Genomic DNA, 57,671 nt, shown 5'->3' on the forward strand with positions numbered 1-57,671 from the left:
GGGAATGTTAAGGTTCAATATACAGCATTATACAGCATAAAGATTAAAAGCGCATTAAATTAGGGCAATCAAGGTAAAATTTTCTTGACGGCAAGAAGGGGGACTTCTATAATTACCTTGTCTATTAATGTCAAATTAAGGAGGAAAAAGTCGTGGGTGTGTTCGGTGAAATCGAACCAGAAACTATTATCAATGCTGCCATTGAACTCTTAAAAAAAGAGGGACGGGTCGACCTGCAATGGAACGAGATTTCCGCTTTAACCCGAGACCTTTGCCTGGCCCTGGCGGCAGATATTGAGCAGCCCGCTTTTACGACGGCGGAGCTGGAGAAAGAAATCACAGATAAAGTTAAGCTACTCTTTGCCCGGGGTTACCATATTGAAAACCTCCAGCTAATATTGGAAAAAATTCTGGATAGCTTTATCGGGACTTTACAGGATCAGGGTACCGATCTCCAGGCAGCAGTACCTTATATAAGCACTGTGCGGGAACATATCTTTAAAGGAACGACCTTCTTGTTACGAACAGCCCTACAGACCCAGCGCGAGGTTATCGAGAAGCAAAACGAAGCTTTAATGGAGCTGTCTACTCCGGTCATCCCTTTAATGCAGGACATCCTTTTGCTGCCGTTAATCGGCACCATCGATACCCGCCGGGCCAAAGAGATAATGGATAATCTCTTAGCAGGCATCGTCCAATACCAGGCCGAGGTTGCCCTGATCGACATCAGCGGCGTGCCGGTGGTAGATACCCAGGTAGCCCATCACTTGATCAAAACCGTCAAGGCCGCCAGGCTTTTAGGCAGCCGCTGTATCTTAGTCGGCATCAGGCCGGAACTGGCCCAGACAATTGTCCGCCTGGGGATTGACTTCCAGGATATTATCACTAAAAACAACCTCCAGGCCGGGCTGGTACTGGCTTTTCGCTGGCTGGGTTATAAGCTGGAGCGGGTGGAACGGGATGATGCATAACCGGGTACCCATCCTTAAAGTAGATAATTTCTGGCTGGTGACCATTGAAGAAACCCTTCACGACCAGAGTGTTATCCAGTTTAAGGAGGATTTATTATATAATATCACCCGGGATGCCGGCGCGGGCCTGGTGATTGATATCAGTGCCCTGGAAGTGGTGGACAGTTTCGTGACCAGGGTCCTCATGGAGATCGGCAGGCTGGCCGGGTTGCTGGGCCTGCCCTTTGTCCTGACGGGCATCAACCCGGCGGTAGCCATTACTTTAACGGAGATGGGCCTGGATCTCCAGGGTATGGCCACGGCTTTGAACTTGCAAAAGGGCCTGGATATGTTAAAAGGTAGGGCCAGGGGGGAGCCAAAATGACATCTGGGCAAACCCTCCCCATCACCAGCGAATATGATATAATTACGGCCCGGCAGGCAGCCCGGGAACTGGCCCGGCAAATAGGCTTCAACACAGTGGACCAGGTGCGGATAGCCACGGCCGTCTCGGAACTGACTCGCAACGTGATCCTTTACGCCGGTTCCGGCAAGGTGGATATAGAAGCGGTAGCCGAGGGAGAACGCCAGGGCATCGTGATTACCGTCAGCGACCGAGGGCCAGGCATCGCCGATATCGAGCAGGCTTTAAGGGACGGCTATTCGACCAGTAATGGCCTGGGTGCGGGCCTCTCTGGAGCTAAGCGACTAATGGATACCTTTGACATAGAATCCCGGGCCGGCCGGGGTACCACTATCAGGATTGGGAAGTGGAAGCACTGGAAGTAGGAATTTATACCCGGGCCAGGGAAGGGGAATTCACCTGCGGTGATGCCTGCCTGGTCAAGGACGAAGCAGGTATTCTTAATCTGGCCGTAGTTGACGGTATTGGCCACGGACCAGAAGCCGCCCGGGCTGCGGCTGAAGCTATTGCTTGCCTGGAAACCGGCCTGGATGTCGGCCTGGAAAATATATTCCGGCGTTGTCATCAAAGGTTAATAGGGACCAGGGGAGCCGTTGCCGCCCTGTGCCAGGTTGATAAAAAAGGGGGCCTTTGGCAGGCAGCCGTTGTAGGTAATATCCTTTTACAGATCCTGGCCGGCAAGATAGTAACCCCTTTAACTACTCCTGGTATCCTGGGTTATAATTACCCGCGCCGGCTTTTAATTCATCGGGGGCCATATCAGGAGGGGGATCTTTTTTTAATCCACTCGGACGGTATTCAGGAAGGCGCGGTCTCTCCGGCCGCTTTAGTGAATTCCCCCCTTCCCCCGCAGGAACTGGCCCGGCTAATAGGGGAAGGTTACGGCCGCCGGGATGATGACGTCGCCGTTATAGTTGCCAGGTAATGGAGGGCGAGCCCGCAATGGAAATAAAATGGCAGGAAGCCTACCTCGAGCTCTTACGGCAATATAGCCGGCAGCAGAGCGAAGCCATCCTCTATGAAGCCTCAAAATTGAGCAAAGCGCTGGTTGAGAGGGGCGTTGGTCCTGAAGATCTAGTCCAATTTCACTTGGAAGCCCTGGAAGGACTCTTCAGGGATATCTCCCCCTTGCGGGTACCGGGCCTGATTCTCATGTCCTTCGACCTGCTTCTGGAAGTAATGATGGCTTACGCCCTCAGTTTTCGGGAATACCTGGAGGTAAAAGATAAACTCATTGCGCGTCTGGAAACCTTTAATCAAGAATTAACTGCCGCCAACAGCAACCTGGAAACGAAAGTGCAAGAGCTTACGGTAATCCAGGATATGACCAGGGAATTGGGTGCCTGTTTGGACCTGGAGCTGACAGCCAGAATTATTACCCGGCACCTGCGGGAGCTGTTCCACTGCACCGGCGGATTGTACCTGGTCAATGGCAGCGGCGAATGGCAAGGTTATACCCTGGAAGAAACCCTGGTGCATAGTGCCCCGCCGGGAGATCTGGCAGCCGGAGCCAGACAATCGGCCAGGCTAGCAGGGCGAGACTTGACCCTGCCCTTGGTCATCGGCCAGGAGGTTGGCGGCGCCGTCTTTTTACAAAAAGAAGGAGGATTTAGCGCCGACGAGGTCCGGTTGGCGGAGATCATCGCCGGTTATGCCGCCTTGGCCGTTGAGCGCGCCCAGCTGTACGAAGCCATGAAACGCCAAGCCACCATTGACGCCAAGACGGGTTTATATAACTACCAGCATATGATGGAGTTGCTAGAAAAAGAGCTGGCCCGCGCCCGGCGTTACCAGCGTACCTTTACCTTAGCCATGCTCGATATCGATGACTTTAAGGTTTATAACGACACTCACGGCCACCGGCAGGGAGACAAAACCCTCCAAAGAATAGCAGCCATCATCCAATCCAGCATCCGGGAGGTCGATATAGCAGCGCGTTACGGCGGCGAAGAATTTGTCATGATCATGCCAGAAACTAATACCCTGGAAGCAACTGCTGTAACCGAAAGGGTACGCCGGAATATCATGAACGCCGCTATCGATAATGAGGGCTGCGGTCCGGGCCGGGTGTTGACGGTGAGTATCGGGCTGGCCACCTACCCTCTGGATGCCGCCACAATCGGGGAGTTGATTGATGCTGCCGACAGCGCCCTCTACATGGCCAAGGCACAGGGGAAAAACACGGTCCGAGTGTTCGGTAAAGCTGACAGGTGGCGATCTGATAAGGAAAGGGTCTTTTAGCCAGGGGACAGCAATATGGCTGTCCCCTGGCTTTAATACTGGGTTAAGGTGACTTAGGGAAACAGCGATTAATTTCGCTTAAAAGTGATGCTGTAAAAATTGATGTAGGATGGAGGATTTAGGTAAAACGTGTCGAATAAAAAATATGCAATAAATACCAATAAAGAGGGCGAAATAATGCTATTAAGCCCCACTAATCCCAGTAACTTCCGGGGGGGGGGGGGGTATATTTTACCATCCCTACCAGAAAAAATAAATCCCCCATGCCTGGATGTATTCGTTTTTCCTTCCCTATGCTTCATATCCGGCGCAAGAACTACTCCCTCAACGCTGCAAGCACCCTCCGGCCTGTCTGCTTACCCGCGGTTGCAAGGCCATATCTTGCCTTCTACCCGTGCTAATTTCCCAAGCGCGGATCATTCCCTTTTACGCTCTTTATATCCTTTACGGTCGCCCCCTGGTCGAGACTACCCTCATAAGCACCGGCTGCTCTTAAACACTATTACTTTACGCATCTTTAACCTAGATGTAGCATAGCAGCTGAAGTCAAACCTTTTAACATCGCACCCAGGGGGGTCTGGCCATGAGCAAAGATAGTAGTTTTATGGGCGCAAGGATTGTTCCCAGATTAACAATCAACTATCTAGTCTTGCCAAACCCTACAGTGAGAATATTTTTACGGGGTACAGCTTTCCTTTTATTAATGGTCGTTACGATGTTGAACTATCACGTTCGGAACCTGCCGGCCCAGATTATCATCGATTTTCTGTACCTTATTCCGATAACCGTAGCCGCAATGAATTCCTTCATTGATGGCCTGGTAACCGCCCTGGCGGCAGGTTACCTGCGTCTCTTTATCAACCCGGTGACCTTTTCCTTCCTCAAAGCTACTGATTATGTTGATTTGATTATAGTTTTAGGCTTTTACCTGCTGGACCCCGTGCTGGTAGAACTATTAAGGCGTCTCGCCCGGCAGCGGCGACAACTGGGCCAAAACCTGTATATTACTACGGCCGCCCTGCTGGAGGCATTACATCTGCGTGACCAGTATACCGGCCGGCACTCGCGCCAGGTAGCTGGTTATGCCCGCCGGCTGGCCGCCGCTTTAGATTTACCCCGGGATTATCAAGAGAGCCTGTACCTGGCCGGATTACTCCATGACATCGGGAAAATTGGCATTAATGACGCCTGCTTGAATAAACCAGGGCGGTTGACGCCGGAGGAATGGCAAGCTATCCGCCGCCACCCGCAGTTAAGCTACAATATAGTAAAAAAGGTTGATAAAATCGAAGAAGGGATTGCCCGGGCAGTCCTTTATCACCACGAACGCTATGACGGCCGGGGCTACCCCCAAGGGCTGAAGGGAGAGGCTATTCCCCTAGAAGCACGTATCTTAAGTGTAGCCGATTGCTATGACGCCATGACTACCAACCGGGTTTACCGGCCCGCCCTGACCCCGGTTGAGGCTGTCAGGGAGTTAAAGCGTTGCGCCGGTAGCCAGTTTGATCCGCAAATAGTGGATGTTTTTTGCCGTATCCTGGCCGCAGATGGTCTTAATCAAGATCATAAAGATAAAGCCCACGATCTTTGCTAATGGTTTCATCCCGACTATACCTGACTGGAAAAAATTAAGCAAAACCTGTTGACCCCGGCAGGTTTTTTCATCTTTTTTTAATGAAAAGATGTTACTATAGATAGCTGAGATAGTAAAGTGGCTAAAAAAGCTGGAGAAAAGGGGAGGCGGTGAGGTTGCGCATCCTGATCGTTGAAGATGAGACTACCCTGGCCAACACCCTGGCCCGTTGCCTGCGGGAGGAAGGCTACGCCGCTGATATAGCCTACGACGGCGAGGAAGGGGTGGCCTTTGCGGAAACGGTTCTTTATGACCTGATAATCCTGGACCTCATGTTGCCCCGGCTGGATGGCATGGAGGTTATCCGGCGTCTGCGCAATGAGCGCATCCAGGCCCCGGTCCTCATGCTTACGGCCCGGGATACGGTGGCCGACAAGGTCAAGGGGCTGGATGCCGGGGCCGATGATTACCTGACCAAGCCATTTGCTTTGGCCGAGCTCCTGGCCCGCGTCCGCGCCTTGTTACGGCGGGAGAGTGAGAATAAGAGCACTGTCCTGCAGGTTGGAGACCTAACTATGGATACTGTCTCTCGCCAGGTACGCCGGGGTGAGAAGGAAATTAACCTGACCAACAAGGAGTACGCCCTGCTGGAATACCTGATGCGTAATCCCAACCGGGTCCTTAACCGCACCCAGATCGCCGAGCACGTCTGGGATTATGACTTCAGCGGCATGTCTAACATAGTCGACGTCTACATCCGCTACCTGCGGCGTAAAATTGATGATAATTTTGAGCCCAAGTTACTATATACTTTTCGCGGCAGCGGCTATAGCCTGCGGGAACCAACCTTAGACTAGATGCCGCAGGAGCATTAGCGGCGCTGTCATGCAGGTACCAGGATTAAACATGCTTCGATTCCACAGGAGCGATTTTTAGGAGACTTAAATTTGCGGCAGAGAATATTGGCCCGCCTGGGCGATATACCCCTGCGCTGGCGCCTCACGGCCTGGTACGTCCTGCTGCTGGCCGTTATCCTGGGCGGCTTCAGCGCTTTCATCTACATTAACATGTCCCTGAGCCTGAAAAAGGGGCTGGACGCCGTGCTGTTATCCCAGGGGGAACAGGTCTTAAGCAGCATGGATACCGAGAACGGGCGGCCGCGCCTGGACCCCAACCTGTCCCTCCTGCCGGGGACCTATTTCGCCTTTTACGACGCCAACGGCAAAATCGTAAGTACCAACCTGCCGGCGGACTTGGCCGCCAGGATACCGGTGGCGGGCCTGGCGGGTAACCAGCCGGTTACGGTGGAGACCCCGGGGACCGAATGGCGGGTTTTGCTGGTTCCAGTCAGAGAACAGGGACAGCAAGCGTACCGGGTTCTGGTGGCGCGTTCCGAGGAAGAGGCCGAAAATCCCCTGGACCGCCTGTTATTATTTATCCTTATCGCCATTCCGTTAACCCTGGTGTTAGCGGCCGGCGGCGGCTTCTTCCTGGCCCGACGGGCCTTGAGCCCTATTGACCACATTGCCGCCAAGGCGCGCCGGATTAGCGCCACCGATTTGCAGCGGCGCCTGGACCTGCCCCACGGCAATGATGAAGTAGGGCGTCTGGTGGCTACCCTGGATGAGATGCTGGATCGCCTGGATCGGGCCTTCCAGCGCCAGCGGCAGTTTACTGCCGACGCCTCCCACGAGCTCCGCACCCCCTTGGCCGTCATCCGCAGCCAGGCCGAGGCGGTGTTGCAACGACGGCACTCGCCGGGGGAATACCGCCAGGCCCTGGAGGTCATTCGCGACCAGACGGAGTGGATGGGCAACCTGGTAGCGAAACTTCTCATCCTGGCCCGCAGCGACGACAGCCAGGAGCAACTGGAAAGGGAGCCCCTGGATTTAGGCGATCTGGTAGCTGGGGTGACGGCTGAATTCCAGGGGATGGCGGCAGATAAAGGGTTGTTGTTAAAGACGAGGATCAAGGATCAATTGAGTATCCAGGGCGACCAGACGCGCCTGACCCAGCTCCTGGCCAATCTGGTGGAAAACGCCATCAAATATACGCCGGCTGGTGAGGTGATTATCACCCTGGAAAGGTCCGGCCGGGAGGCTTTGCTTCAGATCCAGGATACCGGGGTCGGCATCCCCGCGGAACACCTGCCCCATATCTTTGAGCGTTTCTACCGGGTTGATAAAGCCCGCTCCCGGGCCGAGGGCGGTTTCGGCCTGGGCCTGGCCATCTGCGACTGGATCGCCCGGGCCCACGGCGGCCGGATCACAGTGGAAAGCACCTTGGGGCGGGGGACAACCTTTAAGGTTCGGTTGCCCCTGGAGTGATAATAAGAACCTTTAAACCGGGTTTAATCTGCAAGTGTTATACTGGCTGGCGAAAATCGGGCAAAGGAAAGGGAAAATATGTGTGGCATAGGTGGCATAGCTTACGCTGATCCGCGGCAGACCTCTACGGCCGGTCTGCTGGAGGCTATGGCCGGGGCCATGTACCATCGCGGCCCCGATGACCAGGGCTTGCACCGGGAACCGGGTTGCGGCTTGAGCTTCCGGCGTCTGGGCATCATCGATTTAGACGGTGGACACCAGCCCTTGAGCAACGAGGATGATACCCTTTGGCTCATCTGTAACGGGGAGATTTATAATTACCGGCAGCTGCGGCGGGGATTGCAGGCCCGGGGGCATATCTTTCGCAGCGGCAGTGACGCCGAGGTTATCCTCCACCTTTATGAAGAGAGAGGCCTGGATTGCTTGGGTGAGCTGCAAGGCATGTTTGCCCTGGCCCTCTGGGATCGCCGGCAGCGCTGTTTACTCCTGGCCCGGGACCGCCTGGGGATTAAACCCTTATACTACACTATGGTGTCCGGCAACCTAGCCTTTGCCTCGGAGATTAAACCCCTTCTCACCCTGCCGGGAGTTAACGCGGCGGCGAATCTGGCGGCCATCGACAGCTACCTGACCCTGCGCTTTGTCCCGGCACCCTTGACCTTTTTTCGGGAAATCTACAAGCTTCGTCCAGGGCACTACCTGACTTACCACCAGGGCCGGGTCAAGGATGAGGGTTACTGGGATCTGCCGGCGCCGGGAAGCTTTACCGGTACTGCTGATGAGGCAGCGGCTACTTTGCTGGCTTTACTCCAGGAAACAGTAGGCAGCCATCTCCAGAGCGAAGCCCCGGTAGGGCTGTTCTTGAGCGGCGGTCTGGACAGCAGCACCATCCTGGCCCTGGCCGCCAGGGAAGGGGTGGGCAGGCTGCAGACCTTTTCCCTGGGCTTCACCCGTGCCAATCAGCCTCACCAGGGTTTCTGGGAACTGGCTGCTGCCCGGGGCCTGGCCCGGTATTACGCCACCGACCACCACGAGATTGAGGTCGCCCCCGGGGAGGTACCTGAAGCCCTGGCCAGGATGGTCTGGCAGCTAGAGGAACCCCTGGGGGATCCCACCATGATCCCCTTATATTTTATCAGCCGCGAGGCGTCCGGCCGGGTTAAGGTCGTCCTGTCCGGCGAGGGGGCCGATGAGATTTTCGCCGGCTATGAAGTCTACCTGGAACCGTGGCAGCGAACCCTGCTGCACAGGCTACCCCTGCCCATGAAGCAACGTCTGCTGGCTTCCCTGGCGGCCTGCTGGCCTGCCGGCTGGCCGGGGAAGAACTTCCTGCGACGGGCGGCCTTGCCGGTAGAGGCCTGGTACCGGGGGGTAGGCTTTACCTTTAGCGAAGAGGAGAAGGCTGGCCTGTATGGACCGGCCCTGGGGCGGGAGGTCCAGGGATCTTTCTTTGAAAACCAGCTGGCTAACTATTTTCAGGGGCAGGGGGAAACTGAGACCCTGGCGAAAATGCTTTATTTTGATATTAAATACTGGTTAGCCGATGATACCTTGATCAAGAGCGATAAGCTGACCATGGCCCGCTCCCTGGAACTGCGGGTGCCCTTTTTGGACCACCGGGTGGTGGAGTTCGCCGCTGCCCTGCCGGCATACTTTAAGGTGAGGGGTAATAGCTTAAAATATATCCTCAGGAAGGCAACGGCGGCCCTCCTGCCGGCAGCCATCCTCCAGCGCCAGAAACTGGGTTTTACAGCTCCTATTACCGTCTGGGTTAACGGCGAGTTGCATTCCTTTGCTGTTAACCTGTTAACTTCACCCCAGTTTCGCGAGCGTCATTATTTCCGCCAGGAGGATATTGACCGGCTCCTGCAGGACACCAGGCCCCACCCGGCCCGGGGGCGCCAGATCTTTGCCTTAATGGTCTTGGAACTCTGGCACCGGCTGTTTATCGACGGGGAGAAGGAACTGGCCCTGCCCCAGGAAACTTTGAGCTTTAACCAGGGATTTAAGGCTGTTAAAAAACGGGTAGCAACGGCAAGATCTTAACCATTGTTTCCCATCTTCGCACTCACGTAAGATTTTCGCAGGGGACCGCAGCAGGTCCCCTTTTTTATGGTGAGCCAGATATTTTGATGGGATTTTTAGGTATAATCCGGTATAATTATAAAGATAGCCCCGTCTGCCGGTGTCGTCCGGCGGCACAGGTTGGGGTTGCCTCCGGGCCGGAGCCCCTCCAGGTAGAAATTTGGTGGGGCCACTTTAAAATCTATAAATCACTATAAATCACTATAAATCAGATGAAAGGTTAATAACGATGATGCAAACCGGGGTAATCAAATCCCTCCGTACCGGTTTATTGGCCGCAGTCATCCTGAGTATCTGCGGCCTGGCCCTGGCCGGGCGCGGGTTTTCCCCTGGCGATATGCTGGCCATCCTGGGCCGGTTTAAGCCGGTTTACCTGGGCCTGGCTTTTGTCTTATCCTTCGGCCTGTGGGTGGCCGAGGCCGTCAGGGTCCAGGTTATCCTGGACTTGCTGGGGGACAAGATGCCCTTTCACCGGGCTTTAACGGTGGCCCTAAGTACGGCCTTTGCCCTGGGGGTAACCCCCTTTGGCGCCGGCGGGCCACCGGTGCAGACCTATTTACTTACCCGTTACGGTATCTCCCTAGATAAGAGCTTGACGGTGGCTGCCGTCCAGGCAGCCTGGACCCTGGGCTTCTTTTTGCCCGTTTTACCCCTGGCCCTCTGGTTGGGTTTTGGTCACAATTCGGGGGAGGTAGGCTCCTTGCTCTTGCTGGGAGTTGGCTGGCTTTTGCTTCTGGTCCTGGGCGTCGGCTGGCTTTTACGTTACCCGCGTTTTATTTATCTAGCAACCTTAAAAGTTTGCCAGTTCGTTCCCGGCAGGCTTTCCCGGCGCCGCTACTCCCTGGCCCGGCGGGTCTACCACGAGGTTTTGCTTTTCTCCCGCACCTTTGCCTTGATGCTCAGATCAAAGGCCCGCGGGTTGATCCCCGTCACCCTCTGGACGGTGGTTACCTGGGGATGCGTTTTTCTCAACGGCCCCCTGCTCCTGGAGGGCCTCGGCATCCCCGCCTCCTGGTTGCAGGTGGTTGCCCAGCAGATAGTCATCTACTTCGTCATCTCGACCATCCCCCTGCCCGGCGGCAGCGGCCTGGCGGAAATGGGGGCCGCCCTCGTTTTCAAACCTCTGCTACCTTCTCATTTCCTGGGGGGCTTTATTGCCGTCTGGCGTTTTTTCACCTACTACCTGCAGATAATCATCGGCGGCCCCGTTTTCTGGCAGGCCTTCCCCCGCAGGTCAAACCCTTGAATGGGGCCAGGGAAATTGCCCCTTTTCCAGGTGGTTAGAATTAGGGTATAATGTTAGGGAAAGGAGACGGGACTCCCTACCCCCAGCGGTATATCTGCAAAGGCAAAATAGGGGCATTATTTTTTAGACAAAAGTTTTTAGACGGAGGTATATTGCTTAATGAAGGTAACCATTACCGAAGAAGCCCGGGAGTTTATCCTCAAAAACGGTGGGGCGGTAACTGTCCGGCTGGAGAGCGTCGGTACGGCCGGTGGGCCTGCCGTTGAAGCTGTGGTTTTTACCAGCGTACCCGGGGATAAAGAAAACTATGAGGAAACGGCGACGCCGGAGGGAATCCAGGTTTATGCCCGCCGGGGCGACCCGGTGGATGCTACCGGATTGAGATTAGAAATGAAACGAGTTGGCTGCCGGCGGCGCCTGGTAGCTCGGGGAATCGGTATGTGGTAATGAATTCTCCCGGCGGTAGATATTACCGCTGTGGCGCCCATGCTACGTGCCCACAGTTTCTTTAAATGCAACGGCATCGACAACTACCACTGGTTTTTTTAGTTTTTTGGCTCTGGTTGAAGCCAGGCTGGCCATATTGATTAGGTTCTTGACGATATAGCTGTTATCTTCATGGGAAAGGCGTAGTTGTGAGCGGCGGCCCCCGGCTATGCCGGCAGAAATGGCGACCTTTATTTTCCCAGGCCAGTCTTTATTGGTAAAGGTCAGGACCATTTGCCGGGCAAGTTTTTCGGCTTCCTCCAGGGGCCTGGTGGTAACAGTGGCAAATTCATCCCCGGCATAGCGACATAAAGTATCCTTATTGCTGTCGATTAAGCTATTTAAGATTAAAGCAGTCTTACGCAGGACATCGTCGCCGTAAATATGTCCATACTCTTTATTAATAAAGCCGAAGTTATCTAAATCCAGGAAGATCACCGCAATTTCCTGGCCTTCTTTTAACAACTCCAGGGACTTTTCGTAAAATATTTCGGCTTTATTTAAGCCAGTAAGGCTATCGGCATATTTGCCCAATTCCGACATAATTTGGGCACAAGTAACGATGCCCATAATATCATTTTCTCTGGTAACTACCAGACGCTCAATTTTATACTTGGCCATTAATTTTTGCGCTTCTGTGAGGGAAACCGTGGGCGGGATGGTGATCACTTGCTGGGTCATAGCATCGGCAACCAGGCGGTTGGGATGCGATCTTCTGATATCCCTGGAAGTGATGATACCTACCAGTTTTCCCTCTTCTACTACCGGGAGACTGCCGATACCATAATGTTCCATAATGGTTGCCGCGCGGCCGACACTGGCCAGAGGGTCGATGGTATAAAGTTTCTGGCTTATCAAGCCTTCTACCATAGGCACTACAAATCCACCGTCCTGCTGATCTGGATGGTAATATTGATCTGGGCCTTAATCACCACGTTGTCATCGGCAATGCGCTTTCCTTCTTCGATTACAATCGGTAAAAGCTTTTCTTTGGGTAGGAGTCTTAAGAGAGACTTTTTTATTACTACGGCTTCAAAAACTTCATGGTTGAGGCGGACTATCTCATATTGTTCCGGCGAGACCGCATCAACCATTCGCCTGACGGCTTCGGGACCGATAGGGGCTCTTTTACCGACGAGCAAGATATCCTGCATAGGCGGGATTTCAAATTCCGATAATTTTATGGTGATGTCGGCTTTGCGCTGGGGTTCCGGCGAGCGAGAGGTTTTCTGGGGCAACAAAAAACGATGTCCTCCTTTCCCATTTGCAAACACATCATCTATTATATCCTTTTTTACTAAATTTGCCCATAGAGTTTTAATTAATTTTTAGTTAAGTTATACCTGGTTTAACAGGTGGCCTTGATGCCCTAGTTCAATTAATCTGCCTAACAGGCCATGGCAGCCGGGTTGCCGGGCAAGCCGGCAGCAAAAAAAACCTGCCGGAAAAGGCAGGGTTTTTACCTAGAATTTTCCCGTGCCTGCGCATTCATAATTTTTTCGACCGGGTTGGCCGCATACCCCGGCAAAGGCCCCCGCGGCGTGTAATGGGTATGGAGCAACTTTTTCGCCGTGGGGCTTAAAGGCCCTTCTAAAAATTCGGCGTAGATCTTTTGCACTGCCGGGTTCTCGTGGGAGAGACGGATGCGCCGGGAGTAATCGATGCGGTAGAGGGCGTCGGCACGGTTGTGGCGGTAGTCCAGGGAGATCTCCTTGTGCTCGCGGCTGCCGAAAATGGGCTGGCCGCCGCCCCCCACGCACCCGCCCGGGCAGGCCATTATTTCCACATAGTCGAATTGTTCGCCCCCCTTCATCCTGTTCAGGACCTGGCGGGCATTGCCGGTGCCGTGGGCGATGGCCACCTTGATCTTCCGGCCCTTTAACTCCACCCAGGCCTCCTTGACCCCGCTCAAGCCCCGGAATTCCTCGTAGTCGATAACCCCCATCTCCCGGCCGTGGGTCAGGGCGTAGGCCGTCCGCACGGCAGCCTCGATGACGCCGCCGGTGGCGCCAAAAATGGTGCCGGCACCGCTGGCGATCCCTAAGGGCGTATCGTATTCCTCGTCCGGCAGCTGGCGGAAGTTGATACCGGCCTGGCGGATCATCCGCGTCAGCTCCCGGGTGGTGAGGACATAGTCCACATCCTGCCACTCACCCGGCCCCATTTCCGGCCGGCTGGCCTCGTATTTTTTCGCCGTGCAGGGCATGACGGCCACGACGACTATTCGCCGCGGGTCCAGGCCTTCTTTAGCCGCAAAATAAGTCTTGGTGATGGCCCCGAACATCTCGTGGGGCGACTTGCAGGTGGAGAGGTTGGGCAGAAACTCCGGGTAGAAGTGCTCGCAGAACTTGATCCATCCCGGGCAGCAGGAGGAGAGGAGGGGCAGGGGGCCGCCGTAACCCGCCAGCCGCTCCAGGAGCTCGTGGGCCTCCTCCATAATGGTCAGGTCGGCGGTAAAGTCGGTGGCAAAGACCTTATCAAACCCCAGACGGCGCAAAGCGGCCACCAGCTTGCCGGTGACCACGGTACCTACCGGCAGGCCGAAGGCTTCACCCAGGGTCACCTGGATGGAAGGGGCCGTCTGGACGACAACGTACTTGTTAGGGTCAGCCAGGGCCTGCCAGACCTCGTCAAGACCCTCCTTTTCCGTCAGGGAGGCCGTAGGGCAGGCGATGACGCACTGGCCGCAGGTGATGCAGGCCACCCCAGCCAGGTCTTTCATGAAAGAGGGGGCGATGACGGTGTTAAATCCCCGGTTTTGGGCGGCGTAGACGTGGACCTCCTGAACGTTGCTGCAGATGGCCTCGCAGCGCCGGCACTTGATGCACTTGTTGTAATCGCGTACGATAAAGGGGTTCTGGTTAAAAATAGGGTAGTTGGGGGTCTCGCCGGTAAAACGGATGTTACGGATCCCCAGGGTATCGGCCAGGTGTTGGAGTTCGCAGTTGAGGTTACGGATACAGTTGGTGCACTCCCGGTGGTGATCGGAAAGGAGGAGTTCTACCACCGTGCGCCGCGCCCGCAGGACCCGGGGCGTGCTGGTACGGACCTTGAGACCGGCGGCAACAGGATAGACGCAGGACGCCTGGAGGTTCCGGGAGCCTTCGATCTCTACCAGGCACACCCGGCAGGCGCCGATCTCGTTGATGTTTTTCAGGTAGCAGAGACTGGGGATCTCGATCCCCACCCGGTGGGCGGCCTCCAGGACGGAAATGCCTTCTTCGGTCACGACTTCGCGGCCGTCGATCCAGAAACGGACCTTTTTCCCGCCGGCAGGCCGGGGCACTGTTTCCTCCCGGCTGACGGGCGACACGGGGTCGAAGTTTAGTTTGTCTATAGGCATAAGTAGATGCTTCCTCCTTCAGTGCAGCACCGCCGGCTGCCGGGTTAGAGCAGGGCAGACCCCGGCCGGGCAGAATTTATCCCGCACGTGGGCTTCATACTCGTCCCGGAAGTAACGCAGGGTCGAGAGGATGGGGTTGGGCGCCGTCTGGCCCAGGCCGCAGAGGGAGGCCTCCTTAACGTCGTGGCACAGGTCTTCCAATAGCTTCAGGTCATCCAGGCTACCAGCACCAGAGGTGATGCGTTTTAAGATCTCCAGCAGGCGTTTGGTGCCCACCCGGCAGGGGGTGCAGCGACCGCAGGATTCGTCCTGGGAGAACTCCAAGTAAAAACGGGCGATGTCTACCATGCAGTCGCTTTCGTCCATGACGATGAGCCCGCCGGAGCCCATGATGGAGCCCGCTTCTGCGAGAGCCTCGTAATCGACTGGGGTATCCAGCATCCCTTCCGGCAGGCAGCCCCCGGAAGGGCCGCCTGTTTGGACGGCTTTAAATTTTTTCCCCCCAGGAATACCACCACCGATGCTAAAAATTATCTCCCGCAAGGTGGTACCCATGGGTACCTCGATAAGGCCAGTATTATTGATGCTTCCGGCCAGGGAGAAAACCTTGGTGCCCTTGCTCCCCGCCGTGCCGAAGGCGGCGTACCACTCCGGCCCGTGCCGGATTATCAGGGGCACATTGGCCAGGGTTTCTACGTTGTTGACCACCGTAGGCCGACCCCAGAGTCCGGACTGGGCCGGGTAGGGGGGCCGCGGCCGCGGTTCACCCCGGCGGCCCTCAATGGAGCGGAGCAGGGCCGTCTCCTCGCCGCAGACGAAGGCGCCGGCACCCAGCCTGATGTCGACGTTGAAGGCAAAACCGCTGCCCAGGATATTCTGGCCCAGGAGGCCGGCCCGGCGCGCCTGGCGGATGGCCCGCTCCAGGCGATCGACGGCAATGGGGTACTCGGCCCGGACATAGATATACCCCTGGCTGGCGCCGGTGGCATAACCGGCGATGGCCATGCCCTCCAGGACGCTGTGGGGATCACCCTCCAGGATGCTGCGGTCCATAAAGGCGCCGGGATCGCCCTCGTCGGCGTTGCAGACGACGTACCTGGGCCGGCTCGGGGCGGCGGCCGTGAACTCCCACTTACGTCCAGTCGGGAAACCGGCGCCGCCGCGGCCCCGCAGGCCGGAAGCCTTGATAGCGGCGATGATCTCCCCGGGTTGGCGCGTCAGGGCGGTAGCCAGGGCCCGGTAGCCCTCCCGGGCGATGTACTCGTTAATGTCCTCCGGGTTGATGAGGCCGCAGTTATGCAGGGCCAGGCGCTGCTGGACCCGGAAGAAGTGGATCTCGTCTTTACGCCGGGGCCTTTCCCCGCTGGCCGGGTCGCGGTAAAGGAGGCGGTTGACCGCCTGGCCGCTGGCGACACCCTGCACCAGCTCGGCGGCATCCTCTTTCTGTACCTGGCAGTAAAGGGTGCCTTCCGGGTAGACCACAGCTATGGGGCCCAGCTTGCAGAAGCCGAAGCAGCCGGTTTTGATGATTTTTACTTTATCCTGCAAGCCGCGGGCCGCCACTTCTTTTTTTAACTCCTCGCGGAGGCCGTGACTGCCCCCGGAGCTACAGCCGGTACCGGCGCAGACCAGGATTTGCCGCTCCCCGGCGGGCGTATCTTTACCCAGGCGGGCCTCAATGAGGGGGAGGTGCTGCTGCCGGACAAGCTCCAGGTCGTTCATACTCGCGATCATCGGCGGACTCCTTTGCCCGGTATTGGGTCAAAATGTTATCTACATCCCCGGGTTTGACCTGGCCGTGGATGTCGTCGTTGACGGCCACCACCGGCGCCAGGCCGCAAGCCCCCATGCAGCGGGTCGAGCGCAGGGTAAAGAGGCCGTCCGAGGTAGTATCGTCGTCGTCCAGGCCCAGCTCTTCTTTAAAAACCTGAAAGATCTCCTGGGAGCCCCGGACATAGCAGGCTGTGCCCAGGCAGACGCTGATGGTATACTTGCCCCCGGGTTCAGTGGTAAAAAGGGAGTAAAAGGAGACGACCCCGGCGATCTCGGCCAGGGGGATATTTAATTTGGCCGCCAGGTAGGCCAGGGCCTCAGGGGAGAGATAGCCGAAGAGGCCCTGGGCCTGATGCAGAATGCGGATCAGCTGCCCGGGCCGGCGGCCGTAAACCTTGATGACCTTATCGAGGCGGTCGTATTTGTCTGGCATAAGCTTACCTCCGGCCTTAGTTTGAGACAGGGAAGGGGTTTTCATACAATCACTATCTTTGACAGGCCGATGGGGTTACTCATTTTCATGGTGCGCTGGTGAAGATATTAGTCCACCTAAGGGATTCCTGACTAGGAAAGGTCTCAGGCAATCTCTCCGCAACGCCCTGGTATTGCTTGACTTGCCAAGGCATAAATTATATAATAGAAGCAAATGCAAACCATTTGCAATAAGGAGGAGGCGTAATGAAGTTGAGACGGGGCTATCGCCTGGTGGCGCTGGTACTGTTGGTTTTTAGTATAGCCTGGCTGGCTTTCGGGTGTACAACCAAAAAAACGGTAGGAGGACAGGCCCTGGCACCGCAGGCTAAGCAGGGGGCGATCAAAGTCTACACTTCCTTTTATCCCCTCTACGATTTTACGAAGAAAATCGCCGGCGATAAAGCCGAAGTAATAAATATACAGCCGGTGGGGGTTGAACCCCATGATTTTGAACCATCGCCCCAACAGGTGGCGAACCTTTATACGGGCCGGGTGTTGATCTTCCTGGGCGGGATTATGGACCCCTGGGCCGAGAAGATACAGGACCAGCTTCAGAAGGAAGGGGTCATCACCCTGGCAGCAGGCCAGGGGCTGATGGTCAATAACGACCCCCATATCTGGCTCGATCCAGTCCTGGCCAAGGAGATGGCCCGGCGGATATGTAATACCCTGGCTGCGGCCGACGGGGGCAATAAAGGGTACTATGAACAAAACCTGCACGCGCTGGAACAAAAGTTGGACACCCTGGATAGACAATATCGGCAAACCCTGACCGGTCTACCCCGGAAAGAGATCGTCACCTCCCACGCGGCTTTTGCTTACCTGGCTAAACGCTACGGCCTGGAGCAAATAGCCATCAGCGGCCTTTCCCCTCAGGAAGAACCCGCGCCGCAAGAGATGGCCAGGCTCGTTACCCTGTGCCGCAGCAAAGGCGTGAAATATATCTTTTTCGAAACCCTGGCTAGCCCGAAACTGGCGGAGACCCTGGCCCGGGAAACGGGAGCGGGGACCCTGGTCTTAAACCCCGTTGGTGGGTTGACACCGGAGGAAGTAAAGGCCGGGGAAGATTATTTCACCATTATGGAAAAGAACCTGGCCAACCTGAAAAAGGCTTTGGAGTAAGTGCCAACATAACTGCAGGGTGGTCACCTGTTAGCAGCGCGCCGCCGCCAGCGAACTATTGGGGGCGGGATGAGGCAGATTCCCTGAAGACGCATTTGCACTTAGTTGAGAAGAACGAGGGTGCTTTCGGATGAGCGCGGCCGCCTGTTTGAGACCCGGAGGGTCGAGTTAGGGCCGCGCCCGAAACGGGCCGAGTTCGTACAAGTATAAGGCGCAACCAGCACCCGAAGAGAACCTATCTCACCCTTAGCAACCAGAGGATACTAACATCCATTTTGGGTATAAGCTATTTTCAGGGGCGAAAGGAGGCAATGCCTGGATGGTAGTCAACATAAGAGAACTAGTGGTGCCAGTTGCTACAGATTTTCCGGCCGCCATCCCCGAGGTGGTACGGCTGAAAAATGTCTCCTTTGCCTATAACGGCAACGATGTTCTGGAAAACGTCAACCTGGCGGTAAGGGCCGGAGATTTCCTGGCCCTCATCGGCGCCAACGGCGCCGCCAAGACTACCCTGATGAAGATCATGGTGGGACTCTTAAAACCCCGAGCGGGGAAAGTGGAACTGCTGGGCCAGGACATCAGGCGCTTCCGGGAATGGCACCGCATTGGCTATATATCTCAGAATGCAGGTCACATAAATACCTCTTTTCCCGCCACCGTAGCCGAGGTGGTGGCGTCGGGGTATTACCACGGTTGGCGGGGAATGTTTACAGCTAGTGCCAGGCAAAGGGCCGTCCAAGGGGCCATGGAGCTGGTGGGGATCCCGGACCTGGCTGGTCGCCTGGTGGGTGAGCTTTCCGGCGGCCAGCGCCAGAAGGTATTCCTGGCCCGGGCCCTGGTGTCCCGACCGGTAATCCTTTTCCTGGACGAGCCGACTACCGGCATCGACCCTTCCGCCCGGGAGGAATTCTACCGGCTGCTGGAGCATCTCAACCGGGAAGAAGGCCTGACGATAATTATCATTACCCACGACGTTCAGACTGCCCTGGGGCGGGTGCAAAGGATTGGCTGTGTGCGTGACCGGGGCGTTTATGTCCACACCAATCTCAGCGAGGTAGATCAGGACCACCTGGCCGAGGTGCTGGGTTACCGGATAGGAGCGCGCCATGTCTATCCTTAGTTTCGCTTTCATGCAACGGGCCTTCCTGGCCGGTATCATTACCGCTATCCTGGCCGCGGTTATGGGCGTTTTTATTGTCTTAAAGCGCATGTCCCTGGTGGGAGACAGTCTGGCCCATGCCTCCCTGGCCGGGGTGGCCGCCGGGATGCTCTTGGGTTTTTATCCCTTCTACGGCGCCTTGTTGTTCGCCGCCGGCGCCGCCTTGGCGATTGAGTTTATTCGCAATGCCTTCCGGAGGTATGCCGAGGTCGCCCTGGCGGTGGTCATGTCCGGCGGCATGGCCCTGGCCGTAGTGCTGATCAGCCTGGGGAAGGCTTTTAACGCCGATTTGTTTTCCTATTTATTCGGCAGCCTGGTGGCCGTATCCCCGGCTGATGTCCGGGTCATCGCCGGCGCCGGTTTGGTAATTATCGTATCCATAGCCCTGCTGCACCGGGAACTCTTCGCCATTACCTTCGACGAGGAGGCGGCTTATCTTACCGGTATACCGGTTCGGGCTGTCAATATCTATTTTACCTTGCTCACGGCCCTGACCGTGGCCCTGGCGGTACGGGTGGTAGGGACGCTCCTGGTGGCAGCCCTGATGGTGATCCCGCCGGCAGTTAGCCTGCAACTCGCCCGGAGCTTCAAAGCTACCTTTGTTATAGCCATTGGCGTGGCCTTAAGCGCCGTCATCAGCGGCCTTTATGCCGCCTTCGTTTTTGACTTGGCCCCCGGGGGAACCATTGTCCTCATCGCCGCCGCCATCCTGGTGGCAGTCATCCTCGCGAAAGGAGCAATTAGCAGGTGGATCAGGTAAATATAGAAGCAATCCTTAAAGAAAAGGACCTCAAGGTTACCCCCCAGCGCAAGGCCATCCTGGCGGTGCTGGCCGGTGCCCACGCGGTTATGAACGTCCAGGAGTTATTTCAAGAGGTTATTAAGATCCTGCCGGGAACCAATTTTTCCACCGTCTACCGTAACCTGGATACTCTGCTGGCCCGGGGCCTTTTATGCCGCATCAGCCGGGAGAGCGGTGGCGATTTATATGAGCTGCGGCGGGAGGAAGGCCACCACCACCATGTTATCTGCAAGGGCTGCGGGGCTTCCATCCCCGTCAAATTTTGCCCCCTGGAGGCCATGGCTGCAGAACTGGCCGGCAAAGGTTTTCTCCCTACGGAGCACCGCTTTGAAGTTTACGGCTTTTGCGACCGCTGCCGGGCCAAGAAGGGGCGGTAACCTCAACCAGCACACCATGCGCCGGCACCCTGCGAACCGGTTCCGAGCAAAAAAGAGACGCCAAAGATTAGGGGCCTGAACAGGCAGTGACCCTGGAGCAAACCTCCAGGGTTATTTTTTATGTTATCCACCCTAATATTTTATTGACGTATGGCCATAATAGGTATATAATGTTATTGAACAACTGGTCATTAAAAACTAAAGGAGGGCGAAGGAATGAAGGTAGCCATTACGGCCCAGGGTAACGACGTGGCGGCAGCCACCGATCCCCGCTTTGGCCGCTGCCAGTATTTTGTCATCGCGGACACGGAAAAAGGAACCTTCACAGCGGTAGCCAATGATTACCTGGCCGCCGGGGGCGGCGCGGGTGTGGCTACGGCCCAGGAGCTGGTCAACCGCGGGGTGGAAGTAGTCCTGACCGGTAACGTCGGCCCTAATGCCCTGCGGGTTTTACAGGGCGCCGGGATTAAGGTTTACTCAACCCCGGCATCGACGGTCCAGGCGGCGTTACAGCAATGGCAGGCCGGCGGGGCCACACCTTTATCTCAGGCTAACGTAGGTTCCCATTTTGGTATGGGTCGAGGAGGTAGAAGATAATGAAGATCGCCGTTGCAACTGAAGGAAGCATGGTAGCCGAGCACTTTGGTCACTGCTCCCAATACAGTCTTTTTAACGTCGAAGATGGGAAGGTAAGCAGCAAAGAAGTCATTGCCAATCCCGGCCACCAGCCTGGCTTTTTACCCGGCTACCTGGCCAATTTGAGCGTTACTTGCGTTATTGTCGGCGGCATCGGCAGCCGGGCCGTAGATTTATTTTGCGAGCAAGGCATAGAGGTCATCAGCGGTGCCGCTGGCCATGTAGATGACGTTGTGAAGGCCTACCTTGATGGAAATCTCAAGAGTACCGGCGGTACCTGTAATCATGACCTTGAGGGTCACGAGGGCTGCGATCACTGAGTAAAACAGGGGGTGCCGTTTATGGCGACACCCTGCTACGCTAAAATAAATGCGCGCTGAGATACCAGGGTGTCTCCGTGAAGCCGGCTACCATCTATGGTAGCGCCTGTCACCGGTGAACAGGAAAAATAGGGAGGGGGATAGCATATGGCAGCCAGGGTTGACGAGGATAAATGCACTGGATGCGGTAGCTGCGCTGAAGTATGTCCTGTAGAAGCCATTACAATCGATAATATAGCCACAATTGATCCTGACGAGTGTCTGGAATGCGGCGCCTGCGTCGACGAATGCCCCAACGGTGCCATTAGCCTTGAGTAGGGTGTGGTGAAGCCCATGATTATTACAGTGGCCAGCGGCAAGGGAGGCACGGGGAAAACGACCATCGTGACCAACCTGGCTCTGGCCCTGGCCCGTAAAATGCCGGTCCAGGTCCTGGATTGCGATGTCGAAGAACCCAATGCCCATCTCTTCCTGCATCCGGAATTTCAGGAAGAGGAGGAGGTAACCCTGCCGGTACCGGAAGTTGATAGTAATAAGTGCGATGGCTGCGGCAAATGCAGCGAGGCCTGCGCTTTTCACGCCCTGGCCGTCGCCGGCGGGAAGGTAATTACCTTCCCGGAGATGTGTCACGGTTGCGGCGGCTGTGCGTTGGTATGCCCCCAGGGAGCCATTACGGAAAAACCCCACCGTATCGGAGTGGTGGCCAGGGGCCAGGCCGGCAGGATTGCTTTTGCCCATGGGATGATCGACGTGGGCCATCCCCTGGCGCCGCCGGTGATTAAAGCGGTGAAAAAAAGAGCCGTCGGGGAAGGATTGACCCTTATCGACGCACCGCCGGGTACTTCCTGCCCGGTGGTCGCCGCCGTAAAGGATAGCGACTTCTGCCTGCTGGTTACCGAGCCCACCCCCTTCGGGCTCAACGACCTGAAGCTGGCCGTCGGCATGGTGCGGGAACTGGAGGTTCCCTTTGCGGTAGTTATCAATCGTTCCAGCCTGGGCGACCAGCGGGTGGAGCGTTATTGCCGCCAGGAGAGAATCCCGGTCCTCCTAAAAATACCCTTTGATAAACGCTATGCTGCCACCTATGCCCGGGGAAAATGCCTGGTCGAAGAATACCCTGATTGGGTAGCGGCCTTTGTCGGCCTCTGGCAGGAGATAGAGAGGTTGGTGTCACAGCATGCAAGAGTTGCTGGTAATTAGCGGTAAGGGTGGGACCGGGAAAACTTCCCTGGTAGCCGCTTTGGCGGCCCTGGCGGAGGATAAAGTCCTGGCCGACTGCGATGTGGACGCTGCCGACTTGCACCTGCTCCTCCGGCCGGAGGTGGAGAGCGTTAATGAATTTTACGGTTCCTCAAAAGCAGTGCTCAATACCGACCTCTGTACCAGGTGCGGACGGTGTATGGAAGTATGCCGCTACGAGGCTATTGCCCGCGTAGCACCAGCCCAGGCTTTACCCGGAACCATCCAGTCTCCGGCTCCCGGCCCCCGGTGGCCAACCCCCGTTTTCCAGGTAGATCCCATAGCCTGTGAAGGTTGCGGTGTCTGCGCCCATATTTGCCCGGCCGGGGCCATTACTATGAAACCCAATCTGGCCGGGTACTGGTATATTTCAGCAACCCCTTACGGCCCCCTGGTTCATGCCCAGCTCGGCCTGGCGGAAGATAATTCCGGCAAACTGGTGACGCAGGTCCGCCAGGAAGCCCGGCGCCTGGCAGAGGAGCATAATGCCCGGCTGATCATCACTGACGGCCCTCCCGGTATCGGCTGCCCGGTCATATCTTCCCTGACGGGAGTAACCCTGGCCCTGGTGATGACGGAACCGACGGTAGCCGGCTGGCACGATTTAGAACGGGTAATTAAACTAGCCGATCACTTTAAAGTACCGGTAGCCGTTTGCATTAACAAGTATGACCTGGCCCCGGAGAAGAGCCGGGAGATCGAGGCTTACTGTTACGAACAGTGCCTGGCCGTGGCTGGTAAGATCCCCTTTGATGTCGACGTAGCTAGGGCTTTAGTCAATGCCGTACCCCTCACAACCTGTTCCCGCGGAGTAGCAGCTACCGCCGTCGAGGCGATGTGGGACAGCTTGCAAGTACAATTGGGGAGGCTATTAAAAGCAAGTAGTGGTGGGTCCTCCCTTGAACAAAGCCGATCGTTTGGATAACCTGCTGAGCTGTTCCCTTTGTCCTTACCATATGATTATCTTGAAAAATAAATGGCCACGAAGGTCAATCCTGGATGTGGCAGGAAAAAGGCCTTCGCGGCCTTTTTGTATCCAGGGCTTGTTTTAAGGATTTTCATAGTTGTCTTTTTGACTAGGGGAAGAGGCATTTTACATTAGATATAACAAATTGTCATAGTAAATATAACAGGATTTCAGAGATATACGTCTAATATTATAGGCAATTAATTATTTGCGTCAAATGGAGGGCATATATGAAAAGCAAAGGAATTTTTTTGGCAGTGGTAGTATTAATTCTTGGCCTGTTAAGCGTGGGGTGTTCTGGTGGCCAGGGAAAGGGAGCAGCAGGAGAGGTACCAACGTTAAAGTTGGGGTATATAATGTCCGACCATCATACACCGCTTTTTATGGCCTTAACGCGGTGGCAAAAATTCCGCGCTCAATACAACCTTTATCTACAGCCGATACAAGAAAGGGAATGGTACGATTTTTATGCCGGTGGCCGAAAAATAGCCCGGGTAAAACTGGTTTCTACCCAGCAAGGGCCGGACGTTCAGCGTTTGATGAGCCAGGGCAGTGTGGACATGGGGATTACAGGTGTCCAGGCCTTAATCCTTTCCTTCGATAAAGGTTTGGACGCAAAATTAATTGCGCCCATGCAGACTGGTGGTAATTTATTAGTGGTAAAGAAGGGTTTGGCGGTTAAAAGCTGGCCGGAATTCGTAGCCATGGTTAAAGGCAAGAAACAGCAATTGAAAATTGGTCATCCAGGAGCGCAGACAATTGCCAGTATCATCTTCAGGTCGGCCTTAAAAGCGGAAGGAATAACTTTTAGTGATAATCCGCAAGACCGGCAGGTCGACATTACCTTTGTCGATATGAAGGGCCACGGTAATCTGCCTTCAGCCCTTAATAATCAATTAGTTGATGGGTTTATCGGTCCCGAACCTTATCCCGCCCTGGCTATTCAAGAAGGTATGGCTGCAAAGGTAACCAATCTGGAAACTTTACCGCCGGCAGGGCGATGGAAGAATCATGCCTGCTGTGCGGTAGAAGCAACCGAGGCTTTAATTGCTCAACACCGCGACCTGGTGGAAAAAATGGAGGAGCTTTTAATCCTGGCCACTCGGGATGTAAACCAGAATCGTGATGGGGCAGCTAAAGACGCGGCTGCCTGGCTGGGTGTAAGTGAAAAAGTGGAAATAGATGCTCTTAAGTCCGTCAATTTTACTTCTGATCCCACAGGAGAGTGGCGGCAAAGCGTGGGCACCTTTGGGCAAATCATGGATAGTATGGGTCAGCTATCTGGACGGTTGCATGGCTTAAAGCCCGCCGCAATAGCAGCCAGGGTGTTTGATCAAAGTATATATGATGAAGCGGTTAGAGAATTAAAGCAGCAAGGGTTGTTACCATGAAAGCTGGGTTGTTTAAACTCCTGACCAGGTTTTTGCTGCCGGGCCTATTGGTGATGTTGTGGGAAGTTATCGCCATCCGTATCGGAAAGCCTGGTGTTTTACCGCGAGTTGAAAGCGTATTTGCGGTTTTGGAGCACCCTTCCACCAGGGTTTTAACCGGTAACTCTCTCCTGGAGTGTATATATGTTAGTCTGGCACGGGTGATAGTGGCCTTTATCCTGGCCATAGCCATAGCAGTTCCTACGGGTATATTCATGGGCCGTTATCAGGTGGTAAAAAACCTGGGCGATTCTTTGGTCGAATTATTCCGGCCGGTGCCGCCCCTGGCCTGGGTGCCGTTAATACTGGCCTGGACAGGGATAACCAGCCTGGCAGAAATTTTACCCTGGCGGGTCGAGAATGCTCTCCTTTGGAACATACAACTTTCAATGCTCCTCATCATTATGATTGGTGTTTTCTTTCCCGTTCTCCTGAACACCATTCATGGCGTTCAAAGCGTACCGCCGCAAATTATCGAAGCAGCCCAGACCCTGGGAGCCAGGGAACAGACCCTTCTGACCAGGGTGATTCTGCCCCAGGCCTTGCCCTGCATTCTTACCGGTACCCGGATAGGACTGGGAGTAGGTTGGATGTGCCTGGTGGCCGCCGAGATGTTGCCCGGCAGTACCGCCGGCCTGGGCTACCTTATCTGGTATGCCCATGAGCTCATGCGCACGGATATAGTTTTGGCCGGGATAATAATTATCGGTTTAATTGGCACGGCCTTTGACCAGGCGCTGCGCTTGATTGAAAGCACATATTTCTCCTGGATTGAATAAAGGATAGGGGAATAAAGGGATGCGGCTCATTGACCTGGTGAATGGCGCCGGGCGGCGCCTGGTATTTTTTATTGGCAGTTTTCCCGGCGCAGCCCTGCAAGGCGTTACATTAAAAGAAGTATACTTTTCAGCCTCCCTCCAGGCAGAGACGGCCTGCTGCCTGGCGGAACGTTTCCAGCCCGATTTTATCCGCCCGGTTACCGATCTGGTGGTCGAGGCCGAGGCTATGGGTTTGCAGGCCCGTTATCCGGATTATGGCGCCCCGGTGTTGGCAGAGCATCCGGTAACTGGACCGGAGGCACTGGACCGACTCAAGCTACCCAGTCCCCACCGTGACGGCCGCCTGCCAATAAATATCGAAGCAATCCGCTTGATAAAGCAGCGGACCGACAAACCGGTAATAGGTTCCTTGACCGGCCCCTTTACTCTAGCCGGCGCCCTTTGCGGTCCGGCCGATGTGGCCATGAAAGCAATTACCGCGCCCCAATTTTTGCATTCTTTACTGGCCTTTTGCACGCAGGCATTAAAGGGTTATGGGGAAGCCCTGCTGGCAGCCGGGGCGGATGTCCTCTGGATTTCCGAACCCCTGGGCTCTTTGCTCTCACCGGCGCAGTTCTGGCAATTTTCCGGCCGGTATATCCAGGAGATATTGGCGGCTTTTCCGGTCATGAATATGCTCCACATCTGCGGCGATACCAGCTATATGCTCAAAGAAATGCTTGCCACGGGTACCCAGGGGTTGAGCCTGGACACCCGGGTTAATCTGGCTATCCTGGTCGCGCAGGTGCCGGATGATGTGGTTTTGATTGGTAATATCGATCCCGTAGGAGTTATGCTGGCAGGGACGCCCCGGCAGGTAGTAAAGGCTACTACCAATCTCTTGGTGGACATGCAACCTTACAAAAATTTTATTATGAGCACGGGATGCAGTTTGCCCTTTGAAGTCACGGCAGAAAATATCAGCGCCTTTATTACGACTGTCAGGGGTTTTCCCTATCTATTTCCTTCCCAGGCCGACCTGCTGGGTTCTTTACGACAGGCGTTACTTAGCGGCGACAGTGAACAGGTAATAACCCTGGCTAAGGAAGGCTTGGAGGGTGGGATGGACGCACTTACCATCCTTCAGGGGGGACTTATCCCGGCCATCAACCTGGCCGGCGAATTTTACCAGCAGCAGAAACTATTTATCCCCGAGCTTTTATTGATTAGCCAAGCCATGTACGCCGGGCTGGAGGTTATCAGGCCGGAACTGGTCCAGGAGCAGTATGGTGCCAGGGGTAAGATCGTTTTGGGTACGGTGCAAGGCGACTTTCATGATATTGGTAAAAACCTGGTCGGCTTGATGCTGGCCGCTAATGACTACCAGGTTATCGACCTGGGCAAAGACGTAGCTCCGGAGGGATTCGCCGCCGCCGTACGGGAATACCGGCCACAGGTAGTGGGCTTATCGGCTTTAACGACCACAAGTATGAAATCTATGGAGAAGATTGTGCAGGTTTTAAAAGACGGTGGGCTAAAAGAGGCGGTAAAAGTCATAGTGGGTGGGGCCCCCGTTACCTCGGAGTTTGCCCAGCGTATTGGCGCCGATGCCTACGCTCCCGACGCTGCGGCGGCGGTGGCCGAGGTAGCCAATTTGATAGATTTATAAGGGTAAAGGAGCATCCAGATGGCCAACCAAGCACTGGCGTATTTTGAAGACTTGCGCGAAAGGAATGTCCTGGAGATCAAAAAAGCCAAAGAAGAGGGGAAAAAGGTAGTCGGTACTTATTGCGCTTTTACCCCCAAAGAACTCATCATTGCGGCCGGGGCCATCCCTGTTTCCCTGTGCGGTACCCGGCAGGAACCCATTCCTGAAGCCGAAAAGATCTTACCTCGCAACCTTTGTCCTTTAATTAAATCCAGTTTTGGCTTTGCCATAACCGCTACCTGTCCCTATTTCCATTTTGCCGACCTGCTTATTGCTGAAACTACCTGCGACGGCAAGATTAAGATGTACGAACTACTGCGGGAATATAAACCTATGCATGTCCTTAATTTACCGCCGACACCTTTGGGTGAAGGAGCGCTGGCTTACTGGTATCACGAAGTAGTTAAGACCAAGGAGCGCCTGGAAAGGGAGTTTGGCGTTACCATTACGGCGATAAAATTGAGGGAGGCAATCCGCCAGGTTAATCAAGAACGACGGGCACTGCTGGAGTTTAACCGATTAAACTGCCATGACCCGGCACCGCTGTCAGGTTTAGATCTCTTAAAAGTCCTCTGGGCTAAAGGGTTTACCCCCGATCTATCTACCGGCACGGCCGCCATCTATCAGGTAATTGCAACGGTTAAGGAACAAATGGCTGAAGGGTTTTACGCAGCACCGCCCGGGACACCGCGACTACTTTTAACCGGTTGCCCGGTGGGCCTGGGTTCGGAGAAGGTAATTAAGCTGGTTGAGGAAGGAGGCGGCGTAGTAGTCTGCCTGGAATCCTGCAGCGGCCTTAAACCTCTGGAACCCTTGATTGATGAGGAGGAAGAACCCCTCCGGGCCATTGCGGCCAAATACTTACAGACACCTTGTTCCTGCTTAACTCCCAATAAAGGCCGTTTGGAATTGCTGGCGCGGCTTATTCAAGAATACCGGGTCGACGGGGTAATCGATCTTACCTGGCAAGCCTGCCATACCTATAATATTGAATCCCATAACATTAGAAATATGATCCAGCAAAAGGCAGGGCTACCGTTTTTGCAAATCGAGACGGATTACTCGACGGGGGATCTGCAACAGCTTAAGGTCCGGATTGACGCTTACCTGGAAATGATTAAATAGGGAGCCCCCTTTAAAGACGCCTGCTTTACCGTAGGCAGCAGGATTGTTTTTGCAGCCATCATTAATTATTATATAATAATTATATAATCTATGGTTAAGCCCCTAGCAAGGAATCGATACCGGCGATCAGTCCAGCAAATTGTCTTATCCATTCTGGATTTCCCCGCCAGGAGGCGGCAGAAACCAGATTGCCATCCCTGTACACATTAGCTAAAGTTTCATTAACTTCGCCCCATATAGCTCCAGCGAGAAGAAGATCGGGTTTAATTCCAGGATAACCTGTACACAGCTTGCCTCTAAGTACGCCGGCTGCTATTAAAATTTGCGGCCCGTGGCAGGTAACGGCTACGGGCTTATTAGTTATAAAAAAATGCTGGACAATTTTCAGCACTCGTTCATTGAGGCGTAAATATTCTGGTGAACGGCCGCCGGGGATAACTAGGCCGATATAGTCTAGGGGATCTACTTTATCAAAGGTAGCAGTAAGAAGGAAATTGTGCCCGGGCTTCTCGCTATAAGTCTGCTCTTTTTCAAAGTCATGAATAGCGGTTTTTACAGTTTCTCCCGCCCATTTACCAGGAGAAACGCTGTGAACGGTATACCTCAACATAGTTAAGGCCTGAAAAGGAAAGCTAGCTTCATAATCTTCTACGTAATCGCCAACCAGCATGAGTATTTTTTTGCCAGGCATGTTTATCCCCCTTTTTATTCTATGCCACAGCTATAGAAAAAGAACGCAGGATGAGTTTGTACCAGGAGAGGAATGATTATACACATCCGCCGAAAAAATAAATCCTGCCAGGCAGGATTCTGGTACGATATGTAGAATACCTAAACCGAACGTAAATAAAATAGCGCAGGCATCAAGGGAAGCCGGTGTAAAGCCGGCGCGGTCGCGCCACTGTAAGGGGGAGCGACCCCACAACGGGCCACTGGTCCGGTAGGCAGCGAGATCTCCGCCGCTAAGGGTTAATTCCTTTTAGTAGGGAAAATGCCCGGGGTGGTGCAGTAAAAGGAGCTGGGTGCCGGACTGGGAAGGTGTGGGGGAGCGGTGAACCCGAGCCAGGATACCGGGTGCTTGCTATCGAGCTGATGCTCCCTACGCAGGATGGGGAACGGGCACACCCCCTGTCTTATTTGGAGCAGGGGTTTTAATTTTATCAGGGTAGGCGCCTGGCCCCGAGGGGCCGGGCTCAAATGCTGCCAGCCGGTCCGGCAAGGGGCTTCCAAAGGAGCAGATAACTGGAAGTCCCCGATGCGCCGGGACCGGTACCTGGACGGCCTATTCTAACCCACCCGCGGAGTATTACGGGGAGGTGTTAGCATGAGGCCGTTTATTCGTTTTAGGTGGCCGTAGGGCGACAATTGAAGGCAGCGGCGATGTTTGCTGCGCCGTTACCGCGGTTGTTGTCAGGGGCATAAAGATAACGTACTTTATATCTCTCAAGGTAAGGGAGGAATTAATATGTCTACTCGCCAGGCCTTTCATCCCGGCGGGCGGCCGGCGGCCCTGGCAACGGCGGTATGTTTAATTATCGGCCTGTTGATGCTCCTGGTGGTACCGGCGTGGGGGGAAGCGGCTGTTTCTCCCTTGATGGATAAAGCAGTGCAATTCCTGCAGCATGATTATTTAAAAAACGGGTTGCTTAACTCAGAAATGGGCGTGGGGTCGTACGCTTTTTACGTGCTGAGACAGGCCGGTGTTGACGCCGGTGCCTGGACGCACCAGGGCGTGACTTTGCGGGAGGCAGTGGTAAAAGCAGTCAGGAATGATCTGGATAAAGGGGGAGAAATACGGGCCAAGCAGTTGGCCCAGGACCTGGCGGCCATGCAGGCGCTGGGGGAAAAGGACCTGGCCGGCCGGTTGCTGCAGGCCTTGAAAAACAGGCAGACCGACAGAGGCTTTGAAGATATCGGGCCGTTAAGCATCTACAACAACATGCCTGCCTTTGATTTTTTAAGCAGGGCGGGGATGCTGGAGCAGATAAACATCCGCCTGGCCAGGAATTACATCCTAGAAAGACAGTATGTCAAGGAACAAAATGCCCGGTACGGCAGCTGGGGGTCGCAGGACGGCGACCAATACTACGCCGACTTCATGGCCACCGCTGAGGCGGTGCGAACACTGCACTATTTGGACCCGCAAAAAAAAGATCTACAGGTGCAGCAGGCCATTCAAAACGGCCTGGCCTGGATGCAGAAGCAGCAAAAGCCTGACGGCAGCTTTATGGCCGGCATGGACGACCCGGTAATTGACACGGCAGAAGTGATGGTGACCTTGAAAACCCTAGGTATGGACCCGACGGCCTGGAAAAGCGGCCCGGGGAAGAGTGCCGTTGATTACCTGAGGGATAAGTCATTGAACGCCGATGGGAGCTTCGGCACCTCGGGAAACACCATGGATGCCATCTGGGTGCTCTGGGCGTGCCTGGCCCTAGAAGGGAAGGCAGGCCAGCCGGCGCAACTACAGCCCGGCCCCCAGGAGGGGCCTACCCGGCAGACGCAGCCCGCTGGAAAAACGACTTTTAAGGACCTCCAAGGCCACTGGGCGGAAGGGGCCGTCAAACGGCTGCTGCAAATGGGAGTTGTTTCTGGTTACCCGGACGGTACCTTTAAACCCGAAGGACAGGTGACCCGCTATGAAATAGCCTCCCTGATGGTGCGCCTGCTAAAGCCGGCGGGGGCCTCCGGGCAAGACCTGTTTATCCTCGATCAGAAGTTTAAAGACAGCCGGGATATTCCCCAGTGGGCCCGAGAAGCAGTAGCTGTAGCCTTGAGGGAGGGGCTCATTGCCGGCTACCCGCAAGAGGATGGCGCCCTTGTTTTTAAAGGGGAAGATCCGGTAAGCCGGGCCGAACTGGCCGCCGTGATGGCCCGGATAATTAAAAAGAAGGGCGGGGAGGTGAGGCCGAAGGAGCTGGATTTCACTGACGCGGGCCAGATACCGGCCTGGGCGCAAGAGGCCGTAGGGGTGGCTTATGCCCAAGGGGTTGCCGGCGGCTATCCCGACCGGACCTTCCGGGCGGAAAGGAAGGTGACCAGGGCGGAAGCAGCCGCCATGCTGCTGCGTTTGGCTGAGGTGCTGTAAGGGGGCAGCTAAAAGGCCCTAGAAGACAAAAGAAGGCGTTTGTTTCTGCGGGGGACAAGTTACTATGGTAAAATTTGGCGAGGCTCTCCAATGAGAACACCGTAAGGGGGTTCGGGAAGTTGCATAACCATCGAAGGGCAATTAAAAAGTTAAGCCTGCTGCTGGTTTTACTCATGGCCGTAACCCTTCTGGCGCCGGCGGTAAATGCCGGCGCCAGCGGGGTATCCGGCTCACCGGCCAACAATGCCGTGCAGTTTTTGTACAATGAGTACGCCCAGAAGGGGATCAATAATTCGGACTCCGGGGTCGGCTCTTACGCTTTTTATGTATTAAGACAGGCCGGGGTAGATGTCAGCACCTGGGTGTATAACAGTAAAAACCTAGAAAATACCGTAGCCGATACTGTTTACAGCGACTTGCAAAACCAGGCTAACGTCAAGGCCAAAACCCTGGCCCAGGACCTGGTGGCCGCCCAGGCGCTGGGGCGAAACGATCTGGCCGATCAGCTGGCGGCGATTTTGAAAAACAGGCAGACGGAAAGCGGTTTTGACAACAGCCTTTTCAGCGACCTGCCGGCCTTTGACCTGCTGGGCCGGGCGGGCAAGCTGAGCGTTGTCAACGCCGCTTACGCCAGGGATAATATTTTAAGCAATCAACTCACCGTGTCCGCAGATGTGTACGGCGCCTGGGGCGGTAGCTGGACAGATGCTAATGGCCTACACTATTTCACCGACTTTATGTCTACGGCAGAGGCCCTGCGGGCGCTGCACTACCTGGATCCCAGCGGCGGCGATGTTGCGGTTCAGGCGGCCGTTTATAATGGGCTCGAGTGGCTGAAAAAGCAGCAGCAGGCCGACGGCAGCTTTAAGGCCGGTTGGGACGACCCGCTGGTAGACACCTGCGAAGCGATCCTTACGGCCAAGACCCTCGGCCAGGACCCGGCCACCTGGCAGTCTTCCTTGGGGAAGAGCCCCGTTGACTACCTGCTGAGCGGCGCGGTCGTCAACCAGGACGGCTCACTGGGCACCTCAAAAAACGCCATGGACGCCACCTGGGCGCTCAGCGCCTGCAATTTACTGGACATTAAGCCTGGTTTTTATCTTGACCCAGTGCAAGCCACTTTGAGCATAGGCACTCAACAACAATTCCGCGCCGTCTGGCAGGACGCCTACGGCCAGTCTGACGTGACCCAGTGGGCCGCCTGGTCCGTAGCCGATACCGGCATCGCCAGCGTTGACGACAGTGTTTACAAAGGGCAGGTTACGGCGAAAGGTGCCGGCCAGACGGTGGTTAAGGCCGTCTATAACGGCCTGACGGCGGCGGCTACGCTGACCGTGCCGGCTCCCCCCAGCGGCGGCGCTGCCGCTACGGCGGTGACGGTGGGGATGGCCGCCGTGGGCATGAACAACGAACTGCTCTACGGCCCGTCCTACGTAATGGTGCCGCAAGGAAACAAATGGGGCCTCACCGCCCTGGGGGCCCTGGAAGCCGCGGGCGTCTACTACCATACTTCCACCTGGTCTTGGGGCGTCCTGGTCGATGACATCGCCGGGCAGGCCAACAGCGGCATGGCCGGCTGGATGTACGCCGTGAACGGGCAGATGCCCTCCTTTGGCCCGGAAAAGTACAATATTAATGAGGGCGATAAGATTATCTGGTACTACAGCAAGAGCATGGACCAGCAGCCCCCCACATGGGACGAACTGGTGAGGTGGGCTTCCGGCGGGGGCGGCCAGACAGCCGGCCTGCCTGCCGCAGTGAGCGATTCCGTTTTCAATGAAGCCATGGCTGGCGCAGCTTCAACCGGCCGGGTAGTACTGCAGGCAGGCGCCGACCAAACCGTGCTGGCCCTGACGGTGGATCATGTGGCTAAGATAATTGCTGTCAACAAACCCCTGGCCGTCGCCGTTTCCGGCGTACAGTTTGTGCTTCCCGTGGACAGCTTGAAAGCGCCGGAGTTGAAGGCTGCCGAGGCAGCGCAGCTTCAGGTGAAAGCCCAGAAGTTGAGCGGCGCCGAAGCCCAAGATCTGCTTAAACCTGTTGGCGCTAAGCTTAAACTGGCGGGCGATGTCTACGAGCTGGACGTGCTGGCCGTAAAGAAAGACGGAGCGGCGCAGAAGATCACGCAGCTTCCCGGCTGCCTGGTGATGCTGCCGGTTCCTGCTGGAGCCGAGGAAGCGGCGGCGGCCGGCCGGTTGAAAGCCTACCGCTATGAGGAAAGCGCCAAGACCTGGGCTGAGGTGGGCGGAACCTATGACCAGGGGGCAGGTGTTATTACCTTCAAAGCCGAACATTTCAGCAAATATGCCTTGCTGGAGACCCCCGCCCCTGCGGTGAAGACTTTTGCCGATATTGCCGGGCACTGGGCCCAGAAAGAGATTGAATTCATGGCCGCGCAAGGTTTTGTAGCCGGTGTGGGGGATAACAAGTTTGCACCGGAAGCCACCGTTACGCGGGCCGAATTTGCCGCCATCGTGGCCCGGATGGCCGGCCTGGCGGCCGACCCGGACGGGGCGAAACCTTTCCATGACGTGCCGCAAAACGCCTGGTACTGCGGCGTCGTGGGTGCGGCGGCTAAAGCAGGGTTGGTGCGGGGTGTCGGCGAACATAGTTTTGCCCCGGACGAGCCCATCACCCGGGAGCAAATGGCGGCCATGATGGTGCGGTTAATGGCGCAAAAGGGGCTCAATATGACCATCGGTGCTACCGAGGCATCCGGGCTGCTGGCCGGCTTTCAAGATGCCGCCTCTATTTCTTCCTGGGCGCGCAATGCGGTGGCCCTGGTGGCGCAGGAGAGAATAATGGTAGGCCGGGCGACGGGCCAGTTCGTCCCTGCAGGTGACGCCACCCGGGCAGAAGCTACTGTAGTGCTCTGCCGGGTGTGGCAGAAGCTGCAGCTGGCTGCTGAAAAAAAGTAATGTAAAAAAAAGTAGAGGCGGGAGCGGGTCCGTCCCGCTCCCGCCGGCGCCACCGGAAAACGTTTGCGAACAAGAGGAGGTGATCATCGATTAGCAAGAAGCTTATTTATGTTGTTGCCCTGCTGGCCGTTATGGTGGGGGTAATTGGACCGGCCCTTTATATGCACAAAGTTTTCAGCTCCCAGCAGGCCCGGCCGGCCAGCCATATGACCGTTGGCCAGACAGCTAGCCCCAGTGCAGCGGAACAGCAGAGTGCTGTTACCTCCCAGGGTCAGCCTGCCGCCGGCGGCGGTCAATCTTCTCCCAACGTAAATCTAAGCCAGCCTGCCGGAGAATCGGCACCAAGTTCCTCTCCCGCGGTGAAACAGGACAACCAGGCGCCTGGCGGGGCTTCAAAGGAGCAATCCCTTGCTAAGCCCCAAGGAGGCGCCTCCCCTTTCCAACCGGGAGCAAATTCTTCTGCCGCGCCGGAAAGGGAAGCAGGGTGTAGGGTCTGGGTGGCCGTCGTCGGGAAAAATGATGCGTTTCTTTTTAAACCCGGGCAGGTTACGATTAAACCGGACAACAAGTGGGGGATTACCGCCCTGGGCGCCCTGGATGCCACCGGCCTTCCCTACGCCACAAAACCTACCTGGCCCGATTTTGTCGATGCCATTGGCGGGCAGGCCAACTACCAGATGGCCGGCTGGATGTATTCCGTCAATGGTGAAGTGCCCATGCATATGGCCAGCAAGCACCCGGTAAAAACGGGGGATAAAGTAATCTGGTGGTACAGCCGGAGCATGGACCAGCCTCCTCCCCGGTGGGAAGACCTGTTAAGCGAGAAGTAAAGGGGTGGCGGGATGTTTGACAGGCTTTTTTACCAGGAGAAAGGTCTTTTCCTGCAGAGCTTCCACCCGGCCACAGCCCTAGTTTATCTTCTGGTGCTTCTCATCCTGAGCCTGAGCTATGACCACCCCCTTTATTTGCTGGCCCTCCTGCTCCTTCTGGCTCTCCTGATCAGAGATGCTGACGGCCTGGACGCCTGGGAGGGGTTTCTGAAAGCAGGAGTCATTTTAATGCTGGTAGTGATGCTGGTCAACCCCCTGGTGATCCGGACCGGCAAAACCATCATCTGGCATGGCCCGGAGGTTCCCTTTTGGGGAAAGCTGGACATATCCATGGAAGCGGTGTATTTTGGCGCCGTTTCCGGCTTGAGGCTGCTGATCGTCATCAGCATTTTTTGCTTGTATAACCTGATGATTAACCCGGACAATGTTTTTAATCTTTTTTCTGGGGCAGGGGTCAGGTCAGTGCTGGTAATTGCCCTGGCCACGCGCCTGTTTCCCGTCATGGTTAGGGACCTGCAGAGGATCAGGGAGGTGCAGCAGTTGCGGGGCGTCGACTTCGACACCGGGAACCTGTGGCAGCGGGCGAGAAAATACTCCGGTTTATATAATGTCTTGCTTTTGTCCTCCCTGGAGGGGGCCATGGAGATTGCCGAGTCCCTCCAGGCCAGGGCCTTCGGTAGCGGCAAGCGTTCCGTTTATAGGCGGAATATGCTCAGGCCCCGGGATCTCTTCTGTCTCGGCGGCAGCCTGCTGGCCCTACTGGCGGCCGGATGGGGCTGGCGTTATGGCTACGGACGGTATAGCTTTTACCCGGAGGCGGACTTCCTGATTAAAGACGGCGCGACCTTGGTGATCCTTTTAATCGTGTTGTTTTACCTGTCCGTACCGCTTATCTTGAGCAAGGGGTGGAGCCACTGCTACTTTTTCAAGTCGAAAATTTGACCTACTATTATCCCGAAACGGAAAAACCCGCCCTGATCTGCCTGGAAGTCCAGGAAGGAGAAAAGACATGCTTTAAGTGTAGAACTGATAACTTTGGTAAAAGAAGAGGCCTTCCGGGGCAAAACGGTGGTCATGGTCACCCATGATGGGGAGTTTGCCGCCGAGTTTGCCCAAAGAGTGGCGGAACATAAAAAGGCGAAAAATACCGGCGTTGAAACTTTAGGATTGGGGGAGCGAAGGCTGGATGGGGATGAACTGGGGCCTTTATGCCACCCTGGGCGGCATTTTTGCCGTTGTCCTACTTTTCTCGGCACTGGAGAAAAAAGGGGGCCTGGACTCCCGGCAGGTATCGCTTATTGCCGTGCTGGCCGCCATGTGTGCGGCCGGCCGGGCGGTAACGGGAGTGGGGCTTTTATTTCTGCAGCCCACCATGTTTTTGGTGGAAATAACGGGCTTTGTCTATGGCGCCAGGTTGGGCTTTTTTGTCGGGGCCATGACGCCGTTGATTTCCAACTTTTTTATGGGACAGGGTTCCTGGACGCCCTGGCAGATGCTTTGCTGGGGGTTGGTGGGCGTTTCCGGAGGGGCGGTCAAGACTCTTTTCCCCCGGACTGGCAGCAGGACGCTAACGGCCATTTGTTTGCTGTGGGGCTACCTGTACGGGGCCATCATGGATGTGTGGCAGTGGACCGTGTTCATCCGTCCCTTGACGTTGCAAAGCTATTTTTTCACCTGGGCGGCGGGTTTTAGCTTCGATTCCCTGCGGGCCATCGGCAACCTGTTTTTCTGCGCCGCCCTGGGACGCCAGACCGTAAAAATCTTACAATATTTTCGCCGCAAAATGGATGTGCAATATCTTTGAAGGGCTGCGGGTGGGCACTAGAACCTGTATTACAAAGCCTTAGTCTTTTGTTTAAGCGAATGATTTTACGGCAGTAAGCATCGGGCGAAGTGCCGACAACGGTACCGGCAAGCCGGGGATGGTATAAAACACGCTTTATATCAAGTCAGGAATTATTTGCCCTCCAAATATCTGTGTTGCAGAGAGGATTGGGAAATTGTGTTGGCGGCAAAAAAAGTAGGTGCAGTTTTGCTGCTGCCATTGCTTTTTTCTTTGGTCGCCGCAGGACTGATTTTATCCGGGCAGACAGTGGCAGCTGCCAGCCGGGTTCCGGTGGAAGGATGGTTTTTCACCCCCGGTAAAGGAGAGGCCCGCTGGGTGACCGGGACCAGGGACGGAGGGTATGTTCTTACCGGCTGGATCGAGACCGGGGAAGAAGGTGCAGAGGTCTTTCTTGCCCGCCTGGACCGTAAAGGGAACGAGCTGTGGCAGAAAACATTCAAAGGCAATGGCTACAGTTGCGGCTACTGTGTCCAGGAAGTTCGCGAGGGCGGTTTTATCGTAGTTGGCGATACGAAATCCCCCAAGGGGTATGACCATGATGTTTATGTGGTACGCACTGATGAAAGGGGTGAGCTCTTGTGGGAACGGAACTTCGGCGGGCAGTATTGCGACTACGCCTGGTCCGTACAACAAACAAAAGACGGCAGCTTCATCCTAGCCGGGGGTACGGAGTCCTTTGGTGCGGGTATATATGACGTTTACCTGATCAAATTGGACTCTAGCGGCCAAAAGCTCTGGGAAAAAACATACGGCGGTAAGGGTTCCGACTGCGGCTATGCCGTGCTGGAGGTGGATGACGGCGGTTACCTCATCGCGGGCAATACGGAATCCTTTGGTAACGGCAATCCCGACATATACCTTCTGCGGACGGACGGTAGCGGGCAGTTGCTTTGGCAGAAGACATATGGGGGCAAAGGGTCGAATTACGCCTGGTCTCTGACTACATCCCGTGACGGCGGCTATATGATTGCCGGGGAGAAGGAGGTAGCCGGCCGGCAGGGCAACATTTTGGCGGCCTGCCTGATTAAGGTCGACCACGAGGGCAATGATCTCTGGGAAAAAACTTACGGCGCTGAAAGCGCCGGTGCGTTCCATGCCGTCTGCCGGGCCAGAGATGGTGGTTATGTCTTGGCGGGCAAGAAGGAATCCAACGGGGGCGGCTATGACATTTATTTGGTAAAGACTAACAAAAACGGTGATCCTCTTTGGGAGAAAACCATCCCCGGCTTCGGTTTCAACTGTGGCTACAGCATTGTGCTGGCAAATGGTGGCGGATATGTGTTGGCCGGGAGAAAAGGGGTGGAAAAGAGTTCCCGAAGCGATATTTTTTTGCTGCAGTTAAAAGAAAATGAAAGAATGCAGCCCCCGTTAACGCTGTACGCCGGTATTATCGTTGCTATGCTGGTAGTAGGTTTAATTCTTCGTAAGTGGTAATTTTTACCATGCATAGTGTCGTTCTATGTTTCACTTGGAGAGTCGATCTAAGAGTAAAATCTGACTTTACAGATACAGCGAGGGGTTTTTAGTGCCGAAAAAAATAATTTACCTGGCGGCGGCCGTGGTAATTATGGCGGCTTTAATCGGACCGGCAGTTTGGCGGCCAAAAACTACCGCCACCAACCCCGGCGCCGCCGAGACGGCCCTTACCCAAAGCCAAGTTGCTGCGCCGGCGGGAAGCCCGGCGGGCGGCAACAACGTCCCAGGAAATACCGGCGGCCAGGCCCAGGGAAACACCTCGCCGGCGGCCAACGAAAAGACCCTTGGCGATAACGGGACAACCGCCGGGGGCAAAACCGCCGCTCCTGCCGGCTCGCCGGGGCTTACTCCTGCGCCCTCTCAAGGCGACGGCCGGGTTGCTGCCGGCGTTGCTCCGCCGGATCAGCCACGTAACGTCAGCCAGGCCGGGGGGAAAAATAATGTCCCGGTACCACCGCCCCCTGAAGGCTGCCGGGTGGGTATAGCTGTCGTCGGCTTAAAGGGACAGATCCTTTTCGGCCCCGCTGCGGTTACCGTTAATAAAAACAATAAATGGGGCCTGACCGCCCTGGGCGCCCTCGATGCCACCGGCCTGAAATACAGCATGAGCCCCGTGTACGGCAATCTGGTCCTGAGTATAGCCGACCAGGCCAATAAAGGCATGTGCGGCTGGATGTACAAGGTCAACAATGAAACCCCCATGGTGGCGGCCGGCGAGAAAAAAATCAACGCCGGTGATAAGATTATTTGGTGGTACAGCGAAAGCATTGATAATGCCGGTCCTACCTGGGGGGATTTAAAGGGATCCGCACCTTAATTTATCAACCGGACGGAGCGGTTATCGTACCGCCGCCGGTAAAAAGGCGATAATGGAGGGAGGCGCTGAGAATGTTCGAGCAATTCTTTTACCAGGAGAAAAATAGCTTTTTACAAAGCCTGCACCCCGCGGCAGCCCTGGCTTACGTGGGCATCCTCCTGGTGCTGACGCTAATATTCACCAACCCCCTCTACCTACTCGGGGTGTTCATGGTCGTCGTCCTGACTATCGGCGCCGCCCAGGGCCTGGCGACATGGGAAGTCTATTTCCGCATCAGCTTAGGCATGATGGGGCTGGTGATCATTATTAACGCTCTTGTTGTACGTGCCGGGGAGACCGTTATCTGGTGGGGGCCGCGCCTGCCGATTTTCGGCCCCCTGACTGTCTCTTTGGAAGCCATCTGTTACGGCGCGGCCATGAGCGTGCGTCTTTTAACCATCGTCAGCGTTTTTTGCCTTTATAATCTCATTATCCACCCGGACAAGGTGTTAAGTCTACTGGCGCGGACGGCCTCCCGCTCGGCCCTGGTACTCTCCCTGGCTACCAGGATGTTTCCGGCCATGATCCGACAACTAGAGAATATCCGCGAGGTCCAGGTGATGCGGGGCGTCGATTTTAATGCCGGGACCTTAAAAAAACGGCTGTCTAAATACGCCGGCTTGATTAATATCCTCCTCCTATCTTCCCTGGAAGACTCCCTGGAAATAGCCGAAGCCATGCAGGCACGGGCCTTCGGCAGCGGTCGGCGTACCTGTTACCGGCGGGACAACTGGCGGCCGCGGGACAGCTTCTGCCTGGGAGGGAGTATCCTGGCTCTGGCAGTGGCAGTTTACGGTCAGGTTAAAGGTTTCAGCATCTTTGCTTTTTACCCGCAGCTGGGTTATTTAATCACCAGCCCCGGGACCATCGTCGTTTTAATCATTGTCCTATTCGCTTTATCAATACCGGCAGTTTTAAGCTGGGGGTGGCAGCGGTGTCTTTATTTCAAAGCGAGAATCTGATCTACTACTACCCAGATCGGGAAAGGCCGGCCTTAAAGGATGTCAATTTACGCCTTGAGGAAGGGGAGTTTTTACTAGTAATCGGCGGTTCGGGGTCGGGCAAATCCACCCTGGCCCGGGTGCTGGCCGGCTTGGTACCTGACTTTTACGGCGGCCGCTTCGGCGGGCAGGTTTACTTTCAAGGGCGGAACATAAGGGAGTTAGACCGGCGGCAACTGGCCCGGGAGGTGGGGATAGTTTTTCAAGACCCGGAGAAACAGCTGGTGATGACCAGTGTGGAGACGGAAATCGCTTTCGGCTTGGAAAATTTGGGCCTACCACCGGCGGAGATGTCCCGGCGGGTGGCCGAAGTATTACATTTTCTCGACTTGACGGCGGTTAAACAAGAATTTACCGCGCAACTTTCCGGCGGTCAGAAGCAAAAATTGGCCCTGGCCGCCGTTTTGGCCATGCAGCCGCGGGTTTTAGTTTTTGATGAGCCCACTTCCCAGCTGGACCCGGTAGCGGCCGAGGAGATCCTCAATCTCGTCAAACGACTAAATGAGGAAATGGGTCTGACCGTCGTTTTAATCGAGCAACGGTTAGAACGGTGTTTTCACCTGGCGGACCGGGTGTTGTACATGGATGCCGGCCAGATCAAGTATGAGGGGACGCCGGCGCAATTCGCCCGCTGGGCGGCTCCCAAGGGGATCCCCTTTGTTCCTCCCGTAAGTCGTTTTTTTGCTGGCACCGGCTTTCCGGTCGTTCCCGTTACCGTCAAGGAAGGGCGCCGCTTGCTGCAGACCAATTTTAACTGCCGGGAGCATCCCAGCCTGATGCCGGCGGTGAAAGGGGGCCCGGGCGGGCCGATTTTGACCATGGGCAAGGTATGGTTTGCCTATCCCAACGGCAAAGAAGCCTTGCAGGATGTAAGCGTGCAAATTGCCGCCGGCGAACTGGTGGCCGTCCTGGGGGCCAACGGCGCCGGCAAATCCACCCTCTTGAAGGTTATGGCCGGCCTCTTAAAGCCGGGCCGGGGCTGGGTGCAGGTTAAGGGGCGCGAGATTTATAAAGGCGAGGGGCGGCCCGGTAATGCCGGAATTGCCTACCTTTCCCAGAATCCCAACGATTATCTTTTCCAGGACACAGTGGCCGCAGAATTGCTGTTCACCCTGAAGAATTTCGGCCTGCCCGACGACGGTATTGTTGACGAACTCCTGACCCTACTGGGCCTGGAATCCTGCCGCGGGCTAAACCCCCGCGATTTGAGCGGTGGCGAGCGCCAGCGGGTTGCCCTGGCCTCCATCTTGGTAACCCGGCCTTCCATCCTGCTGCTGGACGAACCCACGCGGGGGATGGACTATCGCCTGAAGGACGAACTGGGGGCCATGTTGGCGGCCTTGGGCAAGGGGGGAACTGCTGTAATTTTGGTCACCCACGACGTTGAGTTTGCCGCCGCCTACGCTGACCGGGTAATGGTGATGGCTGCCGGCCGGGTCGTAGCCGATGGCCCCAAGCATCAGGTCATGGGCCAGTCGTTTTTTTACACCACCCAGATTGGCAGGATGTGCCGCGGTTATGTGGGCGGCGTCCTGACCTTAGGGGAAGCCTTGGCCCGGCTGGCACCTGTGCAGCCGGCCAAGCAGGCGGTTCCCGGTTAAACCCGCCCATAAAGGTGCTTCGCAGATGATTCCCTCATAAGGCAGCGCATAGGGCAGCGCCGGACATATGGTAAAACGCCTGAAAACCAATCAATTGGGGGATAAAATAGATGCCCTCTTACTGCCGGAAAATCTTTTTTCCTCTGACCCTGGTGCTGATTTTGGGCCTGCTCCTGGTCAGTGTCAGGTTTAAAGCCCTCCTTTGGGGTCAGGGGTGGGGGCTCCTGGCCTCGGTGATAATCATTATCGTACTGGTGTTGCTGTACTGGGGCTTTGAACAGGGGCGGGTTTCTACCAGGGAAGTGGCCGTCATCGCCATGCTGGGCACCATTGCCGCCGTCGGCCGTGTCCCCTTTGCCGCCGTGCCCAATGTTCAGCCGACTACCTTCATAGTCATTATTTCCGGTTTTGTTTTCGGGCCGCGGGCCGGTTTTATTGTCGGCTCTACGGCAGCCCTGGTGTCTAATTTTTTTCTGGGTCAGGGACCCTGGACGCCCTGGCAGATGTTTGCCTGGGGCCTGGCCGGCACCACGGCGGGGTTGATGAAGTTTATCTTTCCCCGTGCCGGTGTCAAGGCGATGACGGTTTTTAGTTTTCTCTGGGGCTATTTTTTTGGCTGGATCATGAACCTGTGGTTTTGGACGGCCTTTGTCCACCCTTTGAACTGGCAGTCCTTTACAGCCGCATATGCCGCCAGCTTTTGGTTTGACACTATGCACGCCCTGGGCAACGCCGCCTTTTATTTGCTCTTTGGTCCCAGCTTTGTCAAGATATTGCAACGTTATCACCGCAAACTTACGATTACCTTATTGCCGGCAGATACCCAGGAAAAAAATATTTAGTATGACGGGTGTTCGCTAATATTAGAGTTGCAACAGGCCAGGTACCCCGCAAAAAAAACGGCGGGAGCAGTTTTTTAAACGGGATTCGGCTGGTGAAATCAGGAGATATTGGAGTTTATAAGGTTGAACTATCCGGAAGACTGCGGTGAAAGTCAAGTAGTTTCATGAAAAAAATTGTGACGAGATGAAGTGTTGAGATTACGGGTTCTTTGAAAAATGAGCATAACAAAATAAGCCTACAAAACGAGAAATAATGTAAGCGTCTTGACAACATCCCTAGTCTTTGATAGATTAGGGACAAGTGAAAACCTTACGTGTTGACTGCTGAATGACCCCGTGTATGTTCCTGCGGCTTAGCAGAGTTCTTTGGGGCATGCGGCAACCGTCTGGTCTTCACTTTTGTTTTGCCCTTAGTAGCTGCTATGCCGTAATTCGTAGCCTCCGTTGCCTGGGCAGGCTCGGAAGAAGCAAGGGGCTTAGTACTCACCTCCCGGCTGGCTAGCTGGGTAGCCTTAGTGTCTGGAGTTTGATAGAGCTGACCTTGGGATAGCATGGCGTAAACCAGGCGTACCAGCTTGCGTGCTGTGAGCGACAGCGCTCGTTTTATGGGATGGCGAGAAGTTTCATTGACCTTTCGGGTATAGTATCGCAAGGATGAAGACTCAAAGAATATATTGCTGGATTTTGAATGGAATCTGACAAGCTTTGATGTTTTTTTAAAGAAGCAAAGGAGGGTCTATGAGTTTGCCGGGGACATTTTTTATGAAGATTACCTCAAACTTCTTGAGAGATACTTTTTTATTGAACGGATCATAGAAACAGATGAATTCGGAGGCACCAGCCTTTGCAAATTAGGCGACGCCTTGGACACAAAAATATTAATTTGTAAGAAAAAGTCTTCTTACTAATCGGCCATGCCTCGCAGGGAACAACCAAACATGAAAATAGGGTTATTTTCGTGTTAACAGGGCATCCAAAGGAGGCAAATTAATTAGCCAAGGAAGGATTTTATGGTTTTTAGTAGAAGAAGAATGAGTATATAAAAACAATATCCGGTTAGCATCAAGGGAAGCCGGTGCAAAGCCGGCGCGGTCGCGCCACTGTAAGGGGGAGTGACCCCACAACAGGCCACTGGTCCGGCACTCAGCAAGATCTCTACCGCTACGGGTTATCTTTTTTAAGAAGTACTCGGGACGGTGCAACTGCAGGGGCTGAGTGCTGGACTGGGAAGGCGTGGGGGAGCGGAGAACCCGAGCCAGGAGACCTGGTGCTTGCTGCAGTAGCTGATGCTCCCTACGCAGGATGGGGAACGGGCACTCCCCCTGTTCATATTGGAGCAGGGGTTTAATTTTATAAGGATAGGCGTCTGGCCCCGAGGGGCCAGGCTTAAATGCAGCCAGCCGGTCCGGCAAGGTGCTTCCAAAGGAGCAGATAACTGGAAGTCCCCGATGCGCCGGGAGCGGTAGAAGGACGGCCTATTCTAACCCGCCCGGGGAGTTCGCTGGGAGGTGTTAGATCAGGCCGTTTTTTTGATGGTGGCAATAATGCGGTGCCGGTGAACCTGAGCCAGGAGTCCTGCTCGTTGTAAAAAAATCAAGGAGGAGGCTATCAAAAATGTTGAGCAAAAAATATAGTTTTACCGCCAGGTTAATATGCCTGCTAATGCTGGTAATAATCTTTGTAACCGGGTGTAGCAGCAAAACAACTGGCACTCAAAACGGTAATACCAGGAAAACAGTCAAAACGTTTGTTGACGGCACCGGCAAAGAAGTAAAAATTTCCTGCCCAGTGGATAAAATCGTTTGTATTACTTCGGGTGTGTCAGAAATTCTTTATGCTTTAGGCAGCGCTGATAAGATCATCGGGCGTGACGGCTACTCGATCTTCCCGGCTGCTCTGGAGAAAATCCCGGTCATGGCTAAATCTTCTTTTGCTCCCAACCTGGAAACCATCATCCAGAGCGCCCCGGATGTAGTCATTGCCGATACCATGTTGAAGGACGACCTGCGGGCCAAGCTGGAAGAGGCCGGCCTGCCGGTCCTGGTCTATACGACTTCTTATCCCCACGAAACCGCCCTAGTAACTAAACAAATGGGCGAACTGACGGGGAAAGAGGAAACAGCGGCCAAACTTATTGCCTTTAGCGATAAATACTACCAGATTATTAAGGAAAGGGTAGCCAAGATACCTGAGGACAAAAAGCCCCGGGTTTACTACGAGTGGAATAAACCTTACTACAGTGCCGGCGATAAAACCCCTGCTGCCGACCGTATTGCCTTATCAGGCGGTAAAAATATTGCCGCCGGCCAGAAGGTTAAATATCCCGAACTGACTCCTGAATGGCTGGCCGGGCAAGACCCCCAGGTCATTATCTGCATGGCCAGCCGGGACGCCGCGGATAAAATGAAAGCCCTTTATGATGAAATCCTGGCCCGGCCGGCATTGAAGCAAACAACCGCGGTTAGCCAGAAAAAGGTCTATATCATGAGCTGGGGCCTGGGCACCGGGATCAGGTCGGTAATCGGTTCCCTTTACTGGGCCAAATGGTTCCACCCCGGCGTTTTTGCCGACCTCGACCCGGAAGCTGTTCACCGCCAGTTACTGCAGGAGTTCTACCACATGGAATTAAAGGGTACCTGGGTTTACCCGGAATCTAAATAAGCTAACCTGCCAACCTTCTTTTTTCATCCTTGGAAGACGCGGGGGTTAAGTCCGGGTATAAGTGTCTACCCACTTAAGGGGGCATTAATGATGCATAGTAGGATGGCCGGGAAAAATGCTACCGGCGATGCCGAGGGCGATTTTTATGCCCGGCTGGCAAGTCATAAAATATTGACAATCATTCTTTTAAGCCTGGCTCTGGCGGTCGCCCTGGCAGTTTCCCTTGGCCTTGGCAGCGCCAATATCAGCTTCCAGGAGCTCTGGCAGGTTATCAAGGGGGCGGTAACAACCTCCTCCGGCCAGGAGGCAGGGAACAAGCTGGCCCGAACAGTGATTTTAAATCTCCGCCTGCCCCGGGTGCTGCTAGCCACCCTGGCCGGCTGCAGCCTGGCCGGGGCAGGGGTGATGATGCAGGGGATTTTACGCAATCCCCTGGCCGATCCTTATATACTGGGCATCTCCGCCGGCGCTTCCTTCGGGGCGGCTCTGGCCGTGGTCCTGGGCCTGGGAAAACTCGCCGGTTTCACCCTGGCGAAAGGTTATATTGTCGTTGCCTGCGCTTTTACCTTTGGCCTACTGACAACTTTTGTCATCTATGGCTTAGCAAGTTTAAGAAGCCTGGCCCCGGAGACCCTCATCCTGGCCGGCGTGGCCCTGGGTTACCTCTTTTCCGCAGGCGTATCTTTACTGAAGTACCTTTCCTCCCATGAAGAACTGCGGGAACTCACTCTCTGGCTCATGGGAGGACTGGCCGGGGCTAAATGGCAGCCTTTAATTTTGCTTGTTCCTGTTTGCCTTGCTGCCCTGGGTTTTCTCTGGCGCTCTTCCTGGGACCTCAATGCCCTGGGAGCCGGGGAGGAAGTAGCCGCCAACCTGGGTGTCAATCTTAGCCGGCTGCGGCGTAACGGTGCTGTCGGTGCCTCCATGCTGGCCAGCGCTACGGTGGCCTTTACCGGAATTATTGGTTTCATTGGCCTGGTGGCCCCCCACCTGGGCCGCTTCCTGGTCGGCAGCGACTATCGTTACCTGATCCCGGCTTCCTGTTTGCTGGGGGCTATCCTTTTGCTGGCGGCCGACACGCTGGCCCGGACGGTGGCCAGCCCCATCGAAATCCCGGTAGGGGTAATCACTTCGCTAATCGGCGTACCCTTTTTTCTCTCGCTTCTCTTTAGGGAAAGGAGGCGCTGGTGGTCGTGAAACTGGCCGTGCATGGTCTGTGTTTTAATTATGATAGCCAACTAATACTTAACGAGGTTACCCTAGCTATCGAACCAGGGGAAATAGCTACCATTATCGGGCCAAACGGTTCGGGAAAAAGCACCTTCCTGCGGTGCCTGGCCAGGATATTGCTACCGGCGCAGGGAGTAATCTACCTGGATGGCCGCAATATAACCAACCTGTCGAGCCGGGCCCTGGCAATGATGCTGGGCTATGTTCCCCAGGAAGGTACGAGAGTCTTTCCCCTGACCGTATATGAAGCCGTGTTACTAGGTCGCAGGCCTTATATAACCTGGGCTGTTGGGCAAAGAGACCGGCAGGTGGTAGAAGAAATTCTGCGTTTTCTCCAACTGGAACCACTGGCGGGGAAAATCTTGGTCCATTTAAGCGGGGGTGAAAAACAGAGGGTGATGATCGCCCGCGCCCTGGCCCAAGAGCCTAAGGTTCTCTTGCTGGATGAACCTACCTCCAACCTGGATATACGTCACCAGCTGGAGGTGCTGGGCATCCTTGAATTTCTGGCCTGGAAAAAGAGAATGACCGTGCTCATGGTACTGCATGATTTAAACCTGGCGGGTCGTTTTTCTCAAAAGCTGGTGCTCCTGCATCAAGGCCGCATCTTTGCTTCCGGCAGCCCGCCGGCGGTGCTCACCCCGGAAAATATCCGCGCCGTCTATGATGTCGAAGCCCGGGTATGGCAGGATGAACTGGGAGTGCAGGTCTTACCTGTCTGCCCGGCTAACGGGAGAGCAAAGCTTTAAGCTGGAGGGGAGAGGGTTATGGCTTTAAAAGTTTGCTTTTATACGGCCGTTGAAGGTGAGCTGGGTAGTTTAAGCCGGGCTGTCCGCACAGTGCAGGAGGATTATGGCCGGCTAGTTGAAGTTGTGGCCTTCTCGAAGCGGGGAGAAGGCGGGCGAACGGCGGGAGAAATTGCTCAATTTGCCGCCGCCGACCTGATTATCGTACATCTCATGGGCGGGCCGGATTCCCTGCCGGGGCTCCAGGACCTGGTAGAGCTGGCTAGGCAAAAGAATATCCCCCTGGCCGTCCTGCCCACGACGGGTGAAGATAACCGGCAGCTTTTATCCCTCAGCAATATGATGGCCGAAGATTACCAGCGGGTGCGCCTGTACGTGGCCTATGGCGGCGAAGATAACCTAGAAAACCTTCTTCTTTGGGCCGCCAGTCGTTATGGTGGTACAGAGGTGGCGGCAGCTGAGCCCTGCCCGTTACCCTGGGAAGGCCTATACCACCCGGACTGCCCGGCACCAGAAGTGACGACGATTTATTTGCAGGCCAATCTCCTGGAAGGTCGGCCGGTCGTGGGCATACTTTTTTACCAGAGCACCTGGCTGGCAGGCAACACGGCATTCATTGATGAACTTGTCCGGCAGGTAGAAAAACAAGGTGGTACAGCCTGGCCGGTGTTCCTTTACGCCACCAGGAACGACGAGCTGGGCAGCCGGGGACTGGCCTGGGTGCTGGAAAATTATTTTACCCGGGATGGCCGGCCGGTGGTAGACGTGGTGGTTAATACCCTGATGTTCTCCCAGACCATGGGCACGCCCACCTTTAGCCGCGTGGAAGAAAAAGAGCTTTACCAGCGACTGGACGTACCCCTGATTAAAGCCATCGTGTCCCTAACTCCCTTTGACGAGTGGCAAAAAAGCTCCCAGGGTCTGGGGCCCATGGATGTGGTCATGAGTGTAGCCTTACCTGAATTTGACGGGGATCTAATCAGCGTACCTATTGCCACCCGGGAAGAGACCGGGGAGGATCCCTCGACCGGTGCTGTTTTAAGCCAGTATGTACCTATTCCTGAACGGGTAAGCAAGGTTGCCTCCCTGGCCCTGCGCTGGGCCCGACTGCGGCGTAAACCCAACCAGGAGAAAAGGGTGGCCATTATCCTGCATAACTACCCGCCACGCAATGACCGCATCGGCTGTGCCTTTGGCCTGGATACCCCGGCCAGCGTCCACCGCCTGCTGGCGGCCATGCAGGCCGCCGGCTACCTGGTGGAGGGCTTGCCGCCGGACGGGGCGGCATTAATGGAGAAAATTTTGTGCGGCCTGACCAACGAGCGCGGCTGGCTCGACCCGCGGGAGCTGGACCGCCGGGCAGCCGCTCAAGTGGACGGGGATACCTACCGGAACTGGTTTGAGGCCTTTCCTACCCCGGCCCGGGAACAATTAACAGGCAATTGGGGTGAGCCGCCGGGTGAAGTATTTAATTACCAGGGCCAGCTCCTCGTCCCGGGCATCTTCCTAGGAAACGTTTTTATCGGCATCCAGCCGCCCCGCGGCTTCCTAGAGGACCCGGCCACAATTTACCACAGCCCTGACCTGGCCCCGCCCCATCACTACCTCGCCTATTACCGCTGGCTGCGGGACGTTTTCCAGGCGGATATGGTTTTCCATATCGGCAAGCACGGTTCCCTGGAGTGGCTGCCGGGCAAGGGGGTGGGGTTGTCCGGGGCCTGCTTCCCGGACCTGGCCATTAATGACCTGCCCCACCTTTACCCTTACATCATTAACAATCCTGGGGAAGGTACCCAGGCCAAGCGGCGGACCCAGGCCGGGATCATTGCCCACCTGCCTCCGGTTATGACCAGGGCCGATACTTACGATGAGCTGGCGGAGATAGAAGTCCTGGTCAAGGAGTACCATATGGCTAAAACCCTGGACGAGACGAAACTGCCGACGTTGCGCGGTTTGATCTGGGAAAAGGTTGCTGCCAGCCGCTTGGACCGCGACCTGGGCCTGGCGCAAGAAGAGGCTGAGCAAGACTGGGAAGGCTTCCTGGAACGGCTGCATTATTACCTGTACGACATAAAAGATACCCTTATCCGGGACGGCCTTCACATCCTGGGCCAGGCACCCCGCGAGGAAGCCCTGGTAGAAATGCTCCTGGCTTTAACCCGCCTGCCCAACAACGATTTTCCCGCTTTACGGGAACGATTGGCCCTAGTGAAGGGATACAATTACGACCAGTTACTAGGTGAGCTTGGATTCTTCGATGCAGCGACAAGGCGTACTAACGCTGAAATCATGGATGAAATCGAGCAACTAGGCAGGGAGTTTATCAAAGCCCTGGCGTCCTCCGGATTCAGCGAGGAAGTCATACCGACAATTTCAGAAAAGACTCTGGGGTGCCGGGATGAAGAAATTATCCGCCTGGGTAAATATATTACCGACTCTTTGGTACCGTCCCTGCAAGCCACGGTAGAAGAAATCGGAAACTCTATTAAGGCCCTGGCGGGTGGTTTTATTCCACCCGGTCCTGCGGGTGCACCTACCCGGGGTATGGCTGATATCCTGCCTACTGGCCGCAACTTTTACTCAATTGACCCCCAGGCCATACCTACCCGCGCGGCTTGGGAAGTGGGCATGAAACTGACAGGGGCTCTCCTTGAGCGCTATCAGCAGGAAAAAGGGGACTATCCGGAAAACGTCGGGATGGTGATCTGGGCCACCACCAATATGCGTACCGGGGGCGAGGATATCGCCCAGGCCTTGTATCTGCTGGGGGTACGACCGGTATGGGAAGAAAAAAGCGGGCGCGTTAAAGGACTGGCGGTGATACCCCTTGAGGAGCTGGGGCGGCCGCGGGTTGATGTAACTATTCGGGCTTCCGGGATGTTTCGCGATGCCTTCCTGAATGTCATCCACCTGCTTGATCGGGCGGTGGAAATGGTAGCCGGGCTGGACGAACCGGAGACAATGAATTTTGTGGCGGCCCATGTAAAAGCCGAAGCAACTGCGCGGATAGCAGCCGGCGTAGAGGAGGAACAAGCCCGGGAGGAAGCCAGGTGGCGTATTTTCAGCGACCGGCTCGGTGCTTACGGCGCCGGGGTCAGCGATTTAATCACGGCCAAGAACTGGCAGGATGCTAAGGACCTGGGGGAAGTCTACGTTACCTGGGGCGGCTATGCCTACAGCCGCCGTACTTATGGCCGGGAGGCCCAGGACACCTTCCGGCGCCGTCTCGCTACGGTGGTCGCAACGGTAAAGAACGAGGACAGCCGGGAAGTAGACATGTTTGACAGTGATGACTTTTACTCCTACCATGGCGGCATGGTGGCGGCCGTTAAGGCCATTAAAGGAGAACCACCCCTCTCCTTCAGCGGCGACAGCAGCGACCCCAGGCGAGTACGGGTACGTACCCTGGGGGAGGAGACCCGGCATATCTTCCGGGCGCGGGTGCTTAACCCCAAGTGGATTGAAAGTATGAAGCGCCATGGGTACAAGGGCGCCGGCGACCTGGCGGCTTTGGTGGAGTATTCTTTTGGCTGGGACGCCACGGCGGAAGTGCTGGACGACTGGCTCTATGAAGCCCTGGCGCAAAAGTATGCTCTGGATCCGGGGATGCAGGAATGGTTTAAGGAGGTCAACCCCTGGGCATTGCAGACTATTACGGCCCAGCTTTTAGAAGCCATCGAAAGGGGAATGTGGCAGGCCCGGCCGGAAACTGCTGCCGCCTTAAAGGAACTGTACTTGGATATAGAAGGGGAATTAGAGGCCCGGACGGAATGATGGCTGCTGCCGTACTTGCATTAAGGAGGCGTTAGCGTGCCTGTCTATAAACGATACATCTATCCCTTTACCGCCATTGTCGGCCAGGAGAAAATGCAGAAGGGGTTAATCTTAAATGCCATTAACCCTCGCCTGGGCGGGATCCTCATCCGGGGAGAAAAGGGCACGGCCAAATCTACGGCCGTACGTGCCCTGGCGGCCCTGTTACCCGAAATAGAGGTTGTCGCCGGTTGTCCTTATAATTGTGATCCTGAAGATTATAACCGCCTGTGTCTTAACTGCAGGGAGAGATTGGCCCGGGGAGAAAAGCTACCCCGGGTCAGGCGCAGGGTCCCGGTCATTGATCTGCCCATATCAGCCACCGAAGACCGCCTGGTCGGGAGCCTGGACTTCGAATATGCCATCAAGCACGGGCGGCCCCGCTTTGAACCGGGAATACTGGCCCGGGCCAATCGCGGTATCATCTATGTGGACGAAGTAAACCTGCTGGACGATCACCTGGTAGATGTCCTCTTGGACGCCGCCGCCATGGGGGTAAATATCGTCGAAAGGGAAGGAATTTCTTATACCCACCCGGCAGAATTCATCCTGGTCGGTACTATGAACCCGGAAGAAGGGGAGTTAAGGCCCCATCTTTTGGACCGCTTGGGCCTCTGCGTGCAGATTGCAGGTGTACACGACCACGGGCAGCGGGTAGAAATAATTAAACGCTGGGGAGCCTTTGAAGCCGACCCTTTGAGGTTTCTCGCCCAATGGTCAGCAGAAGAAGAAAGTTTACGCCAAAAAATCCTTACCGCCCGGCAAATCTTACCCCGGGTAACTATCAGGGAAGAATTGTTGGCATTAATAGCCCGGTTATGCGTAGAAGCCTGTACCGCCGGCCACCGGGCTGATATCATTATGACGGCAACAGCGCGCACCATCGCCGCCCTCGCAGGGCGGGAAGAAGTGACCGAGGCTGACGTACAGGAGGCAGCGGAACTGGTACTGCCCCACCGGGTGCGGGAAGCACCGGCGCCGCCTCCAGAACAATTCCAGCCGCCTGAAACCCGGGAAGAACCGTCACAGCAAGAAGAAAATCCCGAATCAGCTCCCGAGCAGGTCGAAGCCCCACCTGAACAGCCCCGGGAAAACGACGGCCAGAAATCAGGGGAAGAACCTCATGGTGAGGAATATAACGGAAAGACTGAAGAAGGAGAGAACACTCCTGCGCCCCCTCAAGGGCAGGACGTGGTCTTTGCTGTAGGCCGGCCTTTTGCCGTCCGGCGTATTACCCACGGGCGGGATCGCATTTTACGCCAAGGTTCCGGCCGTCGCTCGCGCACCAGGACGGCCACCAGGGCAGGCAGGTATATACTGGCGACTGTCTGGTTACAAGATAACGACCTGGCCTTTGACGCTACCTTAAGGGCGGCGGCCCCTTACCAGGTTTACCGGGAAAAGTATGGTATGGCCATTGCCATCGAAAAAGGAGATTTTCGTGCCAAAGTAAGGGAAAAACGCATCGGCAATTTCCTGCTTTTTGTGGTGGATGCCAGCGGTTCCATGGGGGCCCAACAGCGGATGGTAGAGACTAAAGGGGCGATTCTTTCCCTCTTGCTGGATGCCTATCAGAAACGGGATAAAATCGGCCTGGTAGCCTTCAAAGGTAAGACAGCTGAAGTACTGCTGCCGCCCACCAACAGTGTGGAAATGGGATATAAACTACTCCAGGAACTACCAACCGGCGGGCGAACCCCTCTGGCGGCAGGCTTGCTCAAGGCATATGACCTGATTAAAATTCATTTTTATAAAGACACTAACCTTGACCCTCTTTTGATCCTTATTTCCGACGGCCGCGCTAATGTGAGCATGGGGGAGGATAAGCCCCTCCTTGAGGCTCGGCGAGCGGCGGAGATAATCCGTGACGATGCCAGAATCAAAACTCTGGTGGTAGATGTAGAAAAAGACGGCCTGGTTACCTTTGGCCTGGCCCGGGAACTGGCCGTTGCATTAGGAGCGGAATATTACCGGATAGATGACTTAAAATCCAACTCCCTGGTCCAGGTGGTCCGGGAGATGCAAGGTTCCAGTGCACTAATATTCCCGCCAGCGAAAGCGAGATATATTGTTTAATATTTTCAAGGGAGATGAAGGGAGTGCAACCAGGAACAATAGTTTACTCTTTTGCCGCCCTGGTAGGGCAGGAAGAAATGAAAAAAGGTTTGCTTTTAAACGCCGTCAACCCCAAACTTTCGGGGATTCTCATTCGCGGGGAAAAAGGAACGGCCAAGTCAACTGCCGTGCGGGCCCTGGCGGCTTTGCTACCGGAGATAGAGGTGGTGGCCGATTGTCCATTTAGCTGTGATCCTGCGGATATTACCACCATGTGTTCAAGTTGTCGCCGGCGGTTAGAGGCCGGTGAAGAACTACCGCGGAGCCGGCGGAGAATGCGGGTAGTAGACCTGCCTGTTTCTGCCACCGAAGACCGGGTGGTTGGCACCCTGGACATTGAACGGGCCATAAAAAAAGGGAAAAAGCATTTTGAACCCGGCGTCCTGGCCCAGGTCAACCGGGGCATTCTTTATGTAGACGAAGTAAACCTTCTCGATGACCATGTGGTGGATGTGCTGCTGGATTCCGCAGCTATGGGCGTCAATACTGTCGAGCGGGAAGGCGTATCCTTCACCCACCCGGCCAATTTCATCCTGGTCGGTACCATGAACCCGGAGGAAGGGGAACTAAGGCCGCAGCTTTTAGACCGCTTTGGCCTCTGCGTCAATATCACCGGCATCCTGGACCCCAGGGAAAGGGTAGAAATCATTAAACGCCGCGTCGCCTTTGAAGAAGATCCGGAAGGGTTTATAACCCGGTGGGAAGGGAAGCAGGAAAAGCTGCGCCGGCAAATTGTGACGGCTATAGAGATTTTACCGCAAGTAAAAATACCGGAGGAAATCCTTTATCTCATTGCGAAGATCGCCATTGAAATGGGTGTGGACGGCCACCGGGCCGACCTGGTGATGATGAAGGCGGCCAGAACTATGACCGCCCTGGACGGGCGTACCGAGGTAATACCCGAGGATGTCTATGCCGTAGCAAACCTCGCCCTGCTCCACCGCACGCGCCGCCAACCATTCCAGGAGATGCATGTCGACCACGAGAAACTCCGGGAGGTATTGGCAAAGTGATTGCAATTCAGGGGCTTAGCAAACATTACGGCAATATTGTCGCCGTAGCCGGACTGAACCTCCAGATCAAAAGCGGGGAAATCTTTGCTTTACTCGGCCCCAATGGTGCCGGTAAAACTACCACCGTGCGGATGCTAACCATGCTGACCAGGCCCAGCGGCGGCAGGGCCCTGATCAACGGCTGCGACGTAACGCGGGATTTAGGCAAGGTGAAACAAGCCATTGGGGTAGTGCCCCAGCAGATGAACCTGGACCAGGAGCTTACCGCCCGGGAAAACCTGGAACTACACGGCCGCCTGCACAAGATGCCCGCTAAAGAGCGGCAAGCAAGGATTAATGAACTCTTAGCTTATGTGGAACTGGAAGAGCGGGCCGATGACCTGGTGAGTAAATTTTCCGGCGGGATGAAGCGCCGGCTGATGATCGCCCGGGCGCTGATGCACCGGCCGCGCGTTCTTTTCCTGGACGAGCCGACGGTGGGTCTTGACCCCCAGACCCGCCGGAAAATCTGGGATTTAATCCGGCGGATGAACAGCGAGGGGATGACCGTACTCTTGACCACCCATTACATTGAAGAAGCCGAGATGCTTTGCCAGCGGGTAGGCATTATGGACCGGGGGCAACTCATTGCCCTGGGTACACCCGGCGAGCTGAAACAAAAGGTGGGGGAAGTTGCTGTTGAGTCTTTTGCGAGCACGGAAACAGGCTATAAACTTTTTTCCTCCCGGGAAGAGGCTCTGAATTACGCCCGCAAAGTAACAGGGAATGTTTTAATTCGCGCTACTAACCTGGAAGACGTTTTTATTGAGTTAACCGGGCGGAAGGTGGAAGATTGACATGGAGTTTTATACGGTCTTTTGGCGGGAAATGATAGTCTTGAAGCGCACCTTTTACAAGTTTTTTGCCTCGCGCCTGGTGAGCCCTTTGTTGTACCTGGTGGCTTTCGGCTGGGGCCTGGGACGGGGCGTGCGCATGGACGGCGGCAATTACCTGGAATTTGTGGTACCCGGCATTATCGCCCTGTCGGCCATGAACACCAGCTTTAACGTCGTGGGTATTTCCCTGAACATCAGCCGTTTATATTATAAAACCTTAGAAGAATACCTGATCGCTCCTTTAAGCGCCGGCTCCTTTGTTTTCGGACAAGTCCTGGCAGGTACGGTGCGCGGCCTGATTGCTGCTTTAATTATCCTGGGCCTGGCCTTTTTATTCGGGGCAAAATTGGCCCTGAACGCCTGGTTTTTCGTGATTATAATTTTGACCTGTTTCCTTTTTGCCGCCCTGGGAGTGGTGGCGGCCATGACCATCAACTCCCATGAGGATATGGCCAACTTTTCTACTTTTGTTATTTTGCCTATGTCTTTTTTAAGCGGCACCTTTTTCCTGCCGGACCGCTTGCCCCTGGGCGTGGCTTACCTTATTAAAGCCCTGCCCCTGACCCATACCAGTTACGCCCTGCGAGCCCTGGCCCAGGGTCAGGGCCTCCTGCCCGTCTCCCTGGCCGTGCTGGGGGTCTATGCCGCCTTATTGTTTATTGCTGCTGTGGTAGTCGTACAAAAGGTACGGTAAATCCTCGCGGACCGCAGGGCGATCCGGTCAAGTTCCCGTGCTAGGTACGCCAGCAACATACTTTACTTTTTAATTTTAAATATTGACATATGCTCTCTATGGTCTTATACTAATAATGTAAATGAAAGTGAACAACGGTACCAAAAATTAAATATGGGTGCAAGGGCCTGGCGTAGTCAACGATGGGTGCCGTTAGTAAAACGAGAAGGACAGATAGGGGACCGGGAGGGAAAGCCTTGCTTGATCAGCGAAGCCTGATAAATCTACTCCATCAAGAAGCCGATATAGCAGTCGGGTGTACCGAACCGGTAATGGTGGCCTTGGCCACAGCTAAGGCCAGGGAGATATTGGGTATTTTACCGCAAATGGTTGATATTTCCGTCAGTTCGGCGGTTTGGAAGAATGCCCGTCGGGTTGGTTTGCCGGGAACCGCAGAAAAGGGCTTGGCCATGGCGGCGGCTATGGGCCTGCTGGCGCCGGTAGAGGCAGGCCAGCGCCTGCTGGCCTATTTAACGCCCGACCAGGTGCAACAGGCCAAGAAGTTTATCCTGGAAGGAACTATTAAGGTCAGGGTTATTGGCGACAAGGAGGGCTTATATACCCGGGCTCTAGCCACATCAAAACAGCATGAGGTTATTGTCGAGTTAAAAGGCAATCATAAAAACTTTGCGGCTTTATGGCTGGATGGCCAATTAATCGGTAGACAAGGAGAGCATCTTGATCTACAATTGGAAGCTTTGCTGGCGCAAGATTCCCAAACTTTGCTAAAGCAGGTTTTCTCGCTTCCAACGGAGGAGATAAATTTCCTTTACCAGGGAGCTAACGAGATTTTGGCCTTCGCCCGGGAAGTCGAGCAAGGTATGAGGGAGCCTCTATCTTCCCTGGTTTCCTTTTTCCGGCGTCCAGGTACCGAGGTAGGAGGTTTAGCAGAACAAGCCCGCACCTTTACCGGAATTGCGGTGGCAGAGCGGATGGCGGGTGCTACATACCCCGTCTTAACCTGCGCCGGTAGCGGCAATCAGGGTATTCTGGCTGCAGTACCGCTGCTGTTGATGAGCCAAAATCTGGGAGCAGATCCGAAAAAGATAACCCGGGCCTTAGCAGTAGCTCATTTTACCAACATGTACCTGAGGGCTTATACCGGCAAGCTATCACCGTTATGCGGGGCAGTAACCGGAGGTGCCGGTGTAGCGGCGGCCATCTGCTGGCTTTTAGGCGGCAGCAATGAGCAAATTATTAACGCAATGCAAATCATCTTGGGCAACCTTTGCTGTATTATTTGTGACGGCGCCAAAGAAAGTTGCGCTTTGAAAATAAGTACTGCAGCAGTTGAAGCTGTCCGGGCCGGCTTTATGGCCAGTCAGGGAGCGATCTTAGAGTCGGGTACTGGTATTGTGGGCAAAAAGTTGGAGGATACTATGGAGCTGGTTAGAAAAGTATACCAGGGCGGGTTGGGCGAGATAGATTATTACCTAGGTAAGGTCGATTATCTGCTGTCAGC

The 57,671-nt window shown here is 55.3% G+C and carries 49 protein-coding genes and 2 riboswitches (1 of these 51 only partly in view); of the genes, 43 read left to right on the plus strand and 6 right to left on the minus strand.

From position 1 onward, the window contains the following. The first annotated feature begins 152 nt into the window (after positions 1–152). The 11 genes from SDD30_RS07750 to SDD30_RS07800 all read left to right on the plus strand — a co-directional run bounded on the left by SDD30_RS07750 (position 153) and on the right by SDD30_RS07800 (position 11,293). Positions 153–971, plus strand: a complete 819-nt coding sequence (locus SDD30_RS07750; RefSeq protein ID WP_434074351.1) for an STAS domain-containing protein — start codon at positions 153–155, stop codon at positions 969–971. After that, the gene (locus SDD30_RS07755; protein ID WP_434074352.1) at positions 961–1,335 is read left to right on the plus strand and encodes an STAS domain-containing protein; all 375 of its coding nucleotides are present in this window, start codon (positions 961–963) and stop codon (positions 1,333–1,335) included. The genes SDD30_RS07750 and SDD30_RS07755 overlap by 11 nt, the downstream gene beginning before the upstream one ends. After that, positions 1,332–1,739 carry an anti-sigma regulatory factor gene (locus SDD30_RS07760; protein ID WP_434074353.1) on the plus strand — a complete coding sequence of 136 codons (408 nt, stop codon included), beginning with the start codon at positions 1,332–1,334 and terminating at the stop codon, positions 1,737–1,739. The genes SDD30_RS07755 and SDD30_RS07760 overlap by 4 nt, the downstream gene beginning before the upstream one ends. Further along, positions 1,721–2,299, plus strand: coding sequence for a SpoIIE family protein phosphatase (locus SDD30_RS07765; RefSeq protein WP_434074354.1), 579 nt, complete (start codon positions 1,721–1,723; stop codon positions 2,297–2,299). The genes SDD30_RS07760 and SDD30_RS07765 overlap by 19 nt, the downstream gene beginning before the upstream one ends. A gap of 17 nt (positions 2,300–2,316) precedes the next feature. Next, a complete protein-coding gene (locus tag SDD30_RS07770) occupies positions 2,317–3,615 on the plus strand; it encodes a diguanylate cyclase (RefSeq protein WP_434074355.1) in 1,299 nt (432 codons plus the stop codon). A gap of 583 nt (positions 3,616–4,198) precedes the next feature. Next, complete coding sequence (locus SDD30_RS07775) at positions 4,199–5,209, plus strand: HD-GYP domain-containing protein (RefSeq protein ID WP_434074356.1); 1,011 nt, start codon at positions 4,199–4,201, stop codon at positions 5,207–5,209. Positions 5,210–5,364: 155 nt separating this feature from the next. Then, positions 5,365–6,045, plus strand: coding sequence for a response regulator transcription factor (locus tag SDD30_RS07780; RefSeq protein ID WP_434074357.1), 681 nt, complete (start codon positions 5,365–5,367; stop codon positions 6,043–6,045). A gap of 90 nt (positions 6,046–6,135) precedes the next feature. Continuing rightward, positions 6,136–7,515 carry a sensor histidine kinase gene (locus SDD30_RS07785; protein ID WP_434074358.1) on the plus strand — a complete coding sequence of 460 codons (1,380 nt, stop codon included), beginning with the start codon at positions 6,136–6,138 and terminating at the stop codon, positions 7,513–7,515. 78 nt (positions 7,516–7,593) lie between these two features. Beyond that, positions 7,594–9,561 carry an asparagine synthase (glutamine-hydrolyzing) gene (asnB, locus tag SDD30_RS07790; RefSeq protein WP_434074359.1) on the plus strand — a complete coding sequence of 656 codons (1,968 nt, stop codon included), beginning with the start codon at positions 7,594–7,596 and terminating at the stop codon, positions 9,559–9,561. Between the two features lie 268 nt (positions 9,562–9,829). Then, the gene (locus SDD30_RS07795; protein WP_434074360.1) at positions 9,830–10,846 is read left to right on the plus strand and encodes a lysylphosphatidylglycerol synthase transmembrane domain-containing protein; all 1,017 of its coding nucleotides are present in this window, start codon (positions 9,830–9,832) and stop codon (positions 10,844–10,846) included. A gap of 159 nt (positions 10,847–11,005) precedes the next feature. Continuing rightward, a complete protein-coding gene (locus SDD30_RS07800) occupies positions 11,006–11,293 on the plus strand; it encodes a CC/Se motif family (seleno)protein (RefSeq protein ID WP_434074361.1) in 288 nt (95 codons plus the stop codon). A 42-nt stretch (positions 11,294–11,335) separates the two neighbouring features. Here the strand turns inward: SDD30_RS07800 and SDD30_RS07805 are convergent, their stop codons facing one another. The 5 genes from SDD30_RS07805 to SDD30_RS07825 form a co-directional block, all read right to left on the minus strand. Continuing rightward, positions 11,336–12,202: a GGDEF domain-containing protein gene (locus SDD30_RS07805; RefSeq protein ID WP_434074412.1), complete on the minus strand. Its 867-nt coding sequence runs from the start codon at positions 12,200–12,202 to the stop codon at positions 11,336–11,338. A 5-nt stretch (positions 12,203–12,207) separates the two neighbouring features. Continuing rightward, positions 12,208–12,570 (minus strand): hypothetical protein, encoded by a 363-nt coding sequence (locus SDD30_RS07810; protein WP_434074413.1) that lies wholly within the window; start codon positions 12,568–12,570, stop codon positions 12,208–12,210. A gap of 221 nt (positions 12,571–12,791) precedes the next feature. Next, positions 12,792–14,675 carry an NADH-dependent [FeFe] hydrogenase, group A6 gene (locus tag SDD30_RS07815; RefSeq protein WP_434074362.1) on the minus strand — a complete coding sequence of 628 codons (1,884 nt, stop codon included), beginning with the start codon at positions 14,673–14,675 and terminating at the stop codon, positions 12,792–12,794. Positions 14,676–14,693: 18 nt separating this feature from the next. Then, complete coding sequence (gene nuoF, locus SDD30_RS07820; RefSeq protein ID WP_434074363.1) at positions 14,694–16,409, minus strand: NADH-quinone oxidoreductase subunit NuoF; 1,716 nt, start codon at positions 16,407–16,409, stop codon at positions 14,694–14,696. Next, positions 16,351–16,881, minus strand: a complete 531-nt coding sequence (locus tag SDD30_RS07825) for an NADH-quinone oxidoreductase subunit NuoE family protein (protein WP_434074364.1) — start codon at positions 16,879–16,881, stop codon at positions 16,351–16,353. Before SDD30_RS07825 ends, nuoF begins: the two co-directional genes overlap by 59 nt. A 245-nt stretch (positions 16,882–17,126) precedes the next feature. On the opposite strand from SDD30_RS07825, the gene SDD30_RS07830 reads away from it, so the two are divergent. The 13 genes from SDD30_RS07830 (at position 17,127) to SDD30_RS07890 (ending at position 28,565) form a co-directional block, all read left to right on the plus strand. Further along, positions 17,127–18,044 (plus strand): metal ABC transporter solute-binding protein, Zn/Mn family, encoded by a 918-nt coding sequence (locus SDD30_RS07830; protein WP_434074365.1) that lies wholly within the window; start codon positions 17,127–17,129, stop codon positions 18,042–18,044. Between the two features lie 319 nt (positions 18,045–18,363). After that, on the plus strand, positions 18,364–19,164 hold the full coding sequence (locus tag SDD30_RS07835) for a metal ABC transporter ATP-binding protein (RefSeq protein ID WP_434074366.1): 801 nt from the start codon (positions 18,364–18,366) through the stop codon (positions 19,162–19,164). Next, complete coding sequence (locus SDD30_RS07840; protein ID WP_434074367.1) at positions 19,151–19,963, plus strand: metal ABC transporter permease; 813 nt, start codon at positions 19,151–19,153, stop codon at positions 19,961–19,963. The genes SDD30_RS07835 and SDD30_RS07840 overlap by 14 nt, the downstream gene beginning before the upstream one ends. Next, positions 19,951–20,382: a Fur family transcriptional regulator gene (locus SDD30_RS07845; protein ID WP_434074368.1), complete on the plus strand. Its 432-nt coding sequence runs from the start codon at positions 19,951–19,953 to the stop codon at positions 20,380–20,382. The genes SDD30_RS07840 and SDD30_RS07845 overlap by 13 nt, the downstream gene beginning before the upstream one ends. A gap of 216 nt (positions 20,383–20,598) precedes the next feature. Beyond that, positions 20,599–20,979, plus strand: coding sequence for a NifB/NifX family molybdenum-iron cluster-binding protein (locus SDD30_RS07850; protein ID WP_434074369.1), 381 nt, complete (start codon positions 20,599–20,601; stop codon positions 20,977–20,979). After that, positions 20,979–21,338 carry a NifB/NifX family molybdenum-iron cluster-binding protein gene (locus SDD30_RS07855; protein WP_434074370.1) on the plus strand — a complete coding sequence of 120 codons (360 nt, stop codon included), beginning with the start codon at positions 20,979–20,981 and terminating at the stop codon, positions 21,336–21,338. Before SDD30_RS07850 ends, SDD30_RS07855 begins: the two co-directional genes overlap by 1 nt. Positions 21,339–21,485: 147 nt before the next feature. Further along, positions 21,486–21,656 (plus strand): 4Fe-4S binding protein, encoded by a 171-nt coding sequence (locus SDD30_RS07860; RefSeq protein WP_109207438.1) that lies wholly within the window; start codon positions 21,486–21,488, stop codon positions 21,654–21,656. Between the two features lie 15 nt (positions 21,657–21,671). Then, positions 21,672–22,538 carry an ATP-binding protein gene (locus SDD30_RS07865; RefSeq protein ID WP_434074371.1) on the plus strand — a complete coding sequence of 289 codons (867 nt, stop codon included), beginning with the start codon at positions 21,672–21,674 and terminating at the stop codon, positions 22,536–22,538. Further along, positions 22,516–23,502, plus strand: a complete 987-nt coding sequence (locus tag SDD30_RS07870) for an ATP-binding protein (protein WP_434074372.1) — start codon at positions 22,516–22,518, stop codon at positions 23,500–23,502. The genes SDD30_RS07865 and SDD30_RS07870 overlap by 23 nt, the downstream gene beginning before the upstream one ends. 272 nt (positions 23,503–23,774) lie before the next feature. Continuing rightward, positions 23,775–24,935 carry an ABC transporter substrate-binding protein gene (locus tag SDD30_RS07875; protein ID WP_434074373.1) on the plus strand — a complete coding sequence of 387 codons (1,161 nt, stop codon included), beginning with the start codon at positions 23,775–23,777 and terminating at the stop codon, positions 24,933–24,935. Continuing rightward, positions 24,932–25,753, plus strand: coding sequence for an ABC transporter permease (locus SDD30_RS07880; protein ID WP_434074374.1), 822 nt, complete (start codon positions 24,932–24,934; stop codon positions 25,751–25,753). Before SDD30_RS07875 ends, SDD30_RS07880 begins: the two co-directional genes overlap by 4 nt. A 19-nt stretch (positions 25,754–25,772) precedes the next feature. Then, on the plus strand, positions 25,773–27,401 hold the full coding sequence (locus SDD30_RS07885) for a uroporphyrinogen decarboxylase family protein (RefSeq protein ID WP_434074375.1): 1,629 nt from the start codon (positions 25,773–25,775) through the stop codon (positions 27,399–27,401). Between the two features lie 18 nt (positions 27,402–27,419). Then, on the plus strand, positions 27,420–28,565 hold the full coding sequence (locus SDD30_RS07890) for a double-cubane-cluster-containing anaerobic reductase (RefSeq protein ID WP_434074376.1): 1,146 nt from the start codon (positions 27,420–27,422) through the stop codon (positions 28,563–28,565). 94 nt (positions 28,566–28,659) lie between these two features. On the opposite strand, the gene SDD30_RS07895 is transcribed toward SDD30_RS07890, so the two are convergent. Then, positions 28,660–29,256 carry a DJ-1/PfpI family protein gene (locus SDD30_RS07895; RefSeq protein WP_434074377.1) on the minus strand — a complete coding sequence of 199 codons (597 nt, stop codon included), beginning with the start codon at positions 29,254–29,256 and terminating at the stop codon, positions 28,660–28,662. A 176-nt stretch (positions 29,257–29,432) separates the two neighbouring features. After that, positions 29,433–29,637, plus strand: a riboswitch (cobalamin riboswitch). A gap of 393 nt (positions 29,638–30,030) precedes the next feature. Here SDD30_RS07895 and SDD30_RS07900 point away from each other — a divergent pair. From SDD30_RS07900 to SDD30_RS07990, 19 genes are all read left to right on the plus strand, one after another. Next, entirely contained in the window at positions 30,031–31,653 is a 1,623-nt protein-coding gene (locus SDD30_RS07900; protein ID WP_434074378.1) for an S-layer homology domain-containing protein, read from the plus strand. Positions 31,654–31,772: 119 nt separating this feature from the next. Next, complete coding sequence (locus SDD30_RS07905) at positions 31,773–34,571, plus strand: S-layer homology domain-containing protein (protein WP_434074379.1); 2,799 nt, start codon at positions 31,773–31,775, stop codon at positions 34,569–34,571. Positions 34,572–34,702: 131 nt separating this feature from the next. Beyond that, on the plus strand, positions 34,703–35,401 hold the full coding sequence (locus SDD30_RS07910; RefSeq protein ID WP_434074380.1) for a DUF4430 domain-containing protein: 699 nt from the start codon (positions 34,703–34,705) through the stop codon (positions 35,399–35,401). Between the two features lie 12 nt (positions 35,402–35,413). Then, complete coding sequence (locus SDD30_RS07915) at positions 35,414–36,343, plus strand: energy-coupling factor transporter transmembrane component T (RefSeq protein ID WP_434074381.1); 930 nt, start codon at positions 35,414–35,416, stop codon at positions 36,341–36,343. Positions 36,344–36,587: 244 nt separating this feature from the next. Then, a complete protein-coding gene (locus tag SDD30_RS07920) occupies positions 36,588–37,205 on the plus strand; it encodes an ECF transporter S component family protein (protein WP_434074382.1) in 618 nt (205 codons plus the stop codon). Positions 37,206–37,433: 228 nt separating this feature from the next. Next, positions 37,434–38,681, plus strand: coding sequence for an outer membrane protein assembly factor BamB family protein (locus SDD30_RS07925; RefSeq protein WP_434074383.1), 1,248 nt, complete (start codon positions 37,434–37,436; stop codon positions 38,679–38,681). Between the two features lie 91 nt (positions 38,682–38,772). Continuing rightward, positions 38,773–39,540, plus strand: a complete 768-nt coding sequence (locus SDD30_RS07930; protein ID WP_434074384.1) for a DUF4430 domain-containing protein — start codon at positions 38,773–38,775, stop codon at positions 39,538–39,540. Positions 39,541–39,611: 71 nt separating this feature from the next. Further along, a complete protein-coding gene (locus SDD30_RS07935) occupies positions 39,612–40,541 on the plus strand; it encodes an energy-coupling factor transporter transmembrane component T family protein (RefSeq protein ID WP_434074385.1) in 930 nt (309 codons plus the stop codon). Beyond that, a complete protein-coding gene (locus tag SDD30_RS07940; RefSeq protein WP_434074386.1) occupies positions 40,514–42,181 on the plus strand; it encodes an ABC transporter ATP-binding protein in 1,668 nt (555 codons plus the stop codon). Before SDD30_RS07935 ends, SDD30_RS07940 begins: the two co-directional genes overlap by 28 nt. Before the next feature lie 110 nt (positions 42,182–42,291). Then, positions 42,292–43,023 (plus strand): ECF transporter S component, encoded by a 732-nt coding sequence (locus SDD30_RS07945; protein ID WP_434074387.1) that lies wholly within the window; start codon positions 42,292–42,294, stop codon positions 43,021–43,023. A 1,065-nt stretch (positions 43,024–44,088) separates the two neighbouring features. Then, a riboswitch (cobalamin riboswitch) is annotated at positions 44,089–44,289 on the plus strand. 348 nt (positions 44,290–44,637) lie between these two features. Further along, positions 44,638–45,684 (plus strand): ABC transporter substrate-binding protein, encoded by a 1,047-nt coding sequence (locus SDD30_RS07950; protein ID WP_434074388.1) that lies wholly within the window; start codon positions 44,638–44,640, stop codon positions 45,682–45,684. A gap of 87 nt (positions 45,685–45,771) precedes the next feature. Continuing rightward, positions 45,772–46,881: a FecCD family ABC transporter permease gene (locus SDD30_RS07955; RefSeq protein ID WP_434074389.1), complete on the plus strand. Its 1,110-nt coding sequence runs from the start codon at positions 45,772–45,774 to the stop codon at positions 46,879–46,881. After that, positions 46,878–47,663, plus strand: a complete 786-nt coding sequence (locus SDD30_RS07960) for an ABC transporter ATP-binding protein (RefSeq protein ID WP_434074390.1) — start codon at positions 46,878–46,880, stop codon at positions 47,661–47,663. The genes SDD30_RS07955 and SDD30_RS07960 overlap by 4 nt, the downstream gene beginning before the upstream one ends. Positions 47,664–47,681: 18 nt before the next feature. Beyond that, complete coding sequence (gene cobN, locus SDD30_RS07965) at positions 47,682–51,434, plus strand: cobaltochelatase subunit CobN (RefSeq protein WP_434074391.1); 3,753 nt, start codon at positions 47,682–47,684, stop codon at positions 51,432–51,434. 93 nt (positions 51,435–51,527) lie between these two features. Further along, positions 51,528–53,549 carry a putative cobaltochelatase gene (locus SDD30_RS07970; protein WP_434074414.1) on the plus strand — a complete coding sequence of 674 codons (2,022 nt, stop codon included), beginning with the start codon at positions 51,528–51,530 and terminating at the stop codon, positions 53,547–53,549. A 23-nt stretch (positions 53,550–53,572) separates the two neighbouring features. After that, the gene (locus SDD30_RS07975) at positions 53,573–54,601 is read left to right on the plus strand and encodes a magnesium chelatase ATPase subunit I (RefSeq protein WP_434074392.1); all 1,029 of its coding nucleotides are present in this window, start codon (positions 53,573–53,575) and stop codon (positions 54,599–54,601) included. After that, on the plus strand, positions 54,598–55,437 hold the full coding sequence (locus SDD30_RS07980) for an ABC transporter ATP-binding protein (protein WP_434074393.1): 840 nt from the start codon (positions 54,598–54,600) through the stop codon (positions 55,435–55,437). Before SDD30_RS07975 ends, SDD30_RS07980 begins: the two co-directional genes overlap by 4 nt. A gap of 1 nt (position 55,438) precedes the next feature. Continuing rightward, complete coding sequence (locus SDD30_RS07985) at positions 55,439–56,170, plus strand: ABC transporter permease (RefSeq protein WP_434074394.1); 732 nt, start codon at positions 55,439–55,441, stop codon at positions 56,168–56,170. Between the two features lie 236 nt (positions 56,171–56,406). Then, positions 56,407–57,671: the 5' portion of an L-cysteine desulfidase family protein gene (locus SDD30_RS07990; RefSeq protein ID WP_434074395.1), read on the plus strand. It continues 7 nt past the right edge of the window; the window shows 1,265 of its 1,272 coding nt (coding positions 1–1,265); it begins with the start codon at positions 56,407–56,409; its stop codon lies off the right edge, out of view.

Source organism: Moorella naiadis (nom. illeg.) (assembly GCF_051020825.1).
Lineage (GTDB): Bacteria > Bacillota > DSM-521 > Neomoorellales > Neomoorellaceae > Neomoorella > Neomoorella naiadis.

Bases quoted from the DNA above. Each gene is read 5' to 3' on its own strand.
- SDD30_RS07755 (WP_434074352.1), top strand. From the start codon at position 961: ATGATGCATAACCGGGTACCCATCCTTAAAGTAGATAATTTCTGGCTG.
- SDD30_RS07760 (WP_434074353.1), top strand. From the start codon at position 1,332: ATGACATCTGGGCAAACCCTCCCCATCACCAGCGAATATGATATAATT.
- SDD30_RS07770 (WP_434074355.1), top strand. From the start codon at position 2,317: ATGGAAATAAAATGGCAGGAAGCCTACCTCGAGCTCTTACGGCAATAT.
- SDD30_RS07775 (WP_434074356.1), top strand. From the start codon at position 4,199: ATGAGCAAAGATAGTAGTTTTATGGGCGCAAGGATTGTTCCCAGATTA.
- asnB (WP_434074359.1), top strand. From the start codon at position 7,594: ATGTGTGGCATAGGTGGCATAGCTTACGCTGATCCGCGGCAGACCTCT.
- SDD30_RS07795 (WP_434074360.1), top strand. From the start codon at position 9,830: ATGATGCAAACCGGGGTAATCAAATCCCTCCGTACCGGTTTATTGGCC.
- SDD30_RS07800 (WP_434074361.1), top strand. From the start codon at position 11,006: ATGAAGGTAACCATTACCGAAGAAGCCCGGGAGTTTATCCTCAAAAAC.
- SDD30_RS07805 (WP_434074412.1), bottom strand. From the start codon at position 12,202: ATGGTAGAAGGCTTGATAAGCCAGAAACTTTATACCATCGACCCTCTG.
- SDD30_RS07815 (WP_434074362.1), bottom strand. From the start codon at position 14,675: ATGCCTATAGACAAACTAAACTTCGACCCCGTGTCGCCCGTCAGCCGG.
- nuoF (WP_434074363.1), bottom strand. From the start codon at position 16,409: ATGATCGCGAGTATGAACGACCTGGAGCTTGTCCGGCAGCAGCACCTC.
- SDD30_RS07825 (WP_434074364.1), bottom strand. From the start codon at position 16,881: ATGCCAGACAAATACGACCGCCTCGATAAGGTCATCAAGGTTTACGGC.
- SDD30_RS07830 (WP_434074365.1), top strand. From the start codon at position 17,127: ATGAAGTTGAGACGGGGCTATCGCCTGGTGGCGCTGGTACTGTTGGTT.
- SDD30_RS07835 (WP_434074366.1), top strand. From the start codon at position 18,364: ATGGTAGTCAACATAAGAGAACTAGTGGTGCCAGTTGCTACAGATTTT.
- SDD30_RS07840 (WP_434074367.1), top strand. From the start codon at position 19,151: ATGTCTATCCTTAGTTTCGCTTTCATGCAACGGGCCTTCCTGGCCGGT.
- SDD30_RS07850 (WP_434074369.1), top strand. From the start codon at position 20,599: ATGAAGGTAGCCATTACGGCCCAGGGTAACGACGTGGCGGCAGCCACC.
- SDD30_RS07855 (WP_434074370.1), top strand. From the start codon at position 20,979: ATGAAGATCGCCGTTGCAACTGAAGGAAGCATGGTAGCCGAGCACTTT.
- SDD30_RS07860 (WP_109207438.1), top strand. From the start codon at position 21,486: ATGGCAGCCAGGGTTGACGAGGATAAATGCACTGGATGCGGTAGCTGC.
- SDD30_RS07865 (WP_434074371.1), top strand. From the start codon at position 21,672: ATGATTATTACAGTGGCCAGCGGCAAGGGAGGCACGGGGAAAACGACC.
- SDD30_RS07870 (WP_434074372.1), top strand. From the start codon at position 22,516: ATGCAAGAGTTGCTGGTAATTAGCGGTAAGGGTGGGACCGGGAAAACT.
- SDD30_RS07875 (WP_434074373.1), top strand. From the start codon at position 23,775: ATGAAAAGCAAAGGAATTTTTTTGGCAGTGGTAGTATTAATTCTTGGC.
- SDD30_RS07880 (WP_434074374.1), top strand. From the start codon at position 24,932: ATGAAAGCTGGGTTGTTTAAACTCCTGACCAGGTTTTTGCTGCCGGGC.
- SDD30_RS07885 (WP_434074375.1), top strand. From the start codon at position 25,773: ATGCGGCTCATTGACCTGGTGAATGGCGCCGGGCGGCGCCTGGTATTT.
- SDD30_RS07890 (WP_434074376.1), top strand. From the start codon at position 27,420: ATGGCCAACCAAGCACTGGCGTATTTTGAAGACTTGCGCGAAAGGAAT.
- SDD30_RS07895 (WP_434074377.1), bottom strand. From the start codon at position 29,256: ATGCCTGGCAAAAAAATACTCATGCTGGTTGGCGATTACGTAGAAGAT.
- SDD30_RS07900 (WP_434074378.1), top strand. From the start codon at position 30,031: ATGTCTACTCGCCAGGCCTTTCATCCCGGCGGGCGGCCGGCGGCCCTG.
- SDD30_RS07910 (WP_434074380.1), top strand. From the start codon at position 34,703: ATGGTGGGGGTAATTGGACCGGCCCTTTATATGCACAAAGTTTTCAGC.
- SDD30_RS07915 (WP_434074381.1), top strand. From the start codon at position 35,414: ATGTTTGACAGGCTTTTTTACCAGGAGAAAGGTCTTTTCCTGCAGAGC.
- SDD30_RS07920 (WP_434074382.1), top strand. From the start codon at position 36,588: ATGGGGATGAACTGGGGCCTTTATGCCACCCTGGGCGGCATTTTTGCC.
- SDD30_RS07935 (WP_434074385.1), top strand. From the start codon at position 39,612: ATGTTCGAGCAATTCTTTTACCAGGAGAAAAATAGCTTTTTACAAAGC.
- SDD30_RS07945 (WP_434074387.1), top strand. From the start codon at position 42,292: ATGCCCTCTTACTGCCGGAAAATCTTTTTTCCTCTGACCCTGGTGCTG.
- SDD30_RS07950 (WP_434074388.1), top strand. From the start codon at position 44,638: ATGTTGAGCAAAAAATATAGTTTTACCGCCAGGTTAATATGCCTGCTA.
- SDD30_RS07955 (WP_434074389.1), top strand. From the start codon at position 45,772: ATGATGCATAGTAGGATGGCCGGGAAAAATGCTACCGGCGATGCCGAG.
- cobN (WP_434074391.1), top strand. From the start codon at position 47,682: ATGGCTTTAAAAGTTTGCTTTTATACGGCCGTTGAAGGTGAGCTGGGT.
- SDD30_RS07970 (WP_434074414.1), top strand. From the start codon at position 51,528: ATGCAGAAGGGGTTAATCTTAAATGCCATTAACCCTCGCCTGGGCGGG.
- SDD30_RS07985 (WP_434074394.1), top strand. From the start codon at position 55,439: ATGGAGTTTTATACGGTCTTTTGGCGGGAAATGATAGTCTTGAAGCGC.